The sequence below is a fragment of the Bradyrhizobium sp. SZCCHNS3002 genome, assembly GCF_032377435.1.
Classification (GTDB): Bacteria; Pseudomonadota; Alphaproteobacteria; order Rhizobiales; family Xanthobacteraceae; genus Bradyrhizobium.
In genome coordinates this window covers 56,916-113,290 of record NZ_JAUHHY010000009.1, presented here as the reverse complement: position 1 = coordinate 113,290, position 56,375 = coordinate 56,916, and the positions used below count along the sequence as shown (strand labels likewise).

The window sequence follows — 56,375 nt, the reverse complement described above, 5'->3', positions numbered from 1 at the left end:
GCGGGGAGGGGAGCCGACTGCCGTCGCGGTGAGAGCTGAGTTCGAACGTCGAATCAGGTGTGGCCGGCGTCAACCGGCCACACGTCGTCAGCCTCAGATGATCCCCGCCGCGACCTGGCCGCGCAGCCGCTCCAGGCTCAGCAAGGTCTCGGCACAGGCGGTCGCCACCTCGATGCCCTTGGTCGCAAAGTGCTTGCGGAAGAACTCGAAATGCGCCTGCGTCTCGTGGAATTGCTGCGGCGTCAGCACCGCGGAGAACACCGGCACCTCGGTGCGCAATTGAACGTCCATCAGCGCCTTGATGACGGTGTCGGCGACGAACTCGTGGCGGTAGATGCCGCCGTCGACGACGAGACCGGCCGCGACGATCGCGGTGTAGCGCCGCGTCTTGGCCAGCAACTGCGCATGCAGCGGGATCTCGAACGAGCCCGGCACCTCGAAGATGTCGACGCGGTCGCGCGGGATATTCCGTGCTTCGATCTCGTCGAGGAACGCCACCCGGCATTCGGCGACGACGTCGCGATGCCAGGCCGATTGCACGAAGGCGATGCGCTGCGGCTTGCTGAAGCGCGGATGCGACGGCGCCGGTGGCGACTCGTCGGGCGGCGACGCGGCCGGCATGTCCGCCGGCGGCGACGTGGCTGCGGTGAGGGTGTCGGTGGGAGTATCGGTAGGCGCGTCTTGCAACATCTGATTCATGGTTATCCTCGTCAGAGACCAGAATCAGGGCATACGGAACGACGACGCCCCCACGCTGACATGCGCGGGGTGCCGGGACCCGTTCTCTTTCATCCGGACTGTGACCGTCGGCTTCGGAATCGCACCGAATCTGCTGACCCTTCTCTGCGCGGCGCGTTCCGGAGAACAGAATTCTCCAGACCGAGCCTTGCCGAGAAGGCGCTCGCGGGCTCGCGCTCGACCGGGAACGCTTACCGCCGGTGGGGAATTTCGCCCCGCCCTGAGAACATCGGCCGCCCGGGATGGACGGCCTGAACGAACTATGCAGGCGGCCGGCGGCTGCGGCAAGGCCTCACGCCCGCAGTCCGCGACGGGCGGCCATGCAGTCGCCCGCGGCCGTTCCCACGGCCGGATCGGCCCGGACGGAGCGGCTGCGGCGAATCCGATTCCGTTTTGTTCTCATTCGGCGATGATTCCACAGGCCGGACAGGAGTTGTGGACGAAGCGGTGTTTGGCTGTGGACGGACTCGCCCCCCCGTTGCGCAGATTCCGCAAATCACATCAGTTTGTCCTCGCACGCCCGGGTTACCTCCGGGACTGCAAGCCGGGTCTCGAAGCGCCGCGAGGGCGTGGGCCGGGTCGCCGCGTATGTACCAACGAGATCAAGAAGACGAGGTCGAGACGGCATGTCCCTGCTCGAAAGCACTATCGATTCCGCCGATCATCCGCTGAGCGTGGTCGAGACCATTGCGGCCGACAACAACTGGATGTTCGAGCGCTCCGGCGAGGACGAGATCACGATCGCCTCCAAGGGCCAGTGGACCGACTACCAGCTCTCCTTCACGTGGATGGCGGAGATCGAGGCGCTGCATCTGGCCTGTGCCTTCGACATGAAGATTCCCGAGGCCCGCCGCGCCGAGGTGCAGCGGCTGATCGCAGCGATCAACGAGCAGCTCTGGCTCGGCCATTTCGACATCTGGACCCACACCGGCATGGTGATGCACCGTCAGGCCCTGGTGCTGCCGGGCGGCATCACCGCGTCGGGACTGCAATGCGAGAGCATGCTGGCCGGCGCCATCCACGCCTGCGAGCGCTATTTCCCGGCCTTCCAGTTCGTGGTCTGGGCCGGCAAGTCGACCCAGGAGGCCATGGCCGCCGCGCTGTTCGATACGGAAGGCGAGGCGTAAGCCGCCGTGGCCTCGACACACTCGGTGTCGTCCCGGCGAACGCCGGGACCCATACCGCGTGATGCATGTGTGAGCCGAGACGCTTGTCGCTCTGCCCTCGCCCCACTAGAACCGCCGGTGGTTATGGGTCCCGGCGTTCGCCGGGACGACAGTGGAGTTCGTCGTGACATCAGCGGACAACAACCTGCTTCATCAGCTCACCGGCACTATCGTGCTGGCCGGCGCCGGCAAGATGGGCGGCGCGATGCTGGCCGGCTGGCTAGCCGGCGGGCTCGATCCGAAGCGCGTCGTCATCATCGAGCCGATGCCCTCGGCCGAGATCACCGCGCTCGTCGCCAAGGGCGTGCGGCTCAATCCGGCCAGCAGCGCGCCGGCCGAGGTCGTCATCGTCGCCGTCAAGCCGCAGATGTTTCCTGACGCCGCTCCGGCGCTGAAGCCGTGGGTTGGCGACGGGACGCTGGTGCTGTCGATCATGGCCGGCACGACGATTGCGAGCCTGCAGCGGGCCGTCGGCGGCGCCGTTGTGCGCGCGATGCCGAACACGCCGGCCGCGATCGGCCGCGGCATCACGGTGGCTGTGCCCGCCGGCAATGTCAGCGCCGCGCAGCGTGCGCTCACCGACGCATTGCTGCGCGCCACCGGCGCGGTGGAATGGGTCGACGAGGAGGCGCTGATGGACGCGGTGACCGCCGTGTCCGGCTCGGGTCCCGCCTATGTGTTCCTGCTCGCCGAGGAGCTCGCCCGCGCCGGCGTCGCCGCCGGCCTGCCCGAGCCCCTGGCGACGACGCTCGCGCGCCACACCGTGTCGGGCGCCGGCGAGCTGCTGCGCCAGTCGGACCTGCCGTCCGCCACGCTGCGCCAGAACGTCACCTCGCCCGGCGGCACCACCGCCGCGGCGCTGTCGGTGCTGATGGCAGCCGACGGATTCCAGCCGCTGCTGACCAAGGCGGTCGCCGCGGCCACGGCGCGCTCGAAAGAGCTCGCGAAATAGACAACGGCGAGCTGACAGCTCAGCGCGACGGCGTCGGCGGCCCGCCATGCTGCTGGCGCCATTGCAGGAACTGGCGGAACAGGGCACTGCGCTCGGTTGGATCGTTCGACAGCTGTCCGCCGCTCTGGCGCACGAAGCTTTCGAACTGGGTCTGCTGCACGTCGGCGACCTGCGGCCGCGGCACCATGTTGTGCGCCAGCAGCCAGTCTTCCGCGGCCTTGAACCGCTTCCAGTTCGGGATGGCGGCGACGATGCTCGACTCCCGCCATTTCGGATGCCGCGGCGGCTTCATGAACTCGTCGTAGTTGGCGAAGAACGCGTCGACGAAGCGCGCCACCTTGCGGTAGCGCTCGGTATGCTCCGGCCAATTGTAGCTGACGAGCAGCATGCCGATCGCCACCGTCTCGATCGTCTCGCCGGGGTTGAGCAGGTTCGGATATTCCTCGGAGGACAATGTCGTCGGCAGATAGAGGTCCTGCAGCCGGCGGTCGTAGGGGATCGTCACAAGGTGCAGCGCGCGGTTGTCGTTCCTGATGTTGCGGGCGAGCTGGAACACCTTGCCGGTGGAGACGATGTAGGCGTCGGCGTCGCCATCGATCAGCTTCTGGATCGATTTGGCGTCGTCGGTCGCGTAGTCGAACGACGCCGTGAGGCCGAGACGGTGGAAGATCACGCGCGCGGAATAGAAGCCGACATCGGTCGGCGCGATGATGCGCTTGCCGTTCAGATCGAAGATCGAGCGGATCGAGGACCGCGCGATGACATGGATCTCGTTGTGATAGAGCCGCGCGATGTAGCGGAGCTGCGAGGTGATGTCGGGGATGCCGTATTGCAGGCGGTAGAATTCGGGCACGTCGGCGGCGACCGCGCCCATGTCGATGCTCTTCAGGAATAGAATATCGGAGACGTTGCGCACCGGTCCTTTGCCGAGCACCGGCAGAACGCGGACGTTGGTCTGGTCGTCGAGGACGCGCGCCATGTCCGAGCCGAACACGGAGGTGGCGCCGCCGGCCGGCGCCGTGATGATGGTGACGGTGCCGTCGTTGACGTCGGTCGGGTTGGGCAGCCGCCACACGTCCGGCCCGCTGCCGGGCGCGGGCGACAGCGACGCCGGCAGGCCGGCGGGACGTGGCGGCGCCGGAATCACGGGCGCGCCGTTCGGCCGGGCGGCCGGCGCCACCGGCACGATGATGGAGCGGGTCGCTGCCGGGCGCGGCGGCTGCGGCGGTTGTTGTTGGAGCTGCGGCCACGCCTGCGCGGACACCTGGCTCATCATGAGTCCGGCTGCGAGCGCGGCGAGCGCGACTTGCGAAGCTGCCTTCGAGACGATGGACATAGCGCAACGGCCTCCTGCACCATCGCGATGCCGCCGCAGCGTTCTCGACCGGTCCGGAGCATTCACCTCGAGGCCTGCCTGCGTCAGGCATGCGACGGGCGACCGCGGCCTCGGCTGAGACCTCGCGACAACCAACCTCGCGATGCGGAGCGCGCCCGAGGCCAAATGGCCACGATCGGCTCCGATCGAGGTCGATAGTTGCGGGAGGTGATTCGATGGATTTGCGGCAGTCGCCGGGATTTTGTATGACGACGTGCATATAAACCGGATATCGGACTCCGGCTGTGGCTCTCGTGCAACGCCTCTTGTTTTCAGGCCGCCAGCCGGTGTTGCCGCCGCGCCAGGATCAGCAGCGTCACGACGATCGCGAGGTTCAGGCCATTCCACGCGATGCCGTTGGCGAAGGCCGCTGAATAGGACCCCGTGGCGTCGAAGATGACGCCCGAGACCCAGCCGCCGAACGACATGCCGAACACCGAGGCGAAGATGATGATGCCGACCCGCGTGGCGGCCTCGCGCGCCGGCATCGCCTCGCGCACGATGATCGCATAGCTCGGCACGATGCCGCCCTGGAACAGGCCGAACATGCCCGAGATCAGATAGAGCGACGTCAGGCCGTCGAAGAACAGATAGAACAGAAGCGCAAAACCCTGCGCCAGCGAGCCGATCAGGAGCGTGCGCATGCCGCCGATGCGATCGGCGAGAAAGCCGGAGCCGATCCGGCTGACGATGCCGAGCGCCATCATCAAGGACAGCATCTGCGCGCCGACGGCGACGCCGTAGCCGAGATCGCCGCAATAGGCGACGATGTGCACCTGCGGCATCGCCATCGCCACGCAGCAGGCGATCGCGGCGATGCTGAGCAGCACAGTCAGCGCATTGGTGGAGATCGGCAGCTCCAGTTGCGGCGGCGCCGCGCCGGCATGGTTCTGCGCGCCGGCACCGTCCATGCGGGCGCGCAGCACCAGCAGCAGCGCGCTCATCGTCACCGCGCAGAAGACGCCGAGCGCGACATGGCTGGCGCGCCAGCCGATCTGCTGCACGCCCCAATTCACCAGCGGCGGCCACACCGTGCCGGCGACGTAGTTGCCGGAGGCGACGATGGTGACGGCGAGGCCGCGATAGCGCACGAACCAGTGCGACGCCTCCGCCATCAGCGGCGCGAATGTGACGGACGAGCCGAGCCCGATCAGGAAATACACCGCCTGAAACTGCCACAGCGTCACCGACGCACCGGCGAGCAGATAGGCCGCGGCGGTCGTCGCGATGCTGAGCGCCATCGCGGTGACGATGCCGAAGCGGTCGGTGATGCGGCCGACGATGACGCCGCCGAGGCCGAAGCCGAACATCGTCAGCGTATAGGCCAGCGAGACGGCGCCGCGGCTGGCGGCGAACTCGGCCTGCACGACCGGCAGCACGACCACCACCGTCCACATCCCGGCGCCGCCGATGGAGCCGATGACGAGCGCAAGCGCCAGCCGCGCCCAAGCCTGGCGCGAGTCCGGAATGAAGTGAGGCGCTTCCTCGAATCTTGTCTGGGGTCCGTGCACGATGCCTGCAACTTCGTTGCCGCACCGCATCAGGTCAAGCCACATTGCTGCGGCATTGGGCATGCAGAAGCAGCGCAACAGGAGGGACCTGCGCGGTCAGGGTTCGGCCCTCTTGGCGGCGCGACACTTTGTCATTACGTTGCGCGGGATTGGAGAGATTTGCGCGGATGTCGTTGGGACTGACCCGGAAGATGCTGCTGGTGGCAGGACGGTTGCTCGTCCTGGCCTACATCGTCTGCGTGGTCAGCCCGGGTGTGGCGCTTGCGCTCGGCAGTGGGGCGCCCTGTCTCGACGAGCCCGTCGTTGCCGCTGTGGTCTCCCCTCATGACGCGGCTCGCCACGAGATGGTCATGACGGCGATGCCGCAGACCATGGCGGCGCACGCCCATCATCACGATCACCCTGTCGCGGACGCCGCGATGCATGCTCCAGCTCCCGCGCCGTCGCACCACGATCATGACAAGATGCCAGGCCCCTGCTGCGCCATGATGTGCGCGGTGGGTCTGGCTGCCGCGCTGCCGGCGGTCGCCCTCCCCGCCTCGCTCGCCGCCACCAGCGTGACGCCGCGCGACGAAGGCCTGCCCGGTCGCACTCCGCAGCGCCTGTATCGCCCCCCCATCGTCCTGGTCTGAGCGAAAAACGCCGGCTTCGCGCCCAGGTGGCGCGGCCGCTCGCGATTCATCGACAGACCAAGGATACCTCATGTTGTCGCAATCCATGGCGACGCCCGCTGCCGCATGTCCGGCGCGGCGCATCCTGCCATTCTCCATCGTCGCCAGCGCATTGACACTGCTTGCCGCGACGAGCCTCGCCGCCTGCCAGCCGCGCACGGTCGCATTGGCCGGGGCTGATCCGGCCGATCCGGCGGCGGCCGCTGCGCCCGTGCGCGTGTCGGGCGTCGTCGGACCCTACTCGCCGCTGCGACCGGCCGCGCCGGCCGCCTGGGGCCAGCGCACCGACCCCGGCGCACCGCGCCCTGAGCCGAGCCGCTAGGGAGCGCCGCATGCAGGGGATCATCAGGCTCGCGGCGCTCGCCGCAGCACTCGCGCTCGCAGGCTGTGCCTCGTTCTCGCCGGACGGCGGCATGAGCGTCGTCGCGGACATCACCGGCCATACCACCGGCAAGGAGATCGCATCCGTCAGAAGCGATGACGACGCCGAGCGCGTCCGCGCCGCGACGCGCCGCCTGCTCGCCCGGCCGTTGTCGGCCGATGCCGCCGTGCAGGTCGCGCTGTTCAACAACAAGGGCCTGCAGGCCGCCTACAACGCGCTCGCGCTCAGCGAGGCTGACATGGTCGAGGCCAGCCTGCCGCCGAACCCGACCTTCTCCCTGATGCGCATCAGCGGCGACGGCGCGCTGGAGGCCGAGCGCCAGGTCGCCGGCGACATCCTGGCGCTCGCCACCTTGCCGCTGCGCTCGGAGATCGCGCGCGAGCGCTTTCGCCAGGCCCAGTTGAAGGCGGCGCTGGCGACACTGCGGCTCGCCGCGGAGGTGCGCCGCGCGCATGTGCGCGCCGTCGCCGCCAACGAGTTGGTGGCGCTGCTGGTCGAGGCGCAATCGGCCGCGGAGGCGACCGCGAAGCTCGCCTCGAAGCTCGGCGAGACCGGCGCGCTCAACCGGCTCGATCAGGCGCGCGAGCAGGTGTTCTATGCCGAGACCACCGCCGAGCTCGCCACCGCGCGCCGCGCGGCGGGAAGCGCGCGCGAGCGGCTGATTCGGCTGATGGGCCTGTGGGGCGACGATCTCGCTTTCCGCCTGCCCGACCGGCTGCCCGCGCTGCCGCGCCGCCCGCTGAGCCAGCCCTTCGTCGAGGCCGATGCCGTCGGCCATCGCATCGATCTGCAGATCGCCCGCCTCGAGCTCACGGCGCTCGCAGCCTCGCTGCAGCTCACCGACGCCACGCGCTTCGTCACGCTGCTCGACCTCGCCGGCGTCGACCGCAAGACCGTCGAGCCGGACGGCCGCGTCATCCGCGAGCGCGGCTACGACGTGCAGTTCCAGATCCCGATCTTCGACGGCGGCGAGGTGCGGGTGCGGCAGGCGGCGGAGAGCTACAACATCGCCTTCAACCGTCTCACCGAGCGCGCCGTCACCGTCCGTTCCGAGGCGCGCGACGCCTATCGCAGCTACCGCGCGGCCTTCGACATCGCCGGCCACTACGCCCGCGAGGTGCTGCCGCTGCGCCGGATCATCAGCGAGGAGATGCAACTGCGCTACTCCAGCATGCAGGTCGACATCTTCGCCCTGCTGCTCGAGGCGCGGCAGCGGCTGGCGTCGCGCCGGGCCGCGATCGATGCGGTCAGGGACTTCTTCCTCGCCGACGCCGAGCTGTCCGCCGCGGTCAATGGCGGCGGCACCGGCGGCGAGGACACGACACAGCAGACCGCGAGCGCGCTCGCGCCAAGCAACGACTGAGAGGAGAGCCATCATGTTGTCACGCCGAACCCTGCTCGGCTCCGCGGCGCTGGCCGGCGCCTCCGCCGTCTCCGGCCGCGTCCAGGCTGCTTCCATTCCGGAGGCGCCGACCATGGACAAGGCGGTGATGCAGCCGCCGCTGCATCCCAGCGCCGGCCCGGACTATCAGCCGGTGGTGACGCTCAACGGCTGGTCGCTGCCGTTCCGCATGAACGGCGACTGGAAGGAATTCCATCTCGTCGCCGAGCCGGTCACGCGCGAGTTCGCGCCTGGCATGACCACGCATCTGTGGGGCTACAACGGCCAGTCGCCGGGTCCGACCATCGAGGCGGTCGAGGGCGACAAGCTCCGCATCTTCGTCACCAATAAATTGCCGGAATACACCACCGTGCACTGGCACGGCGTCATCCTGCCCTGCGGCATGGACGGCGTCGGCGGCCTGACGCAGCCGCACATCAAGCCCGGCAAGACCTTCGTCTACGAGTTCGAGATGAAGCATGCCGGCACCTTCATGTACCACCCGCACGCCGACGAGATGGTGCAGATGGCGATGGGCATGATGGGCATGATCGTGGTGCATCCGCGCGACCATGTGCCGCCTCCGGTCGACCGCGACTTCGTGTTCGTGATGTCGACCTACCGCATCGAGCCCGGCAGCTATCTGCCGAAGGTCAACGAGATGACCGACTTCAACATGTGGACCTGGAATGCGCGGGTGTTTCCGGGCATCGACCCGTTGCCGGTGCGGCTCGGCGATCGCGTCCGCGTCCGCATCGGCAATCTCACCATGACCAACCATCCGATCCATCTGCACGGCCACAAGTTCAAGGTGATCGGCACCGACGGCGGCTGGCTTCCGGAAACGGCGCAATTGCCTGAGACGACGACCGACGTGCCGGTCGGCGCGGTGCGCGTGCTCGACTTCACCGCCGACAATCCCGGCGATTGGGCGTTCCACTGCCACAAGTCGCACCACACCATGAATGCGATGGGCCATGACATGCGCAACCTGATCGGCGTGCCGCGCAAGGAGCTGGCCGCCGCGGTCGGCAAGCTCGCGCCCGACGGCATGGTGATGGGCAACACCGGCATGGCGATGGGCAGCATGGAGATGCCGGCCCCCGACAACACGCTGCCGATGATGACCGGCAGCGGCCAGTTCGGCCCCATCGAGATGGGCGGCATGTTCACGGTCGTGAAGGTGCGCGAGGGCCTCGCCCGCGACGACTACCGCGATCCCGGCCCTTATCAGTTCCCCAAGGGCACCGTGGCCTATGAGGTCGCGAGCGCGCCGGAGCCGCCACCACGAACCGGGAGTGCCGCGACGCAGATCCGAACACAACGCTGACGACAGATGCACTAAACGCCACACAACGAACTGGAGACTACGAATGAAGATTCCGATCGCGATCAGCGCGGCGCTGGCCACCGCCATGATCATCGCCGCACCGGCCCGTGCCCATGAGGCGCACGGATCGCGCGGCTATTCCGCCGGCGAGCCGGGCGATCCCAAGCAGCCGTCGCGCACCATCGAGGTGCTGCTGAGCGAGATGGAGTTCACGCCGGCGCGCATCGAGGTGAAGCGCGGCGAGCAGATCCGCTTCGTGCTGCGCAATACCGGCAAGGAGGATCACGAGTTCCTGCTCGCCACCAAGGCCGAGAACCTGAAGCACGCCGCCGTGATGAAGAAGCATCCGCACATGGAGCACGACGAGCCCAACGGCACCCGGCTCGCGCCGAACAAGACCGCCGAGCTGCTGTGGCGGTTCACCAAGCCGGGAACGTTCGAATATTCCTGCCTGATCCCCGACCACCGCGAGTTCGGCATGACCGGCCACGTGACCGTCAAGTGACGCCTAGTTCGTAGGGCGGACTAGCGAAGCGTAATCCGCCCCGGACCGCCCACGGGAATGAGAAACGCGGCGGATCACGCTTCGCTGATCCGCCCTACCCATCGAGATCAATCTCGCAGAAGGAACGACACCATGAAGACACTCCCTCAGCTCACGACCGCCGCCGTGCTGGCCCTTGCGCTTGTTGCCCCCGCCTTCGCCGCCGACATGATCAGCGGGGAGGTCAAGAAGATCGACACCGCCGCCGGCAAGGTCACGCTGAAGCACGGCCCGGCCAAGAGCCTCGGCATGACCGAGCCGATGACCATGGTCTATGGCGTCAAGGACCCCGCTCTGCTCGGTACGGTCAAAGTCGGCGACAAAGTGAAGTTCGAGGCCGTCGAGGACTCCTCGGGCTACACCGTGACGAAGATCGAGAAGAGCAAGTAGGAACTGCTGCGCGCGGCAAGGATCGCGGGACGTATCGGTCCTATTGCGCCACAACCATCGTCATTCCGGGGCAAGGCCGCAGGCCTTGAACCCGGAATCTCAGCCGCTTCGCGCTGCGCATTGACGATTGCCCCGGAATGACAGCGAGTGGAGGCTGCTGCGCGCGGTGAGATCGCACAGCAGCAAGCGAACGAGCGTCGCCGTCATCCGCCATTCCGCCGCGCACGCGGAGGCGCGGCGGATCACGCTGTGCTGATCCGCTCTACGCGAGCCGCCCTACGGGACTCCTACAGCTTGGCCCGTCCGAGAATGCCGACGATCCAGTCGAGGAACACGCGCAGCCGCAAGGTCATCTGCCGGTTCTGCGGATAGAGCGCGTGCAGCGGCATCGGCGACGGCGGACAGTCGCTGAGAATCTCGACCAGGCTGCCGTCGGCCAGATCCGGCGCAAAGCGATAGCGCGGCGCCTGCACCAGTCCGAGGCCGAGCCGGGCGAGGTCCCTCATCGTGTCGGAATTGTTGACCGTGACCCGGCTCGGCAGCACCACATGGCGCAGCCGGCCGTCGCAGGTGAATTCGAGCGGCAGCACCTCGCCGGTCCGCGACGAGATGAAGCCGACCATGCGATGGCCGTCGAGATCGTCGGGACTCGCCGGCGTGCCGTGCGCCCGCAGATAGGCCGGACTGGCGACGGTGATCTCCTCGATCGTGCCGAGCCGGCGCTGGACCATGCCGCTCGCCTCCGGCTCGCCGGAGCGGATGACGCAATCGACGCCCTCGCGCACCAGATCGACCAGGCGGTCACCCTGGCCGATGCGCAGGTCGAGCTGCGGATGCGCGGCGAGAAGCGCCGGCAGGTGCGGCAGCAGGAAGGTCCGCGTGAGCAGCGGGTGGGCGTCAATCCGCAGCAGGCCGCGCGGGCTCGCGTCGCGCAGCGCGCTTTCGGCCTCCTCGATGTCGGCGAGAATGCCGATCCAGCGCCGGTAATAGTCCTCGCCGTCCAACGTTGGGGTGACGTGGCGCGTGGTGCGCTCGATCAGCCGGACGCCGAGCCGCGCTTCGAGCTCCTTCAGCACCTCGCTCGCGGTCGAGCGCGGCAGGCCGAGATCGGCCGCCGCGGCCGTGAAGCTCCGGCGCTCGACGACGCGAACGAACAGACGCACGGCATCCAGGCGATCCATGGCGATTGTTCGCCCATGCCGACATCTGATGTCAAGCTACCGGCGATTATACGGACCGAGCGATCAGCTATGTCCTCTCGCATTGAAACGAGGGAGACCGACCATGCCCAACACGTCAACCCAGGTCGCGATCGTCACCGGAGGCTCGCGCGGCATCGGCGCGGCCATCGCCGAACGCCTCGCCGCTGACGGCGTCGCGGTCGTCATCAACTATGCCCGGGCCGGGCAGGCCGCGGCGCAGATGGTGCAACGGATCGAAGCGGCCGGCGGCCGCGCGCGCGCCGTGCAGGCCGATATCGCCGATCCCGCCAGCGCGGCGGCGCTGTTCGATGCCGCCGAGCAGGCGTTCGGCGGCGTCGACATCCTGGTCAACAATGCCGGCACCATGGTGCTCGGCGCCTTCGCGGAGCTGAGCGACGCCGATTTCGCGCGCCAGTTCGAGGTGAATGTCGCAGGCGTGTTCCGCACCCTGCGCGAGGCGGCGCGGCGGCTTCGCGACGACGGCCGCATCGTCAATTTCTCCTCCAGCGTGGTCGGGCTGTATCAGCCGCGCTACGGCGCCTATGCCGCGACCAAGGCCGCGACGGAGGCGATGACCCACGTGCTCGCCAAGGAGCTGGCGCGGCGCGGCGTCACGGTCAACGCGGTGGCACCCGGCCCGACCGAGACCGAAATGTTCCTGAACGGCAAGACCGACGAGCAACTGCGCGCGATGGCGGCCGCGAACCCGTTCGGCCGCTTCGGACAGCCGCGCGAGATCGCCGACGTGGTGGCGTTCCTGACGAGCCCGGAGGCCGGCTGGGTCAACGGCCAGGTCGTGCGCGTCAATGGCGGCGTGATCTGACGCCGCGCCGTTTTCACCCGCCGGCCGATGCCGGCCCAATACCAGAGGAGTCTCCCATGCCGTTCGCCAACATCAAGGTGCCGCAGGCCGCGCTGACAAAGGCGCAGAAGGAAGAGATCGTGCATCGCGTGACCGCGCTGTTCGTCGATTATTTCAGCGAGGCCGCGCGCCCTCACACGATGGTACTGATCGAGGAGGTGCCCGATGGCGGCTACGGCCGCGCCGACGAGGTGTTCGTCATCCCGCAGGCCTATCGCGCGACGTGAGCAGCTCGTGGCCGCACGCCCGGCCCGCGCCGGGCGGCCAGCAAGGCGGATGAGCACCAGCATCATCCGCCCTCTCACCGACATGAATGCTCGGGAATCGCGGCAGACGAAGCGCACACCGACCTGTCCGCCGGAGATGGTTGCGCCGCTATTCCGATCGTATGATGCGCCGCGTCCCGCGGAGCATGCCATGAAAGCCTATCTCGTCCTCGATCTCGCCGTTCACGACTTCCCGGCGTTCAAGACCTACATGGAGAAAATCCCCGCCTTCATCGCGAGGCATGGCGGCCGCTACATCGCCCAGGGCGCGGTGCCCACCCCGGTCGAAGGCGGCTGGATGCCAGAGCGCATCGTGATCCTGGAATTCCCGTCGCGCCAGAACGCCACCGACTTTCTCGTTGATCCGGAGATCCAGGACCTGTTCGCGATCCGGCACCGCACCACGACCAGCCGGTTGTTGCTGGTCGATGGGTGCACCGAGTGAACGCGCATTGCACGCCTTCACCTCGCGCTTGATCCATATGAGAGCGCGTGCAACGGATCGCTCCTCCGTCGCAGGACAGGGCCACCCGCCGCGTGCACCAAATATCTCAGATGCAACTCGCTTCTTTTCGGACGCTCGCGGTGCTGGCACTTGGCATCGCCGTCGCACTGCCGTCGCTCATGCCCCGCGCCGCGATCGCGGGCGCGGGATTCTTTGACGTGCGTACGCTGTGTCGGCCGCTCGAAATCCGCGATGGAGCGCCGGAGGAGAGCGCCTGTCTGAAGGAGCAGCCCGCCATCGCCCGGCGTGACGGCCGCAAGCTGACACTCGCGCTCGCCAACGGCAAGACCAAGGTCATCACCGATGCCAGGGAGTGCGAGCCCGAGGGGCCTGAAGCCGCCTGCATCAGCTACCGGCTGGTCGGCCATGTCGGCGACCGGCACTACATCGTACTGGTCACGCCCTATGAGTGCTCCTACGTGATGCTGGTCGACCGGCGCACAGGCGCCGAACTCAACATCGGCAGCGGCCCCTTTCTGTCGCCGACCGGCAAGCGCTTCATCACCATCGATCCGCGCGACGATGGCAATTGCGGCATCGACTATCGGATTGGCATGTTTTCATACGGCGACACGCCGCGGCTGGAATGGAGCTACAAGCCCGAAGGTCTCGAACAGTACGAGGTCGACACCTGGATCGGCGATAGCCGCGTGCGGCTGCAGGCATCAGGTGAAGCCAACAAGGAGGCGCCGACCGACCTGACGCGGATGGCGCAAGGCTGGCAGCTCAAGCGCCCGAACGGCGAGATCAGCATGGGCTCGTCGGCGGCACCGGCTCAATCGGCACCGGCGGCTTCACCGCCCCAACCTGCAGCGGCGGCAGACGCGTCGGTCAGCCGCTGAATGTCGATAGGCCATTGAGCGCCTTGCACGAGCACGGCGGATCACGCTGCGCTGATCCGCCCTACGCAGCCTAAAGCGTGATGCGTTCTTGTTGAATCGAAGCGCGTGCCGCGATTTCAGTTCACCTCTCCCCGTCGGGGAATGGACATGGCGCAGATATATGAATAATATCAATTGCCTAAGACGTCTCCTTCTGTCCCGACGCGCCAAGGATCTGAAGGCCGCTAAATCTTGTGTGGATACCGGCCGCGGCGAGACCGGAATCGGGTCCTCACGCGACGAACACACGCTGCGGATGCAAGGTAGAATCAGCTACACTGCTGATGACGCTGTAAGCGACGATAGCGCTGCGGTGACACACGAGCCATAGTGCAAAAATGTCGATGCGCTCGCTTTTGGATCGTAAGGCGTGGGCCGAAAGACTACGGCGGCTGAATACTGTTCGCATCTTTGTTGTCGTCCTCACGCCGCTTATTTGGCTGCTCTTCGTAGCTATTAGACGGCGCCGGGCGTACTTCCAGCGCATTCTCTCTGACTGCCAAGTGTCATGTTTCGTTGAATGCTGGACCCTTATTGCCAAGGGCAAACTGATTGACATGGAAGCGCCGCTCGCCGGCGAGATCAACAACGCGACTGACTATTATCTCAGAAGGGCGGTTTATGCTCGCGGCGAGTTTAGCAGCTTCGAACAACTGCTGCTCCGGTTTCCCTACGTAGTTTGGTTAACGCGCGACGGCAAGAAACCGGACGAACTACGCGCGCGAACTTTTGCAGCTGAACACGATCTCGCGCCGATCTTTGAGAAGTACGCGAACCTCTTTAATTATGCATGCTTCACCGCTTCGAAGGAAATCGAAAAACTGGAGGTGCAGGGGAAAGAACCGCCCAGTGTGGAATACTGGCGATCAACGGTGCGTTTCAACCAACTGCCGAAGCCTTTGAACGACCAAACCAAGGCAAGCGTCGTTCGGAGGTTTTACGCGGAGATGGTTAGAGGACTAAAACTCAGCTTCGCGCGAGCCAATTACCTTAAGATCGACTTCACGCTCTCGGATTTGACAGCACTCGCTACGCTCTGTGGCGCGCTTCTCCTGTTTTTGGGATACGTCCGAATTTTCATTCTCGGCGCCTATTTCGGCTTTCCGTTCCAAAACTACTTCGGGATTTCTGACTACTTGACTACGAGTCTCAATCTGACCGGGCAGGTTTTAATCGGCGGCATTCTGGCGGCAATTTCCGCCTATGCCTCGATTGCCACCGTGCACTCGTATTCCGTTCAACAATCCGAACTTCACACCAATTCCGCTCAATCGAAGGTAGTTAGAATTGGTTACCATTTCACAGGTATCTCGGCGTTTATTGCCGCAGCACTTGCGTACTTCCGCCTGGGCTACATCGACGACCTTTCCGCACTTGGTGCGCTCGTATATGTTGGGGCGCTCGTGATAGGCCGAAGCGTTTCTGTATTTGAAAATCCCCTAAAGTCCTATATGGCATTGAGCATCTTTTACTTCAGCTTTGCTGCTACGCTTGCCGGTGCAATTCGCGAAATCCAGCGCCTCAATGAGCCAGCCACGAGTTCGCCTGCGCGGGCGCTGCAGTTTGAGGATGCGCGGTACGATGAAAAGGAATGGCAAATAATCGCATTCACGACGGACTACGTAATTATTCGGAACAGGCAAACCAAGCAACTACTCGTCCGCTCGCGAAAAGAACTAAAATCGATCGAAGCCAGTCAGGGCGCGAGCCGGCCGATTACTTGTGCCGGCGAAGTCACACGGGCGCAGACCGACACCGCATCGAGCCCTTGAGCCTGCGGCTCGGACACCGGCCAGCCATCATCGACGGCCCGCGGCGCACCACACCCACCGGACGTTTCCGCCTGGGCCATGCGGGACGCGATTGCGACAAAGAATGCCAATGCTGCTGCACGAGCCATAGCGATCCAATTCCGCGCGACGTCGTGATCCGTAGTTCGCCTCAATCGACCAACCGACGAAGCCGGCATCCGATAATCTCCCGTGTAGCACGACGCTCGCCTGGACGACGAGAATGGAGTTGCGGAGGGCTCCGCCCAAAGATTCTTCTTTCATTTTTTCCGAAATCATGTATATCTCTTCCCGTCCTGCTTCCGCCGGAGGGGCGTGTCGCGACCGTCACGAGACGTGGGAGGTGGGATGCGATGGGCGCAATGAATCGCAGCGTGGCTTCATGTCGCGCGGGCGAACGGTTCGTTGCGCACGGCGAAATCGTGCGGTCCTGACACCCCGATGCTGGTGTCCCGCGGCGGCGTGCGCAAGCGCGTTGTCGCACATGGTGGCCAACAAGCCCGGTGCACCAGGGAGACCACGTATAAGCCGTTCCAACCGTTGCGCAGGGAGGGCCGGGCGTGCTCGGCCAGACCTGTGGTACCTGCCGCCTGCATTTTTTTCGCAGGCGGGCCACGGGCGCGGCCAGCGCTCGGCCTTCCCTGCGCCCTCCTGTGATTCGAGGGCGGACGTGATGCACAGCCCGGGCGCCATGCGCCGCGGGAAGGCAAGTCTGCGTCCGTTGAAACAGAAAGGCGATCAATGCAGACGCGCGCTCGGCAACCCTGTCCCGATGAGACCCGCGCGGCGCTCCGGCCGCCGGCGTTAACCATTTGCTAACCATGGCGCGGGCAAGCTTTGCCGCGTCGCGCCTGCGCGTGGCCGGCGACCGGACGACCACAGGACATCCTGGGCTTTGCTGCCGCCGGGCATGGCGGCGGCCCGGTCGCCGGCCGCAGCGCGTCGCTGCATCCGACGCCCTGCCGTCCTGTCTGTCCGGAGACCCAAGTCCTTGAGCACCGTCGGTTCGCGCGCCTTCCAGAGGGCACGGCAGGAAAAGAAGCAGAAGAAGCTCGTCGAGACGCAGTTGGCGGCGGCGTACAAGGCGTTCCAGGCCGGGCGCCAGGCGGAGACGCAGGCGCTGTGCGCGCAGCTGCTGCAGGAAGTCCCCGGCTGCTTCGATGCGATGCATCTGCTCGGCGTGTCGCTGGTGTCGTCGGCGCGCTTCGCCGAGGCCACCGCCTTCCTGACCCAGGCCGTGGCGATGGAGCCGAATTCCGCCGACGCGCAGTCCAATCTCGGCTGGGCGCTGATCAATTGCGAGCGCTACGCGGAGGCGCGCGCCGCGCTGGAGCGATCACTGGCGCTGCGGCCGAACGCGCCGATCACCCTGCGCAACCACGCCATCGCGCTGCTGCGGCTCGGACAGGGCGAGGCCTCGCTCGCCGCCGCGACACGCGCCCTCGAGCTCAAGCCCGACGACGTCGACGCCTGGTGCAATCGCAGCGTCGCCGAGCTGATGCTGCGGCGCTGGGACGCCGCCGCCGCCAGCGCCGAGCGCGCGCTGGCGTTCAATCCGAACCATTTCGAGGCCACGGTCAACAAGGGTCTCGCGCATCTCGAGTTGCACCATTACGAGCTGGCGGAAGCGACCTTGAATGCGGCGCTGGCCGCACGCCCGGCCCATGCCGAGCTGCGGGCGCATCGCGGCCGGCTCTACATGATCTCCGGCCGCACGGCGGAAGCCGAGGCCGATTTCGATGCCGCCGTGACGCTCGATCCTCATCTGCAGATCGGATGGCAGGGCAAGGCGCAGATCTGCATCCTCAACGGCAACGTCGCGCAGGCGATGGCCGCCTGCAAGCGCGTGCTCGACACCAATCCGAAGGCGCAGGTCGCGCTCACCCTGCTCGGCGCCTGCCGCGGCCGGCTCGGCGACGTCACCGGCGCCATCGCGCAATTCGACCAGGCGCTCGCGGTGCAGCCCGACTATGACGAGGCGATCACCAAGAAGATCTTCTATCTCGACTTCCTGCCCGGCGCCGATTTCGCCGTCCAGCAGGCGGCGCGGCAATATTGGTGGATGGCGGTCGGCTCGAAATTCCCCCGCCGCAAGCTTGCGCCGCGCTCGCTCGATCCCGACAGGCGCATTGTCGTCGGCTACGTCTCGGCCGATTTCCGCATGCATTCGGCGGCCTTCGCCTTCCTGCCCGTGCTGCGCGGCCACGACAAGACGCAGGTCCAGGTCAACTGCTACTCGACCTCGCCGCGGCACGATTCCTACACCGCGACGTTCCAGTCGATTGCCGACGTCTGGGTCGAGGCCTCCAGCCTCTCCGACGACGAGCTGGCCGACCGCATCCAGGCCGACGGCGTCGACATCCTGGTCGATCTCTCCGGCTACACCACGGGCACGCGCATGCCGGTGTTCGCGCGCAAGCCGGCGCCGATCCAGGTCACGGCCTGGGGCAGCGGCACCGGCACCGGCCTCGCCACGATGGACTACTTCTTCGCCGATCCGGTCACGGTGCCCGAGAGCGTCCGGCCGCTGTTCGCCGAGCACGTCCACGACCTGCCCTCGGTGATCACGATCGATCCGGTGCGCGACGTTCCGCCGTCGCCGCTGCCGATGCTGACGAACGGCCACGTCACCTTCGGCGTCTACAACCGCATCGACAAGATCTCGGACGCGGCGATCGCGCTGTGGGCACGGCTGCTCGCCGAGATCCCGGACGCGAAGCTCGTCATCAAGCATCTCGCGCTGAACGATCCCGCGGTGCGCGACGGGCTGCTCGCCCGCTTCGTCGCCCAGGGCGTGCCCGAGGCGCGCATCCTCTGCCTCGGCGCCAGCGAGCGAATCGAGCATCTCAAATCCTACGAGCGCATCGACATCTCGCTCGATCCGTTCCCGCAGAACGGCGGCATCTCGACGTTCGAATCGCTCTACATGGGCGTGCCGGTCGTCGCCAAGCTCGGCGCCGGCGCGGCATCGCGCGCCGCGGGCGGCATCCTGACCGCGGCCGGCCTCGCCGACTGGGTCGCCGGCGATGACGACGGCTACATCCGGATCGCCAAGCGCTTTGCCGCGCAGCCCGAGCTGCTGGCAAAGCTGCGGCCCGAGCTGCCCGGCCTGGTCGCGCGCTCGCCGGCCGGCGACGTCGCCAACTACACGCGCTGCGTCGAGGCCGGCTACCGGCAGTTCTGGCGGGACTATTGCGCCAAGGCCGGCAAGACCGGCGCCTGATCGCGCCGGCATCGCCGAGGTCGGCATCTCGCAGCAGGCCGGGAAGCTCCGCCGCACGAACGTCCAGCGACAAACGGCCCCACAACCGCAAGCTGCACCGGTTTCCACTGTGCCATTTCGGCCGGGTGCGATCAGGCGACGACTCGCGGACTGATACCGCGGCGTTTCTCCGTCCAGACCGAGGCGCAATCAAGCCTATGGCTTTTTGGTGGCGATGATGCGCCTCGCAGCAGACCCGGCTGCGACCAACCGGCGAGTAGTAGACCTCATTCGTCAACCAAGGAGATAATGCGCGAAAATCGGCCGTGCCTCACGATCGCCGTGTGGCCGGCAACGGAGGAATTTGGGGCATGCGGGTCGCGGTGTTGAGTTGCGTCGTTGCGGCGGGATTGAGTCTGGCGGCACCTTTGCTGCCAGCCATGGCACAGACGGCGCGGACCGGAAGGCCGGCGGCGGCGACGGCCGTCGCGGCCGGCGAAGGCGGCAAGCTGCAGGAGTCCAACGAATGGACGGTCGGCATCGCCGGCGGCCTGCTCGAAGGCACCAACATCCGCTTCGCCGCCGAGATGGCCAAGGTGCTCGACGACCGGCCGAACCTGCGCGTGCTGCCGATGGTGACCTACGGCGCGCTGGGGAACATCGAGGACCTGCTCTATCTGCGCGGCGTCGACGTCACGATCACCTCGGCCGACGTGCTCGACGAGTTCGTCCGCAACGGCACGCTCGCCAACATCAAGAGCCGGATCCGCTACATCTGCTCGTTCTACATCAACGAGATGCATGTCTATGTCCGCCCGGAGATCAGGACGCTGGAGGATCTCGCCGGCAAGAAGGTCTCCTTCAACACCGTGGGCAGCGCCGCCAACCTCACCGGCGGCATCGTGTTCGACCGGCTCAAGATCGGCGCGGAGAAGGTGTTCATCAACAATTCGGTGGCGCTGGAGAAGATGCGCAGCGGCGAGATCGCCGGCGTCGTCCACGTCACCGGCAAGCCGACCGATCTGTTCACCAAGTTCAAGCCCGAGCCGGGCTTCCACTTCCTGCCGATTCCGTTCGCGCGCAGCCTGCAGGACTACTACGTGCCGACCAAGCTGACCTCGCAGGACTATCCCAATCTGCTCAAGCCCGGCGAGAGCGTCGAGACGATCGGCGTGCCGCAGGTGCTGGCGGTCTACAACTGGCCGCCGGAGACCGAACGCTACCGCCGCGTCGCGCGCTTCGTCGACTATCTGTTCAAGCGGTTCGACCAGTTCAAGCAACCGCCGTTCCACCCGAAATGGAACGAGATCAACCTCGCCTCCTCGCTGCCCGGCTGGACGCGCTTCCGCGCCGCCGAGGAGCTCCTGGCCAGCACGCGCCCGCCGCAGGCCGACGGCGCCGCCGTCAAGCAGCAGTTCGACGCGTGGATGAGCACGCGGGCGCCGACCGGCGGCCGGCGGATGAGCGAGGACGAGACCAGGGTCCTGTTCGAGCAGTTCCGCGACTGGATGAAACGGGACGGCAGCCAGCCGGCGCGATAGCGCTGCTGGTGGTGGCGTCGACTACGACGCCGCGGGCTTGCCGCGCAGCGCTGCCGGCGTGTCCGGCTGCGCCAACGGATGGGCGGAGGCGAACGCCGGCAGCGCCATCGCCGCCTCGAACACGCGCTGCACCGTCGGCGTCGCGCCGAGATCGAGGCCCTTGTTGCGCGCGAAGACGGCGTGGCCGGCGAGGCAGATGTCGGCCATCGTCGGCGCATCGCCATGGCAGAACCGCCCGGTCGCGGCATGGCCGGCGAGCTGGGCCTCGACCGCCGCCAGCATCTCCGCCGCCCAATGCCTGAGCCAGGCCGCGCGCGCCGCGTCGTCCACGTGCAGCACCTCGGTGAGATAGCGCTGCACCCGCGGCGTCGTCAGCGGGTGCGCGTCGCAGGCGATCATCGCCGCCAGCGCCCGCACCCGCGCGCGTCCCTTGGCATCGTCAGGCAACAGCGCCGCGCCCGGACAGGCTTCGTCGAGATAGTCGAGGATCGCCAGCGACTGCGTCAGCACCGTGCCGTCGTCGAGCACGAGCGCCGGCAGCGCCATCTGCGGGTTGAGCGAGGCATAGCCACCCTCACGATGCTGCTGCCGATCGACATCGACTGCGACCAGCTCGTAGGCGATTCCCTTGAGGTTGAGCGCGATCCGCACCCGAAAGCTCGCGAGCGACTGCCAGAACGAATAGAGCTTCATGCGGACTCTCCTGGGCCGGCGAGTGACTGGCGATCAGTTCACGCTCGATAGAAAGCCAGCGAGAACCGTCCGGCTCTGGCTGAGCGCCGCGATGCGTTGATCGATGAGGCCGACCTGCTGCGCCAGCACGCGTCGCAGATTGTCGCAAGGCCTGAAGTCCGGACGGGTGTTCCGCACGCACGGGAGCAACTGCTTGATCGTCTCGAGGGTCAACCCGGCGGCGCCGAGCAGCTTGATCCGGCGCACGGCTTCCTCGTCCGCCGGCCCGTAGTCGCGATAGCCGGACGATGTTCGTTGCGGCGCAAGCAGGCCCTCGTCCTCGTAGTAACGCAGCATCCGGATGCTCACTCCCGTCCTCCGGGAGAGTTCGCCGATCTTCATCTGAAACCCTCTTGACCCTGACAGCGCTGTCAGACCTTACAGATCGCGCTCATCCAAGTGGAGTCCACTTGTGAAGGGAGCAACGATGAAAGCCTATCATTTGAACGGCCATGCGGGCGCGGGGCGCCTGGTGCGCACCGACGTCGTCAAGCCCGAACCTGGCCGTGGCGAAGTCCGCGTCCGGGTCGAGGCGGCAAGCCTCAACTACCGCGACCTCCTGATCCTCGACCGAGCGGGTGAAGGCGGTTTCGACGGCCGCATTCCGCTGTCCGACGGCGCAGGCCTCGTCGATGCGGTCGGCTCCGATGTGGCTCAATGGCGCCCCGGCGACCGCGTGGCCGCGTCGTTCTTTCGCGATTGGATCTCCGGGCCGTTCAAGGCAAGCTATGTTCCGTCATCCCTCGGCGGCAGCACGATGGATGGCATGCTGGCCGAGTACGTGGTGCTGCCGGCGACGGCGCTAGTCGCGGCGCCGGCGCACCTGACGTCGATCGAAGCCGCGACCCTGCCCTGTGCCGCCGTGACGGCCTGGCATGGCCTCCTCACCCGTGGCGGGATGGGCAAGGGCGCCACGCTACTGGTCCAGGGAACCGGCGGCGTCGCGCTGTTCGGCCTTCAGTTCGCCGCCGCGCTGGGCGCCCGCGCGATCGTCATCTCGTCCTCGGATGAAAAGCTCGCCCGCGCCAGGGCGCTCGGCGCCTCGATCCTCATCAACTACCGCGACACGCCCGATTGGGATGTCGCGGTGACGACAGCGACGGATGGCGAAGGCGCCAGTCATGTCCTCGAACTCGGCGGCCCCGGCACCTACGACCGCTCGCTGCGCTCGGTCGCTTCAGGTGGCAAGATCGTCCAGATCGGTGTCTTGACGGGGTTCGGCCCCAAGCCCGATCTCGCCCGCCTGCAGTGGGAGAACGCCGACATCATCGGCGTCACCGTCGGCTCGGTCGAACATTTCACGGCGATGAATCGATTTCTGAGCGAACACGCGATTCACCCCATCGTCGATCGGGTCTACGACTTCGACGACGCTCCCGAAGCGTTCGCCCATCTCCGGTCTGGCTCGCATTTCGGCAAGATCGTCGTGAGGCTCTAGGCGAGACTTCGTCCCCCGCGATCACTCCGAGCCGGGCGTGAAATCCTGGTCGGCAACGCTGGCGGTCTGCGGCACCTTGATGACCACGGCGGCGCGATTGAGCGCCTGGTGGCACGAATTGCAGGCCGCCGTAAGGTCGGCATAGGAGCGCTCGAAACGGCCGATGTCCTTCTGCTTGATGGCCTGCGCCAGTTCGTCGAAAGGCTGCTGCGTCACGGCCGTCGTCATGTCGGCGAACGAATTGCCCTCGACCAGCGGCTGCGCCCGGCCGACGCGATTGAACGCGCCCTTGAGATTGCCGAGCTCATAGGCACTGAACGCCCAATTGCCGCTATGGCCGGCGATCCAAAGCCTGAGGTGGCGCGGCTGGATGGTCGCGATCATCAGGTCGCTGATGGTCGGGAGGTAGGCCGGCGCTGGGGGAGGTGTCGGCGTCTCCGCCTTGGGCGCAGCGACCCCGATGAGCGATGCAAGCCCGACGAGGCCAGCGGCTGTCACTGTAAGCCGCAGACGACGGCGGAGCTTCGTTGGATGCATCTTCGGTTCTCCTGAATTTAATTTAGAAGACTTCTAAAGAGCGACGTGCCTCACCGCCAATCGCAAACGCTGATCGCAGCGATCAGAAAAGTTTGATGCCGCCCGCCGTGCCACCCGCACGATACGGCCACATTGCTTTGCGCGACGCGCGCAGCCGTCCCACGCGCGAGCGCGGAGCTCTACCGGGTGAACCCGAAAACCTGAATTTCGATTTGACGAAATATTCCTCTTTCATTTTTTCCGAAATCATGTATATCTCTCCCCGTCCTGCTTCCGCCGGAGGGGCGTGTCGCGACCGTCACGAGACGTGGGAGGTGGGATGCGATGGGCGCAGCGAATCGCAGCGTGGCCTCGTGCCGCGCGGACGAACGGTTCGTTGCGCACGGCGAAATCGTGCGGTCCTGATACCCCGACGCTGGTATCAACGTGGCGCAATGCAAACGCATTGCGCCAGGGATGGTGGCCAACAAGCCCGGCGCACCAGGGAGACCACGTATAAGCCGTTCCAACCGTCGCGCAGGGAAGGCCGGGTGTTCCGGGCCAGACCTGTGGTGACTGCCGCCTGCTTTTTTTCTGCAGGCGGGCCACGGGCGCGGCCAGCGCCCGGCCTTCCCTGCGCCCTCCATTTGTTTCGAGGGCGGACCTGATGCACAGCTCGGGCGCGATGCGCCGCGGGAGACGATCGCTCATGTCTGCGAGAACACGCTCATTCGTGCAGCTTGGTGTCGGGCGCGGCGGGGGCCTCATGGTTCGAGACGCCGCTGCGCGGCTCCTCACCATGAGGGTCTGGCACCAAAGGCGGTGCTGCACATTGACCATGAACACGCTCACAGCATCTTCATGGAGAGGGGTGAGCTCCGAGAGCGGCGCTGGACATCGACCGTGCTCAGCGTGCGCTTGGACCGGAGCTTGTCGGCGGGCGTGCAGCCTGACAGCGCCTCCCCTCACCCTGAGGAGCCCGCCGAAAGGCGGGCGTCTCGAAGGGCGAGGCCCCCGACCGCGGCGGCCCATCGAAGATGCGGCGGGAGAGCCCATCCCCTCCCGCAACCTTTTGTTAACCGCCATTAACCGAACGCTAACCATACACCGGGCAAAAATTGCCGGGTGGAACGTGCGTGTCGTGGGCGGGTGCAGTTGACGGAGGAGAGCTTCCGTGGACGCCGGCGCGGTACCTCAGGTTCGGAACGGCGGCCCATCGGCCGCCGCGCAGTCGTTTGGGGCCGGCAGACGCGGCCCGCGGGAAGGGGCGAAAGCCATGGTCGACGTCACGGCGGGTCAAGGCGCGGGGTCTCCGGCCGGCGGGTTCTCATTCGCTGACCTCAAGACAGCAGTCCTGCGCGGCGACATCGCGCTGGCGCTCGGCATCCTCACCATCCTGGTGGTGCTGATCCTGCCGCTGCCCTCGCTGGTGCTCGATCTTTTCCTGGCGATCTCGATCACCCTGTCGATCCTGATCCTGATGACCGCCCTGTTCATCCAGGCGCCGCTGGAATTCTCGTCCTTCCCGACCATCCTGCTGATCTCGACGATGCTGCGGCTGTCGCTCAACCTGGCCTCGACCCGGCTGATCCTGTCGCGCGGCCACGAGGGCACCGATGCCGCCGGCCACGTCATCGAGGCGTTCGGCAACTTCGTGATGGGCGGCAATTTCGTCATCGGCATCATCGTGTTCGCGATCCTGGTGACGGTGAACTTCGTCGTCATCACCAAGGGTTCGGGCCGCATCGCCGAAGTCGCGGCGCGCTTCCACCTCGACTCGATGCCCGGCAAGCAGATGGCGATCGACGCCGACCTCTCCGCCGGCCTGATCGACGAGAAGGTCGCCAAGGTCAGGCGCAAGGAGCTGGAGGACGAAAGCGGCTTCTTCGGCGCCATGGACGGTGCGTCGAAGTTCGTCCGCGGCGACGCGGTCGCCGGCCTGCTCGTCGTCTTCATCAACATCATCGGCGGCATCATCATCGGCGTCGCCCAGCAGGGCCTGGGTTTTGCCGAGGCCGCCCGCACCTACACCACGCTGACCGTCGGCGACGGCCTCGTCACCCAGGTGCCGGCGCTGATCGTCTCGACCGCCGCAGGCCTGCTGGTCTCCAAGGCCGGCGTCAGCGGCGCCGCCGACAAGGCGCTGATCAAGCAGTTCTCCGGCTATCCGCAGGCGCTCGGCATGTCCGCCGCGGTCATGCTGGTGCTGGCGGCGCTGCCGGGCATCCCGACCATTCCGTTCCTGGCGCTCGGCGGCGGCGCCGCCGCGCTCGCGTTCAAGGCGCGCAAGCAGAAGCAGGTGGCCAAGGCGGAGGAAGCCGCCGCAGAAGCTGCGGCCCCTGCCGCCGCCGCCGCAGCAGCCGCGGCCGCCGAAGAGCCGATCTCCGCCGCGCTCAAGATCGACGACCTCAAGATCGAGCTCGGCTATGCGCTGCTGCCGCTGGTCAACGCGCCCGACGGCACCGACCGCCTCACCGACCAGATCAAGGCGCTGCGCCGCTCGCTGGCAATCGAAATGGGCTTCGTGATGCCGTCGGTGCGCATCCTCGACAACGTCCAGCTCGAGGCCAACACCTACATCATCAAGATCAAGGAGGTCGACGCCGGCTCCGGCAAGATCTGGCCGAGCCAGTTCATGGTCATGGACCCCGGCGGCAACCAGGTCGCGGTGCCCGGCATCCACACCACCGAGCCGACCTTCGGCCTGCCCGCCACCTGGGTCGACGCCGGCCTGAAGGAAGAGGCGACGCTCAAGGGCTACACGGTGGTGGACGCGGCGACCGTGCTGTCGACGCACCTGACCGAGCTGCTCAAGGCCAATATGAGCGATCTCTTGTCCTACGGCGAGGTGCAGAAGCTCCTGAAGGAGCTGCCGAAGGAGCAGAGCGAGCTGGTCAAGGACATCGTGCCGACGCAGATCACGATCTCCGGCATCCAGCGCGTGCTGCAACTGCTGCTGTCGGAGCGGATCTCGATCCGTGATCTCTCGACCATCCTCGAAGGCATCGCCGACGCGCTCGCCTTCTCGCGCAACCCGGCCACGATCGTCGAGCATGTCCGCGCCCGCTTGGCACGCCAGATCTGCGCGCAGAACACCTCGCCGATGGGCTACCTGCCGCTGATCGCGCTGTCGGCGAAATGGGAGCAGGCGTTCGCGGAATCGCTGATCGGCCAGGGCGAGGAGCGCAGCCTCGCGATGCAGCCGTCGAAACTGTCGGAGTTCATGACCGCCACGCGCGACGCCTTCGAGCGCGCCGCACGCGAAGGAGAGTCGCCGGTGCTGGTGACGTCGGCGGCGATCCGGCCCTTCGTCCGCTCGCTGGTCGAGCGCTTCCGCGCCCAGACCACGGTGCTGTCGCAGGCGGAGATTCATCCGCGGGCGCGGCTGAAGACGGTGGGCAGCGTGTGACGGAACCGAGGATTCCCGAGCGCGTTTCATCCGGGGAGCCGGCGCTAGGCGCCGGCTTGTGCCGTTTTTACCGGCAGGACCACCCCTTGCTTTACCGCCACAGGCAAACGTTTTCTTAATTTTGCGTTAGGTGGCCGAAGTTTCATCCGTACACCGCACAACAATTTAAATTATTGATATAGCTATAAAAAGTGACATTTCAGCGATTTTCGATCGCGAGACATCACGCATTATCACACACTTGTGATGCGGCCTATGAAACAGAATTGAGGTTTCCTACGTTAGTTGACGCGAGACGATGAACCGGAACGCTCCCGGTTCACACGAATCAGCGAAGGACGGAAGACGGCAGGAGGCTTCCATGAACCACTCGATTTACAGCGCGGATCGGACGACCCACCTCAAGATCGTGGTGGTTGCGCTCGTGGCTGGCATCGCGGTGGCCGGCCTCGGCATCTCGGCCCGTCTCAACGCGGAGCCGAACTACACGCAGACGGCAAAGGTCATCAAGGCCGGCAAGCCGATTGCGGTGACGAGTTCGGAGACCTCGCTGGTTCGCTGACAGGAATTCCCGGAATTCACGCGGTTCTCACAGCCCCCCAACTGGCCGCGTGGATATGTAGTAGACCCAACCCCAAGTCGACTACTGAAAACGCCCGCTCCCCACGGGCGTTTTCTATTTGGCCGCTTGCCTCAACGCGCCGGCGGCACGGTCTCGATCAGCTTGCCGGTAAACACGATCGGCCCGGTCGCCTGCCCGGTCGGCGACCCGCCCTCCGGCTCGACCGTGACCGCGTAGGTCGCGCGACTCACTGTGTCCGCGTCGTAGGACGAGAGAACGGGACGGCTGGTGAAGTCGCTGCCGCCGATCACGCCGAGCGAGCGCGGCTTCTGCAGCTTGTCGGACACGAGCCACAACTCGAAGCTCTTGCCCGGCTCCGGCGCGGCGCCGACCCGGCGCACGGTGTAGCTCTTGCTGGCGGCATCGACGGTCAAGATGAACGCCGGCGACGCCGCGTCCTTTTGCAGGAGGGCAACGAACTGGGCCGAGGGCTGCACGGCCGGCACCTTGACCTCGACGGTCTGGATTCGCGGCTTCGGCTGCAATGGCCGCGGCAGCAGGTCGGGGCGGTAGACCTGGACACCGACCAGCGCAAGCAGCACGGCGGCGATCGCGGTCATGATGTTGGCGACCGCGCGCAACTGCCGGACCTTGGACGAGAGGCGAACGATGTTCGCGTTGTCGTTCGCAACCTCGTCCGTCGCAGGCGCATTTCGCCGGGCTGCGATGGCCGGGGCTTCGACACCGATGTCTCGCGGAGCGACCTGAATCGCGGGAGCGCCGATCTTCGCGGCTTCGATCTCGGCAACCTCGACGGTTGGCGCCTCGAGCTTGGGTACATCGGCCGGCGGAGCTTCGGCGACGAGCGCTGGAGCCTCGGCAGTTTCCGGCTCCGGCGGAGCGACGACGACCGGAACCTCGACAACCGCCGCAGGCTCGGCCGCGGCGTTCGCGCGCAACTGCGCGATCTCGGCCTTGATGCGCTCCCACAGCTCGGGGCGCGGCTCGACCAGCCCGACCATCTGGTTGAGCGGACCGAGACGGAATTCCCACGCCTGGACTAGCGCGACAAAATCGGTGTCGACCGCCATCATGGTCTCGACCTGCGCCCGTTCGGCGGCGTCGAGCGTCCCGAGCGCATATTCCGCCGCCAGCGCGATATGGTCTTCGCTATACGCCATCACAGGTCCAGATCACGTCACCTACAAGATCTCTCGCCGGCTCGAACAGCACCTCATCCGAGACCGAGACATTGGCGGATGTCCATCATGCTCCGCCGCAGCCAGGTCTTCACCGTGTTCACCGGCGCCTCGAACTTGGTCGCCAATTGCTCGCGGCTCCAGCCGTTGTAGTAGGCAAGCAGCACGAGCTTCTGGCGGTCGGGCTCGAGCTGGCCGACGCATTCCAAAAGACGCTTGAGCTCCTCCGACATCTCGCGGCGCGCCAGCGGGTCCGGCGTCTCGGCAGCCACCTCGAGCGCGGAGGGCTCATCCTCCAACGACAGCTCGCCGCGCTTGCGCACCAGATCGATGGCGCGGTTGCGGGCGATGGCGGCCATCCAGGTGATCGGGGACGACACGGCCGGGTTGAACTGCGCGGCGTTGTTCCAGACCTTCACATAGGTCTCCTGGACGACCTCCTCGGCGAGGTCCTGTCGGTGCAAGATACGGAGCACGACGCCATAGAGTTTCGCGCGCGTCGCCGCGTAGAGGCGCTCGAAGGCGGCCTCGTCCCCTTTGGCAACAGCGGCAAGCAACCAGACCAGCTCTGCCGGCGTCAGCATTCAGCGTCCCCGAAAATCGCCCCACTCCCTCGTTCGAGCCTACGTCCTCCCGTAGCACAAGTCCTGGGCAACTCTCCACCGGGGCGGGCGCGACGAAAAACCCGGACCTCGCGGCCCGGGTTTTCGAAAGCTCAAGCCGTGACGGCGACGGGCTCAGGCGATGACGCCGAGCCGGGCGCGCATCAGGCCGATCGAGTCCATGTCCGCCTGCTCGCGGGCGCTCTCCTCGGCCTTCTCGCGGGCCTGGTCACGCTCGTCGAGCAGCTCGACCTTCTTCATCTCCTCGAACGCCTCGGACAACGCGGCCTTGGCGTCCTCGAGCTGGGTGCGCAGCTCGTCGGCCGAGCGCGTCAGGTTTTCCCGGCGCTGGATCGCGGCCTTGGCGTAGGTCGGATAGGCAAAATGGGTCGGGTCGTTGATGCCGGCCCGCTCCTGCTCGGTCTGGATCTCCCGCTCGAGCTCGGCCGACATGCGCTGGAAGTCAGCGATCATGCCCTCGATCTGCGTCACCCGGCGGCGTTTCTCATCCACCTGAAATTTCTTCAGACGGATCAGCGTTTCGCGCGACTTCATCGACTCATACTCCCCAGAAGTCCCGTATACGGCGCGGGACAGGGCCGGCCGCCCGTGCTGGGCTCGCCGACTAGGCTCGTTACATGGAGGGGATGATTACCCGACAAAGTTAGCTTTCCGTTTCCAAGCGCCCCAGGATCTGTTCCAGCTCCCGATACCCGCTCTGCAGCGTCGAGACCTCGTCCTTGCGCTGGCGCAGGAACGCCTCCAGCGGCTCGTGCAGCCGGATCGCCTCGTCGACCTCCGGGCTGGAACCGGCGCGATAGGCGCCGAGCCGGATCAGCTCCTCCATGTCGGCATAGGTCGCCATCACCTGGCGCGCCCGCATGATCGTCGGCAAGAATACGGGGTCGGCCGATTTCGGCATCGTCCGCGACACCGATTTCAGGACGTTGATTGCCGGATAGCGGCCGCGTTCGGCGATCGAACGCTGCATCACGACGTGGCCGTCGAGAATGCCGCGGACCGCATCCGCCACCGGCTCGTTGTGATCGTCGCCATCGACCAGCACCGTGAAGATTCCGGTGATGGTACCCTCGCCGCTGCCCGGCCCCGCCCGCTCGAGCAGTTTCGGCAGCTCGGTGAACACCGTCGGCGTGTAGCCCTTCGCGGTCGGCGGTTCGCCGGCCGACAGCCCGATCTCGCGCTGCGCCATCGCAAAGCGCGTGACCGAGTCCATCAGGCAAAGGACATCCTTGCCCTCGTCGCGAAAATATTCGGAGATCGCGAGCGTCAGATACGCCGCCTGCCTTCGCATCAGCGCCGGCTCGTCCGAGGTCGCGACCACCACGACGGAGCGCGCGAGGCCCTCATCGCCGAGATCGTCCTGCAGGAACTCCTGCACCTCGCGGCCGCGCTCGCCGATCAGTCCGATCACCGACACTGCCGCATCGACGTTGCGCGCCAGCATCGACAGCAGCACCGATTTGCCGACGCCGGAGCCGGCGAAGATGCCGAGCCGCTGGCCGCGGCAACAGGTGAGAAAGGTGTTGAGTGCGCGAACGCCGAGATCGAGCGGCGCACCGACACGCCGTCGCGAATGCGCCGGTGGCGGATTGTTCCGATAGGGAACCGGCGAGGCGCCCTGCGGCAGCGGCCCCTTGCCGTCGATCGGCTCGCCCATCGCATTGATGACGCGGCCGAGCCAGGCCGGCGACGGCCGCACCTGATTGGCGGCATTGGCGATCACGGCACGGCAGCCGCGGCGCACGCCCTCCAGCCCGGCGAACGGCATCACCACGGCGTTCTTGCCGGAGAACCCGATCACTTCGGCAGGGATGTAATTGTTGCCGGTCTCGATCACGATGCGCGCGCCGACCGACATCGCATGAATCGGCCCGGCGATCTCCACCATGAGTCCCTTCACGCCGACGACACGCCCATAGGTGTTCACGGCGTCGATGTCGCTGATCTGCTCGGCCAGAGCCTTCATTGCGGAAGAGCCTTCATTGCCAAAGCGCCTTCATTGCGAGAGAGAGGGCATTGCACCAGAGCCTTCATTGCGAAAACCTTAAGTAGGGGCAGATTCGCGTCGTCGGTTTAACTCTGTGTTTACTCGCATCATTAATCATTACGTCATGGTCTGGAGTGACTGACGTGCTTCGCTTTGCCGCCCTCAAAAAGCGGTGAGATCCGAGAGTCGGTTAGGTCCATCTCTTAACATGGAGCTTGAACGAGAGCGGCTAAGAAAAACTGCTTCATCGCAACACCTTACGGCGATTCGATAAAAATTGCACGGATAGAGCTTGCGGAGGGGAATCAGGATTTGTTAACCATCTCTCGTCAGGATCCGAATCAGTTGTTCAAAGGCGTTTTGAGTGCCGCAGATGGCGGCCGACCTGACGCCCGGAGCGGCGACTATGGGGAACTGGCATGCGCGTTTTGCTGATTGAGGATGACAGCGCCGTCGCGCAGTCGATCGAACTGATGTTGAAGTCCGAAAGCTTCAATGTCTACACGACTGACCTGGGCGAAGAAGGCGTCGACCTCGGCAAGTTGTACGACTACGACATCATCCTTCTCGACCTCAATCTGCCCGACATGTCCGGTTACGACGTGCTCAAGCAGCTGCGCGTGTCGAAGATCAAGACGCCGATCCTCATTCTGTCCGGCCTCGCCGGCATCGAGGACAAGGTCAAGGGTCTCGGCTTCGGCGCCGACGACTACATGACCAAGCCGTTCCACAAGGACGAGCTGATCGCCCGCATCCACGCGATCGTCCGCCGTTCCAAGGGCCACGCCCAGTCGGTCATCCAGACCGGCGACCTCGTCGTCAACCTCGACACCAAGACGGTCGAAGTCGGCGGCCAGCGCGTGCACCTGACCGGCAAGGAATACCAGATGCTGGAGCTGCTCTCGCTCCGCAAGGGCACCACCCTCACCAAGGAGATGTTCCTCAACCATCTCTACGGCGGCATGGACGAGCCCGAGCTGAAGATCATCGACGTCTTCATCTGCAAGCTGCGCAAGAAGCTCGCCAACGCCTCCGAGGGCCGTAACTTCATCGAGACCGTCTGGGGCCGCGGCTACGTGCTGCGCGAGCCGCACGACATGGACGAGCGCATCCCCGCCTGATCTTTCACTGGGTCCTCCGGCAGGCCTCACGGCTTGCTCCTCCCAGACTGGGCCCCGCCGCAAATGGCGGGGTTTTTGTTTGTGGGGGTGGTTGTTCATGGAGCGGGCGCCTCCGACGGAACGAGCGCCTCGCGCCTGGCAATCGGCGATGGAGCCAAGCTCTCGCCACGCGCCCGCTGCGCTCCCCTCCCCCTTGCGGGGAGGGCGATCGCATTTGGTGAAAGAGGCAGGGCGCGCAGTCTTTCCGCGACCATCCTTCGAGACGCCCGCCTTCGGCGGGCTCCTCAGGATGAGGGCCTTCTCCGCCGCAAAGCTGTTGATCCTCATGGTGAGGAGCGTCGCTCTTGCGACGCGTCTCGAACCATGAGGCCATGAACGGTCCGCCCAGGAAAACCATATGCGATCGCCCTGCCGCAAGGGGGAGGGGAGCGCGCCGCGCTCGCACGCCTCAAACGACCGGACACGGCCGCCCTCGCCTTTCATCAGGCAAAGGGCGCCTGGCCCTCGCGCGCCATCGCCCGCCATCGATCTCTCCAAAATCCATCATCCCATGTCATCGCGATCTCGCAGCGCCCCGCGCCCGAGTGATGTGCCATTCTCACCGCCCTCTACCTAACTGAGGGCGCAGGGAAGGCCGGGCGCTGGCCGCGCCCGTGGCCCGCCTGCAGAAAAGAAAGCAGGCGGCAGTCACCACAGGTCTGGCCGTAACACCCGGCCCTCCCCGCGCGATGGCTTTACGATTTATACGCGATCTCCCTGGGGACCGGCTGTCTTGCCCCCATCACCCGCAGGCAGCGCTTGACCGCAACGCCCACGCGCTTGGCCTCAGCACCGGGAGGCCAGGACCACACGATTTCACCGTGCGCCGGAGATCGTTCGTCGGCACGGCCAAGCCATGCTGCGATCTCCAACGCCCATCGCATCCCACACCCGACGTCCGTGACGACCGCGAAGCGTCCCCTCGTTGGGGTGGGACGGAGCGAGTAAAACACAAATTCTGCAAAAGCGAAAGAAGAATTTTTGAGAAGCCGAAATTCGTCCGGTCGAGCACGAACTGACAGGCTTGCGTTGGGGTCAGCGCAGACCGCAAGCCGTGTCCGCGAAAGTTTCCTGCCGGTTTTCGCTGCATCGGCCCGTGTGCAGAAGACTCATCGGCGTCGGAAGCAACCTTTCACCCGACGCCGAAGTGGGAACAGCTTACGAGAAGGCCGACGGCAGCATCGAAGCCAAGGAGCCGGTCGCAAGGATCGAGATGGTCGGCACCTCGCAGCGCAGGCCGAGTGCCATCAGCGCCCCTTCCTCGCCCCGCTCTTCGTTGCTCGCTTAGCGCTCTTTGCCGTCTTCTTCTTGGCCGCCTTCTTGCTCGCCTTCGCTTTGGCCTTCTTTCCGGCGGCCTTCTTCGTCGCCGTCTTTGCGGCTTTTTTCTTCGTCGTCTTTTTGCCGCCTGCCACGGTCTTCGCTGCAGCGGCAGCCTTCTTCGCGGTCTTCTTGACGGGCTTGTCGGACGTCGTCGAAGGGTTCGTCTTTGCAGCCGGCTTCTTCGCCGGCACCGTCCCCGCGGCCGGAGCCCCACTCCCACCCGCCGCCGACAGCCAGAACCGCAGCTCCGGTGACTTCTCCTCGGCGCCCTTGATGTACCGGTCCTGCCAGCTGTCATCGCCCTGCAGCGGCTTGCCGAAGATGTCGGGGTGCTGCTGCAACAGGAAGCGCCAGGCGTAGTGGTCGTAGAGGTCGAGGACGTGGCAGGCATAAGCCTCGGCGAGGCCGCGGTGGCCGCGGATGATCAGCATGTTCTCGTCGTTGTTGTGCGAGGCGCGGAAGCCGAGATTGTGCGAGCCGGTGACGACGACGCAGTCGTCGCTGAACGGATCGATCACCACGATCTTGCTGTGGATGATGGCGAAGCCGTATTTGCCGAGCTCCCGCTCCCACTTGCCGAACGCGTCCTGCACCGCGCCGGCCGGCACCGCACGAAAATCGATGCTGCCCGTGGCGCCCGGCTGCTTCGGCTTGCCGGCCTCGCCGACCACCGTCACCTGGGGCGCCGAGTCGTCCGCGCCCGCCTCCGCCGGACGTTCCGAATGACCGCCGGAATGCAGCGCGGCGGAGAAGTTCGTCGCGCGCACCGGGCTGGTCAGCGCGCCGCGCACGAACAGATCGGGCTTGTCCTTGAGCAACTGGCCGGCGACGTCGAGGATCGAGTTGTTGCCGGGGTCGAAGGCGAGGAACAGCACGGCGTACTTGGCGCCCTTCATCAGTTCGAACACGCGGCCCATGTCACCGGGCGTATCGGGATTCTTGCCGAGCTTGCCGTGGGTGTTGGGCGAGAACATCGGCTCGACGGTGACGCCGTGGCCGAGGTCGACCGGCGCCTGGATCGCGTCGGCATTGTTGGCATGGGCGAAGTCGCGCAAGGTCTGCGACTGCAGTGCCGCCTTGTTGCCGGCGGCGGCGGCGACGTCGGCCTTCAGCGCGTTCCAATAGCCGAGGTAGCGCTGCGCCAGCACCGGGCTTTCCACCACCAGCGCGTTGTTGGTCTGGGTGCACAGGCCGGTCGAGGTCCAGTTGGTCGAGCCTGACAGCACCGCGCTCGGCTTGCCGTTCTCGGTGAGCACCATGAACTTGTTGTGCGGGATGCTGCCCTTGTCGAGGATGCGGTCGATCACGGCGACGCCGGCCGCCTTCAGATTGGCGCGGTTCTCGGCGTCGGCATCGTCAGAGTCCTTGCCCTGCTCGTTGCCGAGAATGACGGTGCGGCTTGCCGGGTTCCGGTGGAGCTGCTTCTCCAGGCCGTTGGGATCGTTGAGCTCGTAGAGCGCGGCGTGGATGGTGCCGCCGCCGGCATCGGCGCGCGCGAGCAGCGAGGTCAGGCCGTCCTGGAGCTGGCCCATCAGACGGATGCGAATGGGATCGGCGGGATCGAGGATGTGCGGCGCCAGCGCCGACACGCTCGGCTTGTCGTTCAGCGCATGGCTGAGCGCCTGGGTCGCGGTGATGCCGCGGTTGAAATAGACGTGGAACGGCGGCCGCTCCGGCGTCAGCGTGACCGCATTGCTCTCCAGCGGCGCGACGCCGGCGAGCGGCGTCAGCGTCTGGCCGGGCGTGCCGCCCATCGGCACGACGCGATATTTGTAGGTGCCGCCGCGTTTGGCATAGAGGTCCTTCCACCAGAACTTCTGCACCGGCGCCTGGTCGGTGGCGAGCCTGTCGGCGGTCTGCCCGGCAAACCGCGCCAGCGCCGGCAGCACCGTGTCGGTGTTATCGGCGATGTCGATGCGGTGAATGGCGAAGCCCAGGCAGCCATCGAGGCGGCGGTCGAAGGTCCAGGCGACGACGGCGATATCGTTGTTGGAAAATGCAAGCGCGGGCATGGCGGCACTCCTCGTCTGACAAGGATATGTCTCCGGGTTGCAACAACGGTTCGATGCATCCGGGGCAGGAAAGGGAAATCGAGGGCACGGCAGTGCGGTGCGGGAGGGCGAGGATCGTGACCTGCGAGCTCACGCGGCACGCGAGGTCAGCTCCCCTCCCCCCTGCGGGGAGGGGGTTGGGGTTGGGGGTCCGCCAGCGCTGAAGGTCGTGGGACGCGCTATGGATCCCGGTGTTCATGTGGAATGCTGACGGCGCTTGCACGACACGTGCTCTCACCGAGAGAGCGGAATGCGTGGACCCCCACCCTCGACCTCTCCCCGCAAGGGGGGCGCACCGACGCTGCCGCGAGAGTTTGGCGCCAGACGGCGATGAGTTCGGCGCGATCCATCCTCGCGTCATTGCGAGGAGCGAAGCGACGAAGCAATCCAGGGCTACGCCCGCGACACTGGATTGCTTCCGCCTTCGCTCTGCGAGCTACGGCCCACAAATCGCTTCGCTCGCGACGACGCGAGGATCGAGCGTGCGTTAGGCCACGGCGCCGGGCTTGCCGCGGCTGACGTAGCGGCCGTCGCCCTTGGCGCCGACCAACTCGCCGTCGCGGACGACGAACTTGCCGCGCAGCATGGTCGCGACCGGCCAGCCCGTGATCTCGATGCCTTCATACGGCGTGTAGTCGGAGCCGTGGTGCAAACCGGCCTGGCTGATGGTCGCCGTCTTGTTCGGGTCCCACAGTGCGATGTCGGCGTCGTAGCCAATGGCGATGGAGCCCTTGCCTTTCAGGCCGTAGGTCTTGGCGTGGTTGGTGGCGGTGAAGGCGACGAACTGGTTGAGGGTGATGCGGCCCTTGCTGACGCCTTCGGAGAACAGGATCGGCAGCCGGGTCTCGACGCCGGGGATGCCGTTCGGCACCCAGCGGAAGCTGGTGCGGCCCTTCGGGGTCAGCTTGCCGGCCTCGTCGTCGTAGCGGAACGGGCAGTGATCCGACGAGAACAGCGAGAACACGCCCCTTTGCAGGCCCTCCCAGCAGGCCTCCTGGCTCGCCTTGTCGCGCGGCGGCGGCGAGCAGACATATTTGGCGCCTTCCATGTTGAGGCCCTGCATGTCCTCCTCGGTCAGCACCAGATATTGCGGGCAGGTCTCGCCGTGGATCTTCAGGCCGCGCGCCTGCGCGCGACGGATCTCCTCCATCGCCTCGCGGTTGGAGACGTGGACGATGACGATGGGAACGTCGATCAGCTCGGCCAGCGAGATCGCGCGATGGGTGGCCTCGCGCTCGACCGGAATTGGCCGCGACTTGCCGTGATAGTATGGCGCGACCTTGCCGGCGCGCTCCAGCCGGTCGGTGAGGAAGCGGATGGCGTCGTAGTTCTCGGCGTGGATCTGCACCAGGGCGCCCTGCTCGCGCGCGACCTGCAGCACGCCGAGGATCTCGTAGTCGTTCAGTGCGAGACCCTCATAGGTCATGAAGATCTTCAGCGACGAATAGCCGTCGGCGACCAGCGCCGGCAGCTCCTGGCCGAGCACGGACTCCGAGGGATCGGCGATGATCAGGTGGAAGGAGTGGTCGACATAGCAGGTCTGGTCGGCCAGCGCGTGATAGTCCTTCAGCGCCGCGCGTAGCGGCTGGCCCTTCTCCTGCAGGCAATAGGGCATCACGAAGGTGTTGCCGCCGAACGCCGCGGCGCGCGTCGCGCTCTCGAAATCGTCGGCCATGACGATGCCCGGGCCGGACGGCTGGCTGATATGGACGTGGCTGTCGATGCCGCCGGGCAGCACCAGCAGGCCCGATGCATCGACGATCTCATCGGCATCGGTGATGGCTTCGCCGATCGCGGCGATGCGGCCCTGTTTGATGGCGACATCCGCCTGATACGTGTCGCTCGCGGTGGCGACGGTGCCGTTGCGGATGACGGTGTCGAATGCAGCCATGTGACGCGCTCTCCCAATCTCAGGCGAATCTCTGAAACAGCGATCCCCACCCGCTAACGCCGCGGGGATCCGTACCCGCCAATTTCAGCGACTTCCATACCACGGTGGCGATGGTGTCGAGGATCGGAATGCCGGTCTCCAGCTCGAGCCGCGCCGCCAGCGGCGCGGCGCGCATGTTGGTGCAGACCACCGCGATGGCATCCGGCTTCTCGCGCGCCACCTCGCGGATCATGGTCTCGATCTCCGCGGGCGTCACCTCGGCGAAGGAGAAATTGTCCTGCAAATTGAGATGCCGGTCGCCGCGGCAGGCAATGCCGAGCTTTGCATAATTGGCGATGATGCGCGCCTGCACGTCGTCGCGATAGGGCGTGACGAGACCGAGCGACGTGGCATTCGATGACGCCAGGATCTCGTTCAGCGCCAGCATCGAGGTGGTCGCGGGAATGCCGGTCGCGGCGGTGATCTGCTCGCAGAGGCGCATGTCGGTCTCGAAGCCGAGCCAACCCGAGGATGTGCCGTTCCAGCCGATGACGTCGACCTTGGCATGGGCGAGCAGCTCGGCGGCACGCAGGATGTTGCTGATGTCGAACTGCGCCAGCGCGTCGGTCGACAGCGCAATCTCGGTGACCTTGAAGCGGGAGAAATGCGCCGAGACGTTGGGCAGGCTCGCGACCATCGCCGAGGTGATCGGCTCCAGCGCGGTGTTCGACGACGGCGTCAGCATGCCGAGAAGCGTGCGCTTGGTCATGGGTGAGTGAATCCCTTTGCCATAGCCAACTCCGGCCCATCGGGAAATACTTGAACAGCAGAAGCGGGCGATCCGCCGGTGACTATGCCCTCTCCCCTTGTGGGAGAGGGCATGCACGAACGTGCAGCGGCCTCGCTCGGGTGAGGGGTCTGCCTCGACAGATGAGACCGCGGAGAGAGACCCCTCACCCGGTTTCTCACTTCGTGAGAAACCACCCTCTCCCACAAGGGGAGAGGGTGCACCGCCCGTGCCGCGACAGCACGCGTCATCGGTGATGCGGCGGTTCGGCGCCACTGTGAGAGTAGGTTCAGAATCTCCGCACCATGGAGACAGGCGCCAATCATGCCAGCGCCCTCTCCCGCTCCCCACGCAGCAACGCCAGAATATGCCGCTTCAGCGCGTTGAATTGCGGGCTGGTGATGTCGCGCGGGCGCGGCAGATCGATCGGGATGATCTCGACGATGCGCCCCGGCCGTGCGCTCATCACCGCCACATGGGTGCCCAAGGTCAGCGCCTCGTCGATGCCATGGGTGACGAACACGATCGTGCCCTGGTGCTGCTGCCAGATCCGCACCAGCTCGGTCTGCATGTCCATGCGGGTCTGCTCGTCGAGCGCACCGAACGGCTCGTCCATCAGGATGACCTGCGGGTTCATCAGCAGCGCCCGCGCGATGCCGACGCGCTGGTTCATGCCGCCCGACAGCTCGGACGGATAGTGGTTCTCGAAGCCGGTGAGCCCGACCATGTCGATATAGACCTGCGCGCGGGCGCGGCGCTCAGCCTTCTGGCCGCCGCCGAGCAGGAGGTGAAAGGCCACGTTCTCCCACACCGGCAGCCACGGCATCAGGTTGGCGTGCTGGAACACCACGCCGCGGTCGGCGCCGGGCGCGGTGACCGGCCGTCCGTCGACCGTGACGCTGCCGGCGCTCGGCTGCTCGAAGCCGGCGATCATGTTGAGCAGCGTGGACTTGCCGCAGCCCGAGGGCCCGAGCAGGCAGACGAATTCGTTGCGGGCGATGGAGAGGTCGATCTCGCTCAGCGCGGTGACGTCGGCGTTGCGCTTCCTGTCGGTGAAGATCTTGGAGACGCCGGAGATCTCGATCGTGGCCATCGTTACTCTCCGCCGCGAAGCGTGGTGTTGCGCTGCCAATGCAGCACGCGCGCCATCACGGTGCGGATGGCGAGATCGCTGCAGAAGCCGAGCAGGCCGATGCTCGCCATCGCCGCCAGCACCAGATCGTAGCGCAGGAAGTAGTAGCTGTCCCACAGCACGTAGCCGAGCCCGCTCTTCACCGCGACCATTTCGGCGGTCACCGTCAGCATCCAGGCCGAGCCGATGCCGATGCGCAGACCTGCAAAGATGCTCGGCATGGCCGCTGGGACCACGATGTAGCGCAGCAGCTTGCGCTCGCTGCCGCCGACCATGGCGCCGGCGCGGATGAGGTTGCGGTCGCAGGTCTTCACGCCGTGGATGGTGTTGAGCAGGATCGGAAAGAACGCGCCAAGGAACACCAGGAAGATCGCCGGCTTGTTGGCGATGCCGAACCAGATGATGGCGAGCGGGATCCACGACACCGGCGGGATCGGCCGGAGCATCTGCAAGGTCGGCTCGATGATGAGCTCGGTCTTGCGCGACCAGCCGATGGCGACGCCGAGCGCGACGCCGAGCACCGTGGCAATGGCGAAGCCGGCCGCGACGCGCGACAGGCTGGCCAGCATGTCGGCCAGCCAGTGCGCGCTGTAGGTCTGGGTGTTGCCGTCGGTACCGACCAGCCAGTCCGCCCACGCCCACACCACCGTCGACGGCGCCGGCAGCAAGGCTGCCGGCAGCGCCCCCGAGCGCGAGAACGCCTCCCAGCCGGCGAGCGCCAGCACGGGCACAATGGCGCGGTCGAGCTTCCTGAGCTGGGCGAGCGCCGTCATCTCAGTAGCCGAGCTCGGTCTTCGGCTTGCCGGTGGCCGCCTCCAGGAAGCGGTAGTCGAGGTTCTTCTCGACGGCGGCCGTGACGTCCGAGTTGATGTATTTCAGGTCGCGCATCATCGATGCGATGGCGAGCGCCGAGGCGCGGTACATCTTCGGATCGGGATCGAGATTCTCGACCGCGCCGGTGGCGATCGCCTTGTCGAGGCCGGTGATCTTGGAGATGACCTCGATCAGCGCCGGCTTGTCGGCGGCGATGTGCGCGTCGACCTTGACCACCGCGCGCACCACGCCCTCGAGCGCCTTCGGATTGGAGGCGATGACGTCGGAGCGGGTCAGGATCAGGTTGGTGAGCTTGCCGGCGGCCTGGTCGTAGGGGAAGCCGAAGAACTTCGCCGCCTTGGCCTGCATGATCTGCGTGGCGAACGGCTCGACGGTGCAGATCAGCTCGACCTCGCCGCGGCGCAGCGCCTGCAGATGATCGGACGGATTGGGAATGTTGACGAACTGCACGTCCTTGTTGATGTCGATGCCCTGCTTGGCGAAGGCGCCGCGCATGTGGATGTCCTGCGCATTGCCGCGCGAGGCGGCGACGCGGAACGGCTTGCCGTCGGCCTTGTACTTGGCGATCAGCGCCTTCAAGGCGCCCCAGTCGCCCGGCGCGACCTCTAGGTCATTGCCGAGCAGCATCGCCGAACCGCCATTGACCTGGCCGGAGATGGCGACGACGTCGAAGCCTTTGTCGAGCGCGATGGCGTAATGCAGATAGGTCACCTGCGCGACGTCGATGTTCTTCGACACCAAGGCGGTCAGCGCGTCCGTGCCGGTGTTGAAGCTGACGGCGTCGATCGCGACGCCCTCCGCGAATTGCGGCGTCAGCGACATCGGCGTGCAATGCGCACATTTGGCGTAGCCGAGTTTGATCTTGGACGCGTCGTCGGCGAAGCTGAGCGAGGGCAGCGCCAACAGGGCAAGAATGAGCAGCACGAAACGTTTCACATCCATCTCCAGGGCAGGTCGATCCACGGGCTTGTCTCTCATGGCTTGAACTCTCATCAGCAAGCGACGTGCCAACTGGATGCGATATGCAATATTGATTTTATACAATAAAATCAGTATGTAGTGACACTGTAATCTTGAAGAATCTGCCTGATCCGCGGGCGCATCGCCCGAATTTCAGGCATCTCGCAGCGGAGCAGCCGCGACCACATGACCCCACCTGCACCCCGGCCCAGACTGAAGACGCGCTTCAAGCCGGCCCGGCTGAAGCTGTCGTCCGACCACTCCAAGCGGCCGCTCGAGCGGCTGTCGCTGCACGATCAGGTCGTCGCCAGGGTGCGCGAGATGATCGTGGACGGCGAGCTCGCCGCCGGCGCTGCCTTGCCCGAGCGCATGCTGTGCGAGACCTTCGGCGTGTCGCGCACGCCGCTGCGCGAGGCCTTCAAGATCCTCGCCGCCGAAGGCCTCATCGAGCTGCGGCCGCATCGCACGCCCGTGGTGACGCCGATCGACGCAAACGAGATTGCCGAGATCTTCGACGTGATGGTGTCGCTCGATGCCGCCGCGGGCCGCGCCGCGGCCGCGCGTGCGACGGCGGACGACCTTGCCAGGCTCGACGCCCTACATGCCGAGCTGGTGGCGCTGCATCGTGCCGCCGAGCGCGCCGCCTATTTCCGGCTCAACCAGCAGATCCATGCCGAGATCACCAGGCTCGCCGGCAACGCCGTGCTGCTCAACATGTGGAGCACGCTGCACGCGAGCGTCTTCCGCGCCCGCGCCGTGGCCAACTACGACGCGCGGCGCTGGGACGAGTCGATCCGGGAGCACGAGGCTTTCATGGCGTTGCTGCGGGCCCGAGACGGCGCCGGCTTCGCGCAGGCGCTCTCCGCACACACTCGCAAGACCGGCGATTCGGTGCTGCAGATGCTGGACCAGGCCAGGCAGGACCTGGCGAAGGGCGGATAGACTTTGTTCACGTCGAACCGGGCATGCTGGCATCGCGACAGATGAGAGCTCCACACGCCTGGCCCGATCATGATCCTGCAATCGCTCGCCGGCCTGCCGGCCTTTCTGGTGTACTTCTGTACCGCGCTGGTCGCGGTGACGGCCTACCTGTTCGTCTACACCCGCGTCACGCCCTACAATGAATTCCAGCTGATCCGGGACAATCACCCCTCGGCCGCGATCGCGCTCGGCCTCAGCCTGCTCGGCTTCACCCTGCCGCTGGTCAGCGCCATCGCCCATTCCGCCAACGTGCTGGACTGCCTGATCTGGGCGCTGGTCGCGCTGATCGTCCAGGTGATCGTCTACTACCTCGTCCGCATTCCGGTGCCGGATCTCGCCCAGCGCATCGTCGCCGGCGAGCTGGCTTCGGCGATCTGGCTCGGTCTCGCATCGCTTTCCGCCGGCGCGCTGAACGCCGCCTCGATGATCATCTGACCATGGCCGAGAAACGCCGCGAATTCGGCAAGCGCCGGCCGATGCCGCCCCCGCCCGCGACGCCGCCGGTGAAGCGCTCCGGCCATGTTGCGCTGCTCTTGATGGGCACGCTCGCCGTCGGCAGCACGGCCTATGCGCTGATGCCGCGGCAGCAGAGCTGCCCGCAGCCAGGCGCCGAGACGCCGACGATGGCCGGCCAGCCGCAGACCAGCGAGTGCACGACGCGCCGCTCGAGCGGCGGTGGCAGCGGCGGCAGCGGCTCCAGCCGCTGGGGATTCTCCAGCGGCGACAGCGATTCCAGAAGCGGCGGCGCGAGCCATGTCGCCGAGGCCTCCTCCGCCCATGTCTCGCGCGGCGGCTTCGGCTCGTTCGGACACGGCTTCGGAGGCGGCGGCTGATTTTCGTCGCGCCGGCGCCGTGAAAACACCGCGTTCATGCTGTCATCTTGGATTCGAATCTTTGACACAGACTCAAAATCATAAAAAACTGGCCTACCGACTCATCGGAAATGATCCGATGCAACGTCCGCACCTGATGGTGCGGGCGACGATCGGGGCCGCGGTGACCGCCGCCGCCTTGCATCATCTTGCTGGCAAGCGATCGCGTGGTCACCGACGCGGGACGGCGCCGGGACCGCGCGGGCGTGATCATGGCCGCATCATCGATGACGGCCGCGGCCGTGCTGCGCCCTGTTGCAATGGGCACGGCATGCCTGCCGATGCCCGGGGCTGACGCCGATGCAGCGCATCTCCTGTCCCGAGCGTGACGACTGGCGCGAGACGGCGGCGCGGTGCGGATTCGACTTCTGCGAGCTCGACGGCGAGCGCTATTGGGACGAGCGCGCCTACTACGCATTCACGATCGCCGAGATCGAGCTCGGCATCGAGGAGCCGACGGCAGAGCTCGAGCAGATGTGCCTCGCGCTGGTCGCGCGCGTCGTCGGCGACGAGGCGCTGCTGCGCCGGCTGAAGATCCCGCAAGCGGTCTGGCCCCTGCTGGCGGAGAGCTGGCGCCGGAGGGACGGCAGCCTCTACGGGCGGTTCGACCTCAGCTATCAGGGCGGCCGTACGCCGGCGAAGCTGCTCGAATACAATGCCGACACGCCGACCTCGATCTTCGAGGCCGCGGTCTTCCAATGGACCTGGCTCGAGCAGGCGATCGAGCGCCGCATCCTGCCGGGGCGCGCGGACCAGTACAACTCGATCCATGAGCGCCTGATCGAGCGCTGGTGCGCCATCGGCAAGCGGCGCCGCGTGCATCTGGCCGGGCTGACCGCCAACGCCGAGGACGCCACGACCCTGGCCTATCTGGCCGACACGGCAGCCCAAGGAGGCCTGACGACAACCATCCTTGACGTCGCCAACATCGGCTGGCGCGAGACCGGCGGCTTCGTCGATCTCGACGACGAGGACATCGCGCTCGCCTTCAAGCTGTATCCCTGGGAATGGATGTTTCGCGATGCGTTCGGCGCCAAGCTCGCGCAGGCGCCGACGCAATGGATCGAGCCGCCGTGGAAGGCCATCCTGTCCAACAAGGGCATCCTGCCGCTGCTCTGGCAGATGCACGAAGGCCATCCCAACCTGCTGCCGGCCTATTTCGAGGACGATCCGAAGGCCGCCAGCCTCGGCCCGAGCTTCGTGCGCAAGCCGATCTATTCGCGCGAGGGCGCCAATGTCAGCCTGGTGTCCGACGGCGTCGCCGTCTCGGCGCAGGACGGGCCCTACGGCGCCGAAGGCTTCATCCGCCAGGCGCTGGCGCCGCTGCCGGATTTCGGCGGTGTGTTCCCGGTGATCGGCAGCTGGCTCGTCGACCATCAGCCCTGCGGCCTGTCGATCCGCGAGGACACGAGCCCGATCACCGGCAACCGCTCGCGCTTTTTGCCGCACGCCATCCTGTAGGATATTAACGACGGCCGGCGAAAACGCCTCGACACGCCGGTCGAGAGCATTAGATAGGACCGAGGGCGAATTCCCTGCGCGATTGGGCGCGCATGGCCGGGACGAGGCATGGCGACGGACAAGACCGAACTCGAAGGCTTGCGCATCCTGGTCGCCGAGGACGAGGGCCTGATCGCGCTCGAGCTGGAAACGGTGTTGCAGGGGTTCGGCTGCGAGGTGGTCGGTCCCGTCTCGCGCGTCGGCGACGTGCTGCGCGAGGCCGAGCGCGGCGGCCTGGACGGCGCGCTGCTCGACGTCAACCTGCGCGGCGAGCAGATCTTCGCCGTGCTGCCGCAGCTGATCGCGCGAGAGCTCAGGATCGTCATCACCTCCGGCTATGACGACGCGACGCTGTTTCCGCCGGAGTTCCGCGGCCTGGCCCGGCTCGCCAAGCCGTTCGACGAGCGCGCGCTGCGCGCGATGTGCGAGGCCACGTTCGTTCGCCGTCAACGCAACTCATAACGCTTCGCTCACGCCCCGTGCATCGGGAGGCATCGCGTGTCCATCATCGAGGATACCGTGGCCTACGAGGCCTGGCTTCGCAGCCAATGCAAGGTGATCGAGGACGACCTCCTCACCAAGCACCGGCGCATGCGAAAGTCGCCGTTCGCCCTGCTGCGCGCCAGCTACTATCGCTGGGCGCGGCGCATCGAGGAGATCTGCCCGGAGCTGGCCGAGGCGCCGGTCGCGCTGTGCGTCGGCGACATCCATCTGGAGAATTTCGGCACGTGGCGGGACGCCGACGGGCGCTGGGTGTGGGGCGTCAACGATTTCGACGAGGCCGCGAGGATGCCCTACGCCTTCGATCTGGTCCGGCTCACGACCAGCATCGAGCTCGCGCCCGACATGGCCATCGACAGCCGCGACGCGGCTGACGCGATCCTCCAAGGCTATCGCGACGGCCTCGAGAATCCGCGGCCGGCGCTGCTCGACGAGCACGAGATCTGGATCAGGCGCTACGTCAAATGCTCGGATGATTGCCGCCGCGCGTTCTGGAAGGAGATCGACGGCCTCGCGGCCGCCGATGCGATACCATCCGCGGTGCGGAAGCTGCTCACCGCCAGCCTTCCGGAGCAGGTCGAGACCGCCGGGTTCTTCCGCCGCTTCGCCGGCGGCGGCAGCCGTGGACGTCCGCGCTACGTCGTCGCCGCGACATGGCGCGGCGGCCGCATCGTCCGCGAGGCCAAGGCGCTGGTCCCTTCGGCCTGGACCTGGGCCAAGAACAGCACGGAGAACAGGACGAAGGGCAGGTTGCAGCCAAAGCCGGCGCCGCCGCACAGATTCGTCGCGCTGTCGACCGGGACCTATCGCGCGCCCGATCCATTCCTGCACGTTCACAGAACCAACGACGGCGACTACGTGGTCCGACGACTGTCTGCGGACTCGCGCAAGATCGATCTCGGCAGGCAAGCCGGCGCCGATCTCAAGCTGGAGCTTCTGCGCGGCATGGGCACCGACCTCGCCTCCATCCATGCCGCCGACCGCCGCGCCGCCGCCGAGATCGCGGCGGACCTCGGGGCGCGCGGTTCAGGCTGGCTGCGCAAGGCTGCGCGCGCCGCGCGCGAGGCGACGGAAAGGGATCACGATGTATGGCGTCGCAAGGCGGCAGGCTTGATTCCGATCGCGCGCTGAGGCGGCATCCGATCAGTCCGGCTGCACGGCCGATGCCGGCAGATGTTCGGGAGTCGTCTCCGCGGTCAGCGCAAAGGTCAGCGAGCAGCGAATTCCGGCGGCCTCGAAGTCCAGCAGGGCTTCGCCATCGAGATCGAAGCGGACGACGCGGTCGATCAGCGTGGTGCCGAAGCCGCGCGTGCCGCCGCCTTCGATCAGCGGTCCGCCGCGCTCCAGCCAGACCAGCTCGAGCCGGCGGCGATCGTCGCGCAGGCGCCAGGAGATCGTGACCTGGCCGTGGGGGGCGGACAACGCGCCATATTTGGAGGCGTTGGTCGCAAGCTCGTGCAGCACCATCGAGAGCGGCAGCACGAGCCGTGCCTCCAGCAGAACCGGCGGGCCATCGATGGCGATCCGCCCTTCGCCGATGCCGTAGGGCGCCAGCACGGTCGTGAGCAGTTCGTTCAGCCCGATGCCGATCCAGCGGGTCTGCGTCAGGATGTCATGCGCGATCGAGACCGCCTGGATGCGCCCGGAGAACGCCTTGTTGAAGGCCGGCAGCGACGGCGAGGTCCGCAAGGTCTGCCCCGCCACCGACTGCACGATCGCCAGGATGTTCTTCACCCGGTGATTGAGCTCGGCGACCAGCACCGTCTGCTGCTCTTCCGCGCGCTTGCGCTCGGTGATGTCGGTCAGGGTGACGATCGAGCCGACCGTCTCCTTGAGATCGTTCACCAGGGGTCCGCCCGACAGCAGGAATGACCGCCCCGACGCCTGCGGATTGCGCAAGGCCACCTCGACGCCATGGAAGGGCTTGGTCGCCAGCGCCTGATCGAGGCTCTCGCGCGAGAACCGCGTCAACGTACTTTCCTGGCTGGCGCTCTGCCCGTCGAGCGGGAACGCCTCCGAAAACAACTGCCCGACCGGCGGTCGTTCCGCGAGCTGCTCGGCGACCCAGCTCGCATGGGTGATCCGGCCGTCGAGCGCCAGCACCACGACCGCATCGGTCGCCTGCTCCAGGATCGAGCGCGCGAAGCGCTCGGCATTGGCGACCTCCTCGGCGCGCCGCTGAATCGACATGTCCGTCAAGGTCACGAGCGTGGCGACGACGCCGCCCATCGCCATCTGCCGCATCCAGACCGACACCGGCAGCTGACCGCCATCGGCGCGGCGCAGCTGCGCGTCGGTCATGGCATCGTCGGCGCGCTGCGCGGGCACTGTTCTAGCGAACAGCGAGGCGAAGCTGCGTCCTACCAGCTCCTGGGCGTCGAGGCCGGTCAGCGCGCAGAGCCTGGAATTGACATAGACGATGCCGCCGTCGGCATCGAGCGTCAGCGCGCCGTCGCTCATGCGCTCGACCAGCACATGATAGGGCGCGTCCGCGCCCTGCAGCATGATGACCTGGGGTCCGGTCGGGCCCTGCACCACCACGGCATCGACGTTGCCGCGATGAATGGCCTCGACCGTCTCTTCCGCCTCGTTACGCGGCCGTCCCGCCTGCATCGCGTCTGTTGATGCCACGCGTCCTCCGTTCAGCTCGGTGCGATGTCCAGACCAACCAGCACCTTCTCCGCATTGGAGAGATCGCCGATGATTCGCTTGAGGGGCTCGGGCAGTTGACGGATCAAGGTCGGGATCGCGACGATCTGGTCACGTTGCGCGAGGGCCGGATCCTTCATCAGGTCGATCACCTCGATGGTATAGCGGCCCGGCAGATGCGTCTCGCACAGCTTCTTGAGATTGGCGAGCGCCGCCAGCGATTTCGGGGTCTGGCCGGCGACATAGAGCCGGAGATTGTAGCCATCCTGTTCCATCGGAGCGGCCATCATTTGCTGGATGTCAGCGGGTTGGCGGGGGAGCGCGGACCGCGCCGGGACGAGCGGCTCTCGACCTGCGACCGGCGAGCGGCTTCACGCTGATCGTCGCGAGCCGCACCTTCCAGATTGATGAGCTCCATCTCGCTTTCCTCGTTGGCCAGTTGAGCCTTGAGCGTTTCGATCTGCGCCGCGAGGTCGCGGCGGCGACGTTCGATCTCGCGCGTGCGGCGTTCCGTCTCCTGCGTGCGCAGAAGGCGCTCGACGCGATCTCTCGCCTCCTGCGCCACCCTGGCCGATCCCGTGAGCACGCCCTCCGGGCCGACATAGACCTCGCGCAGCGAGATGCCGTCGGCACCCATCAGGAATTCGCGGACCTGGTTGGAATGCGCCATGCCGCGCGACTTCAACAGGTAGAGCTGGCGATTGTGCTCACCGTTGCTCTCGCGATTGTAGAGCAGCAGCCAGGTGTCGGTGAGCGATGAGATCTGCATCTCGGTGGTCGCCGTCTCGGCGCCGCCGGCGCCGAGATTGGTGAACAGCGCCGTGACGCCGCGCGCCTTCAGGAAGTCGATCAGGCGCAGCGTCATCGAATGCACGTCGCCGGCAACGCCGGCGCCCATGAGCGCCGAGATGGGATCGACCACGACAGCGGCGGGATCGAACTCCTTGACCTCGCGATGCATCGCGGCGAGGTGCGTTTCCAGTCCGTACAGATTGGGGCGCCGCGCCGAGAACCGCAGCAGGCCGCGATCGACCCATTGCTGCAGGTCGAGCCCGACCGACCTCATGTTGCGGATGATCTGCTGCGGGGATTCCTCCAGCGCGAAATAGATGCAGCGTTGCCCGCTCTTGCAGATCGAATTGGCAAAGTGTGCCGACACCGTCGACTTGCCCGAGCCGGCCATGCCCGAGATCAGGATGCTCGACCCCTTGTAGTAGCCCTGGCCTTCGAGCATCTCGTCGAGATCGGCAATGCCGGTGGAGACCCGCTCCGTCCACGCATCATGCGCGAGGCCCGACGAGGTGATCGGCATCACCGTGATGCCTTCCTGGTCGATGATGAAGGGATATTCGTTGGTGCCATGCGCCGTGCCGCGATACTTCACGACGCGCAGCCGGCGGGTCGAGAGCTGATCGTGCACGCGGTTGTCGAGCAGGATGACGCAGTCGGCGACGTATTCCTCGAGGCCGTAGCGCGTCAGCGTACCGTCACCGCGCTCGCCGGTGATGATGGCGGTGACGCCCTTGCTCTTCAGCCATTCGAACAGCCGGCGCAACTCGGAGCGCAGCACCGCCTGGTTGTCGAGGCCGCCGAACAGGGTCTCGATCGTATCGATCACGACGCGCTTGGCGCCGATCGAATCGATCGCGAAGCCGATGCGGATGAACAGGCCGTCGAGATCGTAGTCGCCGGCCTCTTCGATCTCGTTGCGATCGAGATGAATGTGGTCGACCACGATCTTCTTCTGCTCGATCAGCCTGTCGATGTCGTAGCTGAGCGAGCCGACGTTCTTGATCAGGTCCTCGGGCTGCTCCTCGAACGCGATGAACACGCCCGGCTCGTCATAGGCGACTGCGCCATTATAGAGAAACGTCATCGCGAACAACGTCTTGCCGCAGCCGGCCGCGCCGCACAGCAGCGTCGGCCGCCCTTGCGGCAGGCCACCGAAGGTGACCTCGTCGAGGCCGTCGATCCCGGTCGGCGATTTGGCGATGACAGGGAGATCCCGCGTCACGATTCGAGGACGCACACTCGTTTTCATCCAATCCCCCGCCATCAATTCAACACGCATGAGCCCGCACCAAGGCGAGTAAACGCGTCGGGAACCTAAAAGTTCCATGGGGCCGGCGAGATTTGCTCCGAAAGGCGGCCTGCGGGCGCAGAAACGGCTGGCCGCCCGCGCGGGACGGACGCACGCGGGACGGAACGGCCGGCCGCCCGACCGGTCGAAGCACCCCGGTCATAGACGGTACTGGCCGGCCTCAGCGCGCCGCAACCACCTTGAGGCCGGGCAGCAGCGCCGCGCCACCGCGCGGGCTGCGCACCGGATTGATCTGGTACAGACCGCGGCGCTCCTGGTTGGGCCTGAACGCGTCGGTGATGCCGACGACCGATTCGGCGGCTCCCAGCAACAGCGTGCCGTCCGGCTCCATCAACTTGGCCATCCGCTCGAAGATCGAGGCCTTGGTATCCTGGTCGAAATAGATCAGCACGTTGCGGCAGAAGATGATGTCGAACTTGCCGAGATGCGAGAAGTCCTGCAGCAGATTGAGCTGGCGGTGCTGGACCATGCCGCGAATGTCGGCGCTGAGCTGCCAGAGCTCGCCGAGCTGCGTGAAATATTTCACCAGCAGCTGGATCGGCAATCCACGCTGCACCTCGAACTGGCTGTAGAGGCCGGCCTTCGATTTCTCCAGCACCTCCTGCGACAGGTCGGTGGCGACGATCTCGATGCGCCAGCCGGCCAGCGCCGCGCCATGCTCCCGCAGGCACATCGCGATTGAATACGGCTCCTGTCCGGTCGAGCAGGCGGCCGACCAGATGCGCAGGGAACGACGATTGGCGCGCGACTGGATCAGCGCCGGCAGGATGCCCTCGCGGAGATGATCGAACGGAATCTTGTCGCGAAAGAAGAACGTCTCGTTGGTGGTCATCGCCTCGACCACCTGCGTCGTGAGCTGCTCCGCGCCGCTCTTGATCTTCTGCACCAGCTCCGTGATGCCCGGCAGGTTGGAGCGGCGGGCCAGCGGCAGCAGCCGGCTTTCGACCAGGTACTGCTTGTCGGCCGACAGATCGAGGCCGGAGCGATCCTTCAGGACCTTACGCAAGAACTCATAGTCCAGGGGTGTCACGAACGGTCTCCAGCAAACAGACGAACCAGCTTCGGTCCAATCTGATTCAAGGGAAGGACGGCCGCGCAGATGCCGGCATTGGCGGCTGCGCCCGGCATGCCCCAGACCACGCTGGTCGCCTCGTCCTGCGCGATCACGCTGCCGCCGGCGGCGACGATGTCCTTGCCGCCGCGCATGCCGTCGGATCCCATGCCGGTGAGGATCACGGCCAGGGTCGAGCCCTGCCAGACCTCGATCGCCGACATGAACAAGGGATCGACGGCGGGCTTGCAGAAATTGACCGGAGGACCGTTGTCGAGCGCGATCACCACGTCGGCGCCATGGCGCGCCACACGCATGTGGCGGCCGCCGGGGGCAAGGTAGATCTGACCCGGCTTCACCACTTCACCGTCGACGGCCTCGTGGGCCGGCCGGCGGCTCGAGCGCGCCAGATGCTCGGCGAGGATGGTGGTGAAGGTCGGCGGCATGTGCTGGGTGATCAGCACCGGAAAGCGGTCGATCACGGGACCGAGCTCGGTCACCAGCGACATCAGCGCCTGCGGGCCGCCGGTCGACGATCCGATCAGCAGCACCTTCGGCATCTGCGAGCTGAAGGAGCGGCGCGCCAGTGGGGTCGGCACGGCGGGCGCCACGGGGGCGACCATCGGCCGCGCCGTTGGCGCAGGCCGGAGCCCCTGGACCTGCGGAACGATCGGCGAGGCTGCCGGCGCATGCGGAGCGGGAGCGGCGCGGCGCGCCTTGGCGCCGAGATTGCGGATCTTCTGAATCAGATCGTAGTGGAAATTGTCGGCCGCCGAGGCCTCGCGCGTGCTCTCGGGCTTCGGGATGTAGTCGGCCGCGCCGAGCGACAGCGCCTTGAAGCTGATCTCCGCGTTGCGGCGGGTCAGCGTCGACGCCATGATGACGGCGAGGTTCTTCTTCTTGGCAAGCAGCTTCGGCAGGGCGGCGATGCCGTCGAGCTCGGGCATTTCGATGTCGAGCACGGCGACGTCGGGATTGACGCGATCGATCTGGTTCACGGCTTCGAGGCCGGTGCGCAGCGACGCCGCCACGACCATGTCGGGCTCAGACGCGATCCAACGCGAGATCATGCCGCGGATGACCACGGAATCGTCCACGACCATCACCCGGAGAGGTTCCTGCCTGGTCGAACTTGGGATCGAAGAACTGGCCAACGCGACGCTCATAGTTCACCAACAGGACAGAGGCACGGGGTGACGGCAAGCCCGGATGACCACGGGACCGACGCACGCGACGGAGATCAGATCAGCCCGACTTCCTGAAACTTCGCGGTCACGATGTCCTTGTCGAAGGGCTTCATGATGTACTCGTTGGCCCCGGCGTGCAGCGCGCGCGCGATGTGCGCGACATCGTTCTCGGTCGTGCAGAACACCACCTTCGGCGCGTCGCCGCCCGGCATGCGCCGGAGGTTGCCGAGGAACTCGTAGCCGTCCATGACGGGCATGTTCCAGTCGAGCAGCACCGCATCCGGGAGGCCCCGCTTGCAGATCTCCAGCGCCTGCTCGCCGTCCTCCGCTTCCACGATCTGGAAATCCAGACCTTCCAGAATGCGGCGCGCCACCTTTCGAATGACGCTGGAATCGTCAACTACCAGACAAGTTCTCATTTCAGCCTCACGAGATCAGGGTCCAATGCAACGACGCCTGATGCGCCGCTGCCCTCACGTTGCAGTGTTCAGGCCGCCATCTTGTCGGCGGCGAGCTCGAGCACGCGATCGACGTCGAGAATGACCATCAGCTGGCCGTCGAGGCGGTGCACGCCGCCGGCAAGCTTCGCCATGCGCGGGTCGAGGTTGACGGGGTTCTCCTCCCGGCCCTCCTCGGGCAGCCGCAGCACCTCGCCGATCTGGTCGATCAGGAGACCATAGGACTCGCCGCGCAGATCGACGCCGACCGCCATCGGCGGCTTGCCGTCCTCGGCGCGGGCAAGGCCGAGCCGCGCCCGCATGTCGACGACGGTCACGATGCGGCCGCGCAGGTTCAGGACGCCTGCGATCTCCGCCGATGACAGCGGCACCCGCGTCACCCGCTCCGGCATGAACACGTCCTGGACCCGGGAGATCGGCAGGCCGAACAGCTGGCCGCCGATCATCGCGGTGACGTATTCGACGGCGGCGCCCTCGGTGGTTTCGATCTTGCTGCTCATCGCACGCTACTCCTGTCCGCTTGCTGTCACGCGGCCCGCCGGTTGGCTTCGGCGCGGGCCCGTTCCTCGATCTGTTCCTTCAGCGCCGCGATCAGGCCGGGCCGGTCGAACTTGGCGATGTAGTCGTAGAGCCCCGCCTGGCGGCCGCGCTCGATCGCCGCCGGCGACACCAGCGACGACACCGCGATGACCGGCATCTGGTTCAGGTTCTGGTCGGCGCGGATCGCCTCGGTGAACTCGAAGCCGTTCATCTCCGGCATCTCGATGTCGGTGACGACGATGTCGAAGCTGTGCCCGGAGCGCAGCGTGGCCAGGCCCTCGAGCGCCGAGGCCGCGGTACGCACCTTGTAGCCGGCCGACTTCAACACCGGCGCCAGCATGTTGCGGAAGAACGGCGAGTCGTCGACCAGCAGCACCGACTGCGTCTGCGACTCGGTGGCCATCTCCTTGCGGATGAACCAGTCGGCGAACGCCATCGGCAGGAAGTGGCCGACGTCGATCACCTCGGTCGCCTGGCCCTTGATCACCGCCGAGCCGAGGATGCCGTCCTTGGCGCCGGAGACCTGGATGTTGAGCCGCTCCTCGACGATGTCGATGATCTCGTCGACCACGAGGCCCATCGCGCGGGTCTCGTCGGCGAACACCAGGATCGGCTGCGAGCCCGACGTCTGCACCGACACGCCTTCCATCTGCACCAAGGGCATCAGCTGGTCGCGGTACTGCACCATGTAGCGGCCGTTGGAGATCTCGATCTTGTCGGCCGCGATCTCCTCGAGCCGCGTGACCAGCGCCAGCGGCACCGCCTTGGGCTGCGCCGTGCCGGCGCGGAACACCAGCAGCGAGGTGAGCTGCTCGCCGCCGATGGCGTGATGCGCGGCGTGCTCGTCGGACACCGCCTGCGAGGCCGAGCCGGCGGCGCCGAGCGCTTTCGCAATGCCGTTCGGATCGATGATCATGATCACGGCGCCGTCGCCCAGGATGGTGTTGCCCGAGAACATGTCGATGTGACGCAGCTTGGTCGACATCGGCTTGACCACGATTTCCTCGGTGTGGAACACGCAGTCCACCACGATGCCGAAGGTCTGGTTGCCGACCTGCGTCACCACGATGAAGCCGTTCTCCGGATCGGTCGACGAGCCGTCGTCGATCTTCAGGAGCTTCTTCAGATGCATCAGCGGCAAGAGCTTGTTGCGCAGGCGCAAGACCGCGGTGTCCTTGATGCGCTCGATGCGGTGCTCGGAGTTGGCGCGCGCGCGCACCAGCTCGACGACCGACAATTGCGGGATCGCGAAGCGGTCGCCGCCGGCTTCGACGATCAGCGCCGAGACGATCGCGAGCGTCAGCGGGATCTTGATGGTGACCGAGGTGCCCTCGCCGACCACCGACTTGATGTCGATGGTGCCGCCGATCTGGTCGATGTTGGTGCGCACCACGTCCATGCCGACGCCGCGGCCCGAGACCGAGGTGACGGCGGCCGCGGTCGAGAAGCCCGGCTCGAAGATGAACTTGTGGATCTGCGCTTCGGTCATCTTCTCGAGCTCGGCCTCGGTGACGAGGCCGTTCGCCAGGGCCTTGGCCTTGATGCGCTCGGTGTTGAGGCCGCGGCCGTTGTCGGCGATGCAGATGATGATATGGCCGCCTTCATGATAGGCGGAGAGCCGGATGGTGCCCTGCTCGGCCTTGCCGGCCGCGGCGCGCTCGGCCATCGTCTCCAGGCCGTGATCGGCGGAGTTGCGCACCATGTGGGTGAGCGGATCCTTGATCAGGTCGAGCACCTGGCGGTCGAGCTCGGTGTCGGCGCCGTGCATCTCGAGCTCGATCTGCTTGCCGAGTTCGGTCGCGAGATCGCGGACGATGCGCGGCAGCTTCTGCCAGGCATTGCCGATCGGCTGCATGCGCGTCTTCATGACGCCCTCCTGCAGCTCGGCGGTGACGTTGGACAGCCGCTGCAGCGGCACCTTGAACTCGGTGTCCTCGTTGCGGCGGGCGATCTCTAGCAGCTGGTTGCGCGTCAGCACCAGCTCGGAGACCATCGTCATCAGATGTTCGAGCGTGTCGACGTTGACGCGGATCGACTGGTTGGCGACCTTGTCGTTCTCGTGCACCTCGCCGTCGGCATTGGCCTTCGGCCGCGCCGCCTTCTTCGGCTCGGCCTTCTCTGCCTCCGCCTTGGCAGGCCCGGCCTTGGCGACCGGCGCCGGGGCAGCGGCTTTGGGCTCAGGCGCCTTCTCATGCGCGGGCGGCATCTCGATCGCGGTCTCGCGGAAGGCGCGCTCGAGCTCGTCGAGCGACACTTCGCCCGGACGCAGCGGACGCTCCAGCGTCTGGTCGATCAAGGAGCCCTGCGTCACCGCGGGCTTGGGCGGCGGTTCGGGCGCCGCGGGCGCGAGCGGGGGCGCGGCCTCGCCGGCGGCCATCGCGGCCATGCCGCGCTCGACCATGGCTTCGAGCTCGCTGATGAGGTCGCGGTCCTCGCCCTCCGGCTCGGCCTCGTTGGCCTCGAGCTGTCCCAGGATGTCCTTGATGCGGTCGATGGTGGTGAGGATCAGCGTCACGGCCTCGCCGGTGACCGGCATGCCGTCGCGGAATTTGCCCATCAGGGTTTCGGCGGCATGCGCCAGCGCCTCGAGCCGCGGCAGGCCGAGGAAACCGCAGGTCCCCTTGATCGTGTGCACCAGCCGGAAGATGTTATCGAGGATCTTGGCGTTGTTCGGCTCCTGCTCGAACCGCACCAATTGATTGTCGACGGTATCCAGGCTCTCGCTGGTCTCCGTCAGGAACTCACGCAACAGGTCATCCATGAAACTGGCCTTCGCACGCAACGGAACGCGACATGACGCGCCCTTCAAACCGTGGCCAGTTTCGGTGCAAAGCGTTTAATATTAGTTGAGTAAGCGCAAATGAACGGACTCAACAAAGAGATAAGATGCATCCGGACGAATTCGGACACATCGGCAAGGCTTGATTAACCGTGGTGAACGGATTCTTGCGCCTGTCCCACGACAAGAGGTCGCAGCACCGGCGCGGCAGGACGTCCGCCCGATCAGGCCGCCTGCACGACCATCGCATTGCCGTCGGCGGTGAGCGTCACCTTGAGGCCGCAGGCATCGGCGAGCAGACGGGTGTAGTAGGGCTGCACCGCGTGGGCATCGATGGTCGATTGCAGGTCGCCACCGAGCAGATTGACGATGTTCTGCGGCAGCCGGGCATTGAGCCCGGTGGCGGCGACGCGGAAGCTCATGGTCTCGCCATCGCCGATCGGGTCGACGGTCAGCATGCCGCCGCGCGGGATCGTCTGCTGCGCCA

Annotated in this window: 52 protein-coding genes and 1 riboswitch (1 of these 53 only partly in view); of the genes, 25 read left to right on the top strand and 27 right to left on the bottom strand. The window is 66.3% G+C overall.

Features of this window, described 5'->3' with window-relative positions; genetic code table 11:
• Window positions 1-93 precede the first annotated feature (93 nt).
• Window positions 94-699: a 6,7-dimethyl-8-ribityllumazine synthase gene (locus QW845_RS19960; RefSeq protein WP_315803257.1), complete on the bottom strand. Its 606-nt coding sequence runs from the start codon at window positions 697-699 to the stop codon at window positions 94-96.
• Window positions 700-776: 77 nt separating this feature from the next.
• Window positions 777-970, bottom strand: a riboswitch (FMN riboswitch).
• Between the two features lie 394 nt (window positions 971-1,364).
• Between QW845_RS19960 and QW845_RS19955 the strand changes: the two genes are divergently transcribed.
• Window positions 1,365-1,865: a YbjN domain-containing protein gene (locus tag QW845_RS19955; RefSeq protein WP_315714059.1), complete on the top strand. Its 501-nt coding sequence runs from the start codon at window positions 1,365-1,367 to the stop codon at window positions 1,863-1,865.
• Between the two features lie 163 nt (window positions 1,866-2,028).
• The gene (gene proC, locus QW845_RS19950; protein ID WP_315803256.1) at window positions 2,029-2,856 is read left to right on the top strand and encodes a pyrroline-5-carboxylate reductase; all 828 of its coding nucleotides are present in this window, start codon (window positions 2,029-2,031) and stop codon (window positions 2,854-2,856) included.
• 19 nt (window positions 2,857-2,875) lie between these two features.
• Here the strand turns inward: proC and QW845_RS19945 are convergent, their stop codons facing one another.
• Entirely contained in the window at window positions 2,876-4,192 is a 1,317-nt protein-coding gene (locus tag QW845_RS19945) for a TAXI family TRAP transporter solute-binding subunit (RefSeq protein ID WP_315803255.1), read from the bottom strand.
• Window positions 4,193-4,503: 311 nt separating this feature from the next.
• On the bottom strand, window positions 4,504-5,742 hold the full coding sequence (locus QW845_RS19940; RefSeq protein ID WP_315803254.1) for an MFS transporter: 1,239 nt from the start codon (window positions 5,740-5,742) through the stop codon (window positions 4,504-4,506).
• Window positions 5,743-5,909: 167 nt separating this feature from the next.
• On the opposite strand from QW845_RS19940, the gene QW845_RS19935 reads away from it, so the two are divergent.
• The 6 genes from QW845_RS19935 (at window position 5,910) to QW845_RS19910 (ending at window position 10,440) form a co-directional block, all read left to right on the top strand.
• Window positions 5,910-6,374 (top strand): hypothetical protein, encoded by a 465-nt coding sequence (locus QW845_RS19935; RefSeq protein WP_315803253.1) that lies wholly within the window; start codon window positions 5,910-5,912, stop codon window positions 6,372-6,374.
• Window positions 6,375-6,444: 70 nt separating this feature from the next.
• Window positions 6,445-6,735, top strand: a complete 291-nt coding sequence (locus tag QW845_RS19930; RefSeq protein WP_315803252.1) for a hypothetical protein — start codon at window positions 6,445-6,447, stop codon at window positions 6,733-6,735.
• A 10-nt stretch (window positions 6,736-6,745) separates the two neighbouring features.
• Window positions 6,746-8,158 (top strand): TolC family protein, encoded by a 1,413-nt coding sequence (locus tag QW845_RS19925; RefSeq protein WP_315803251.1) that lies wholly within the window; start codon window positions 6,746-6,748, stop codon window positions 8,156-8,158.
• Window positions 8,159-8,171: 13 nt separating this feature from the next.
• Window positions 8,172-9,506 carry a copper oxidase gene (locus QW845_RS19920; protein WP_315803250.1) on the top strand — a complete coding sequence of 445 codons (1,335 nt, stop codon included), beginning with the start codon at window positions 8,172-8,174 and terminating at the stop codon, window positions 9,504-9,506.
• A gap of 43 nt (window positions 9,507-9,549) precedes the next feature.
• Complete coding sequence (locus QW845_RS19915) at window positions 9,550-10,011, top strand: cupredoxin family protein (protein ID WP_315803249.1); 462 nt, start codon at window positions 9,550-9,552, stop codon at window positions 10,009-10,011.
• 132 nt (window positions 10,012-10,143) lie between these two features.
• Entirely contained in the window at window positions 10,144-10,440 is a 297-nt protein-coding gene (locus QW845_RS19910) for a copper-binding protein (RefSeq protein ID WP_315803248.1), read from the top strand.
• Between the two features lie 287 nt (window positions 10,441-10,727).
• Here QW845_RS19910 and QW845_RS19905 read toward each other — a convergent pair whose 3' ends face one another.
• Entirely contained in the window at window positions 10,728-11,621 is an 894-nt protein-coding gene (locus QW845_RS19905; RefSeq protein ID WP_315803247.1) for a LysR family transcriptional regulator, read from the bottom strand.
• A gap of 103 nt (window positions 11,622-11,724) precedes the next feature.
• Between QW845_RS19905 and QW845_RS19900 the strand changes: the two genes are divergently transcribed.
• From QW845_RS19900 to QW845_RS19870, 7 genes are all read left to right on the top strand, one after another.
• Window positions 11,725-12,465 carry an SDR family oxidoreductase gene (locus tag QW845_RS19900; RefSeq protein WP_315803246.1) on the top strand — a complete coding sequence of 247 codons (741 nt, stop codon included), beginning with the start codon at window positions 11,725-11,727 and terminating at the stop codon, window positions 12,463-12,465.
• Between the two features lie 56 nt (window positions 12,466-12,521).
• A complete protein-coding gene (locus QW845_RS19895) occupies window positions 12,522-12,731 on the top strand; it encodes a 4-oxalocrotonate tautomerase family protein (protein ID WP_315803245.1) in 210 nt (69 codons plus the stop codon).
• A 190-nt stretch (window positions 12,732-12,921) separates the two neighbouring features.
• Window positions 12,922-13,215 carry a DUF1330 domain-containing protein gene (locus QW845_RS19890; protein WP_315803244.1) on the top strand — a complete coding sequence of 98 codons (294 nt, stop codon included), beginning with the start codon at window positions 12,922-12,924 and terminating at the stop codon, window positions 13,213-13,215.
• 218 nt (window positions 13,216-13,433) lie between these two features.
• Entirely contained in the window at window positions 13,434-14,117 is a 684-nt protein-coding gene (locus QW845_RS19885) for a hypothetical protein (RefSeq protein WP_315803243.1), read from the top strand.
• A gap of 383 nt (window positions 14,118-14,500) precedes the next feature.
• The gene (locus tag QW845_RS19880; protein WP_315803242.1) at window positions 14,501-15,928 is read left to right on the top strand and encodes a hypothetical protein; all 1,428 of its coding nucleotides are present in this window, start codon (window positions 14,501-14,503) and stop codon (window positions 15,926-15,928) included.
• 1,009 nt (window positions 15,929-16,937) lie between these two features.
• Complete coding sequence (locus QW845_RS19875; protein ID WP_315803241.1) at window positions 16,938-19,169, top strand: tetratricopeptide repeat protein; 2,232 nt, start codon at window positions 16,938-16,940, stop codon at window positions 19,167-19,169.
• 350 nt (window positions 19,170-19,519) lie between these two features.
• The gene (locus tag QW845_RS19870; protein ID WP_315803240.1) at window positions 19,520-20,689 is read left to right on the top strand and encodes a TAXI family TRAP transporter solute-binding subunit; all 1,170 of its coding nucleotides are present in this window, start codon (window positions 19,520-19,522) and stop codon (window positions 20,687-20,689) included.
• 21 nt (window positions 20,690-20,710) lie between these two features.
• Here the strand turns inward: QW845_RS19870 and maiA are convergent, their stop codons facing one another.
• Entirely contained in the window at window positions 20,711-21,382 is a 672-nt protein-coding gene (gene maiA, locus QW845_RS19865) for a maleylacetoacetate isomerase (protein ID WP_315803239.1), read from the bottom strand.
• A gap of 33 nt (window positions 21,383-21,415) precedes the next feature.
• Window positions 21,416-21,763 (bottom strand): MerR family transcriptional regulator, encoded by a 348-nt coding sequence (locus QW845_RS19860; protein WP_315803238.1) that lies wholly within the window; start codon window positions 21,761-21,763, stop codon window positions 21,416-21,418.
• 85 nt (window positions 21,764-21,848) lie between these two features.
• Here QW845_RS19860 and QW845_RS19855 point away from each other — a divergent pair, with 85 nt between their 5' ends.
• A complete protein-coding gene (locus tag QW845_RS19855) occupies window positions 21,849-22,859 on the top strand; it encodes an NAD(P)-dependent alcohol dehydrogenase (RefSeq protein WP_315803237.1) in 1,011 nt (336 codons plus the stop codon).
• A gap of 21 nt (window positions 22,860-22,880) precedes the next feature.
• Here the strand turns inward: QW845_RS19855 and QW845_RS19850 are convergent, their stop codons facing one another.
• Window positions 22,881-23,396 (bottom strand): cytochrome family protein, encoded by a 516-nt coding sequence (locus QW845_RS19850; RefSeq protein ID WP_315803236.1) that lies wholly within the window; start codon window positions 23,394-23,396, stop codon window positions 22,881-22,883.
• Window positions 23,397-23,478: 82 nt separating this feature from the next.
• Window positions 23,479-23,646 carry a hypothetical protein gene (locus QW845_RS19845; protein WP_315803235.1) on the bottom strand — a complete coding sequence of 56 codons (168 nt, stop codon included), beginning with the start codon at window positions 23,644-23,646 and terminating at the stop codon, window positions 23,479-23,481.
• A gap of 1,005 nt (window positions 23,647-24,651) precedes the next feature.
• Here QW845_RS19845 and flhA point away from each other — a divergent pair.
• Together flhA and QW845_RS19835 are read left to right on the top strand one after the other, a co-directional pair.
• On the top strand, window positions 24,652-26,784 hold the full coding sequence (gene flhA / locus QW845_RS19840; protein ID WP_315803234.1) for a flagellar biosynthesis protein FlhA: 2,133 nt from the start codon (window positions 24,652-24,654) through the stop codon (window positions 26,782-26,784).
• A gap of 361 nt (window positions 26,785-27,145) precedes the next feature.
• The gene (locus tag QW845_RS19835) at window positions 27,146-27,346 is read left to right on the top strand and encodes a hypothetical protein (RefSeq protein ID WP_315803233.1); all 201 of its coding nucleotides are present in this window, start codon (window positions 27,146-27,148) and stop codon (window positions 27,344-27,346) included.
• A 131-nt stretch (window positions 27,347-27,477) separates the two neighbouring features.
• On the opposite strand, the gene QW845_RS19830 is transcribed toward QW845_RS19835, so the two are convergent.
• From QW845_RS19830 to fliI, 4 genes are all read right to left on the bottom strand, one after another.
• Entirely contained in the window at window positions 27,478-28,527 is a 1,050-nt protein-coding gene (locus QW845_RS19830; protein WP_315803232.1) for an anti-sigma factor domain-containing protein, read from the bottom strand.
• A gap of 53 nt (window positions 28,528-28,580) precedes the next feature.
• Complete coding sequence (locus QW845_RS19825; protein WP_315714037.1) at window positions 28,581-29,129, bottom strand: sigma-70 family RNA polymerase sigma factor; 549 nt, start codon at window positions 29,127-29,129, stop codon at window positions 28,581-28,583.
• Window positions 29,130-29,282: 153 nt separating this feature from the next.
• A complete protein-coding gene (gene fliJ, locus QW845_RS19820) occupies window positions 29,283-29,702 on the bottom strand; it encodes a flagellar export protein FliJ (RefSeq protein WP_315714036.1) in 420 nt (139 codons plus the stop codon).
• 109 nt (window positions 29,703-29,811) lie between these two features.
• On the bottom strand, window positions 29,812-31,134 hold the full coding sequence (gene fliI, locus QW845_RS19815; RefSeq protein ID WP_315803231.1) for a flagellar protein export ATPase FliI: 1,323 nt from the start codon (window positions 31,132-31,134) through the stop codon (window positions 29,812-29,814).
• Between the two features lie 440 nt (window positions 31,135-31,574).
• Between fliI and ctrA the strand changes: the two genes are divergently transcribed.
• The gene (gene ctrA, locus QW845_RS19810; protein WP_012046382.1) at window positions 31,575-32,276 is read left to right on the top strand and encodes a response regulator transcription factor CtrA; all 702 of its coding nucleotides are present in this window, start codon (window positions 31,575-31,577) and stop codon (window positions 32,274-32,276) included.
• Between the two features lie 1,286 nt (window positions 32,277-33,562).
• Here the strand turns inward: ctrA and QW845_RS19805 are convergent.
• From QW845_RS19805 to QW845_RS19780, 6 genes are all read right to left on the bottom strand, one after another.
• Window positions 33,563-35,647 carry a phospholipase D-like domain-containing protein gene (locus QW845_RS19805; RefSeq protein ID WP_315803230.1) on the bottom strand — a complete coding sequence of 695 codons (2,085 nt, stop codon included), beginning with the start codon at window positions 35,645-35,647 and terminating at the stop codon, window positions 33,563-33,565.
• 526 nt (window positions 35,648-36,173) lie between these two features.
• On the bottom strand, window positions 36,174-37,577 hold the full coding sequence (gene hydA / locus QW845_RS19800) for a dihydropyrimidinase (RefSeq protein ID WP_315803229.1): 1,404 nt from the start codon (window positions 37,575-37,577) through the stop codon (window positions 36,174-36,176).
• A gap of 19 nt (window positions 37,578-37,596) precedes the next feature.
• Window positions 37,597-38,325 carry an aspartate/glutamate racemase family protein gene (locus tag QW845_RS19795; RefSeq protein ID WP_315803228.1) on the bottom strand — a complete coding sequence of 243 codons (729 nt, stop codon included), beginning with the start codon at window positions 38,323-38,325 and terminating at the stop codon, window positions 37,597-37,599.
• 340 nt (window positions 38,326-38,665) lie between these two features.
• Window positions 38,666-39,436 carry an ABC transporter ATP-binding protein gene (locus tag QW845_RS19790; RefSeq protein ID WP_315803227.1) on the bottom strand — a complete coding sequence of 257 codons (771 nt, stop codon included), beginning with the start codon at window positions 39,434-39,436 and terminating at the stop codon, window positions 38,666-38,668.
• Between the two features lie 2 nt (window positions 39,437-39,438).
• On the bottom strand, window positions 39,439-40,248 hold the full coding sequence (locus QW845_RS19785; protein WP_315803226.1) for an ABC transporter permease: 810 nt from the start codon (window positions 40,246-40,248) through the stop codon (window positions 39,439-39,441).
• A 1-nt stretch (window position 40,249) separates the two neighbouring features.
• Window positions 40,250-41,251 (bottom strand): ABC transporter substrate-binding protein, encoded by a 1,002-nt coding sequence (locus QW845_RS19780; RefSeq protein WP_315803491.1) that lies wholly within the window; start codon window positions 41,249-41,251, stop codon window positions 40,250-40,252.
• A 204-nt stretch (window positions 41,252-41,455) separates the two neighbouring features.
• On the opposite strand from QW845_RS19780, the gene QW845_RS19775 reads away from it, so the two are divergent.
• The 6 genes from QW845_RS19775 to QW845_RS19750 all read left to right on the top strand — a co-directional run bounded on the left by QW845_RS19775 (window position 41,456) and on the right by QW845_RS19750 (window position 46,254).
• Window positions 41,456-42,211 (top strand): GntR family transcriptional regulator, encoded by a 756-nt coding sequence (locus QW845_RS19775; RefSeq protein WP_315803225.1) that lies wholly within the window; start codon window positions 41,456-41,458, stop codon window positions 42,209-42,211.
• A gap of 69 nt (window positions 42,212-42,280) precedes the next feature.
• Window positions 42,281-42,685 (top strand): DUF350 domain-containing protein, encoded by a 405-nt coding sequence (locus tag QW845_RS19770; RefSeq protein WP_315757399.1) that lies wholly within the window; start codon window positions 42,281-42,283, stop codon window positions 42,683-42,685.
• Window positions 42,686-42,687: 2 nt separating this feature from the next.
• Complete coding sequence (locus tag QW845_RS19765) at window positions 42,688-43,083, top strand: hypothetical protein (RefSeq protein WP_315803224.1); 396 nt, start codon at window positions 42,688-42,690, stop codon at window positions 43,081-43,083.
• Between the two features lie 339 nt (window positions 43,084-43,422).
• Window positions 43,423-44,583, top strand: a complete 1,161-nt coding sequence (locus tag QW845_RS19760; protein WP_315803223.1) for a glutathionylspermidine synthase family protein — start codon at window positions 43,423-43,425, stop codon at window positions 44,581-44,583.
• Window positions 44,584-44,691: 108 nt separating this feature from the next.
• Window positions 44,692-45,084 carry a hypothetical protein gene (locus tag QW845_RS19755; RefSeq protein ID WP_315803222.1) on the top strand — a complete coding sequence of 131 codons (393 nt, stop codon included), beginning with the start codon at window positions 44,692-44,694 and terminating at the stop codon, window positions 45,082-45,084.
• 36 nt (window positions 45,085-45,120) lie between these two features.
• Window positions 45,121-46,254, top strand: coding sequence for a DUF2252 family protein (locus QW845_RS19750; protein WP_315803221.1), 1,134 nt, complete (start codon window positions 45,121-45,123; stop codon window positions 46,252-46,254).
• 12 nt (window positions 46,255-46,266) lie between these two features.
• Here the strand turns inward: QW845_RS19750 and QW845_RS19745 are convergent, their stop codons facing one another.
• From QW845_RS19745 to chpT, 9 genes are all read right to left on the bottom strand, one after another.
• Entirely contained in the window at window positions 46,267-47,754 is a 1,488-nt protein-coding gene (locus QW845_RS19745) for an HWE histidine kinase domain-containing protein (RefSeq protein WP_315803220.1), read from the bottom strand.
• Window positions 47,755-47,765: 11 nt separating this feature from the next.
• On the bottom strand, window positions 47,766-48,062 hold the full coding sequence (locus tag QW845_RS19740) for a circadian clock KaiB family protein (protein WP_315803219.1): 297 nt from the start codon (window positions 48,060-48,062) through the stop codon (window positions 47,766-47,768).
• The gene (gene kaiC, locus QW845_RS19735) at window positions 48,059-49,813 is read right to left on the bottom strand and encodes a circadian clock protein KaiC (protein ID WP_315803218.1); all 1,755 of its coding nucleotides are present in this window, start codon (window positions 49,811-49,813) and stop codon (window positions 48,059-48,061) included. Before kaiC ends, QW845_RS19740 begins: the two co-directional genes overlap by 4 nt.
• Before the next feature lie 220 nt (window positions 49,814-50,033).
• A complete protein-coding gene (locus tag QW845_RS19730) occupies window positions 50,034-50,903 on the bottom strand; it encodes a protein-glutamate O-methyltransferase CheR (RefSeq protein ID WP_315803217.1) in 870 nt (289 codons plus the stop codon).
• The gene (locus QW845_RS19725; RefSeq protein WP_315803216.1) at window positions 50,900-52,090 is read right to left on the bottom strand and encodes a chemotaxis response regulator protein-glutamate methylesterase; all 1,191 of its coding nucleotides are present in this window, start codon (window positions 52,088-52,090) and stop codon (window positions 50,900-50,902) included. Before QW845_RS19725 ends, QW845_RS19730 begins: the two co-directional genes overlap by 4 nt.
• 74 nt (window positions 52,091-52,164) lie before the next feature.
• Complete coding sequence (locus QW845_RS19720) at window positions 52,165-52,530, bottom strand: PleD family two-component system response regulator (protein ID WP_006613312.1); 366 nt, start codon at window positions 52,528-52,530, stop codon at window positions 52,165-52,167.
• A 68-nt stretch (window positions 52,531-52,598) separates the two neighbouring features.
• On the bottom strand, window positions 52,599-53,069 hold the full coding sequence (locus QW845_RS19715; RefSeq protein WP_315714012.1) for a chemotaxis protein CheW: 471 nt from the start codon (window positions 53,067-53,069) through the stop codon (window positions 52,599-52,601).
• 26 nt (window positions 53,070-53,095) lie between these two features.
• Window positions 53,096-55,870 carry a hybrid sensor histidine kinase/response regulator gene (locus QW845_RS19710; RefSeq protein WP_315800635.1) on the bottom strand — a complete coding sequence of 925 codons (2,775 nt, stop codon included), beginning with the start codon at window positions 55,868-55,870 and terminating at the stop codon, window positions 53,096-53,098.
• 242 nt (window positions 55,871-56,112) lie between these two features.
• Window positions 56,113-56,375, bottom strand: partial view of a histidine phosphotransferase ChpT gene (chpT, locus tag QW845_RS19705; RefSeq protein WP_315752676.1) — the 3' portion only. 400 nt of this gene lie beyond the right edge of the window; the window shows 263 of its 663 coding nt (coding positions 401-663); the start codon falls outside the window, past its right edge; the stop codon is at window positions 56,113-56,115.

What these genes read in the sequence shown, in the direction of transcription:
- QW845_RS19960 (WP_315803257.1), bottom strand. Translation starts at nt 699, where the DNA reads ATGAATCAGATGTTGCAAGACGCGCCTACCGATACTCCCACCGACACC.
- QW845_RS19955 (WP_315714059.1), top strand. Translation starts at nt 1,365, where the DNA reads ATGTCCCTGCTCGAAAGCACTATCGATTCCGCCGATCATCCGCTGAGC.
- QW845_RS19945 (WP_315803255.1), bottom strand. Translation starts at nt 4,192, where the DNA reads ATGTCCATCGTCTCGAAGGCAGCTTCGCAAGTCGCGCTCGCCGCGCTC.
- QW845_RS19935 (WP_315803253.1), top strand. Translation starts at nt 5,910, where the DNA reads ATGTCGTTGGGACTGACCCGGAAGATGCTGCTGGTGGCAGGACGGTTG.
- QW845_RS19930 (WP_315803252.1), top strand. Translation starts at nt 6,445, where the DNA reads ATGTTGTCGCAATCCATGGCGACGCCCGCTGCCGCATGTCCGGCGCGG.
- QW845_RS19925 (WP_315803251.1), top strand. Translation starts at nt 6,746, where the DNA reads ATGCAGGGGATCATCAGGCTCGCGGCGCTCGCCGCAGCACTCGCGCTC.
- QW845_RS19920 (WP_315803250.1), top strand. Translation starts at nt 8,172, where the DNA reads ATGTTGTCACGCCGAACCCTGCTCGGCTCCGCGGCGCTGGCCGGCGCC.
- QW845_RS19915 (WP_315803249.1), top strand. Translation starts at nt 9,550, where the DNA reads ATGAAGATTCCGATCGCGATCAGCGCGGCGCTGGCCACCGCCATGATC.
- QW845_RS19910 (WP_315803248.1), top strand. Translation starts at nt 10,144, where the DNA reads ATGAAGACACTCCCTCAGCTCACGACCGCCGCCGTGCTGGCCCTTGCG.
- QW845_RS19905 (WP_315803247.1), bottom strand. Translation starts at nt 11,621, where the DNA reads ATGGATCGCCTGGATGCCGTGCGTCTGTTCGTTCGCGTCGTCGAGCGC.
- QW845_RS19900 (WP_315803246.1), top strand. Translation starts at nt 11,725, where the DNA reads ATGCCCAACACGTCAACCCAGGTCGCGATCGTCACCGGAGGCTCGCGC.
- QW845_RS19895 (WP_315803245.1), top strand. Translation starts at nt 12,522, where the DNA reads ATGCCGTTCGCCAACATCAAGGTGCCGCAGGCCGCGCTGACAAAGGCG.
- QW845_RS19890 (WP_315803244.1), top strand. Translation starts at nt 12,922, where the DNA reads ATGAAAGCCTATCTCGTCCTCGATCTCGCCGTTCACGACTTCCCGGCG.
- QW845_RS19880 (WP_315803242.1), top strand. Translation starts at nt 14,501, where the DNA reads ATGCGCTCGCTTTTGGATCGTAAGGCGTGGGCCGAAAGACTACGGCGG.
- QW845_RS19870 (WP_315803240.1), top strand. Translation starts at nt 19,520, where the DNA reads ATGCGGGTCGCGGTGTTGAGTTGCGTCGTTGCGGCGGGATTGAGTCTG.
- maiA (WP_315803239.1), bottom strand. Translation starts at nt 21,382, where the DNA reads ATGAAGCTCTATTCGTTCTGGCAGTCGCTCGCGAGCTTTCGGGTGCGG.
- QW845_RS19860 (WP_315803238.1), bottom strand. Translation starts at nt 21,763, where the DNA reads ATGAAGATCGGCGAACTCTCCCGGAGGACGGGAGTGAGCATCCGGATG.
- QW845_RS19855 (WP_315803237.1), top strand. Translation starts at nt 21,849, where the DNA reads ATGAAAGCCTATCATTTGAACGGCCATGCGGGCGCGGGGCGCCTGGTG.
- QW845_RS19850 (WP_315803236.1), bottom strand. Translation starts at nt 23,396, where the DNA reads ATGCATCCAACGAAGCTCCGCCGTCGTCTGCGGCTTACAGTGACAGCC.
- QW845_RS19845 (WP_315803235.1), bottom strand. Translation starts at nt 23,646, where the DNA reads ATGATTTCGGAAAAAATGAAAGAGGAATATTTCGTCAAATCGAAATTC.
- flhA (WP_315803234.1), top strand. Translation starts at nt 24,652, where the DNA reads ATGGTCGACGTCACGGCGGGTCAAGGCGCGGGGTCTCCGGCCGGCGGG.
- QW845_RS19835 (WP_315803233.1), top strand. Translation starts at nt 27,146, where the DNA reads ATGAACCACTCGATTTACAGCGCGGATCGGACGACCCACCTCAAGATC.
- QW845_RS19830 (WP_315803232.1), bottom strand. Translation starts at nt 28,527, where the DNA reads ATGGCGTATAGCGAAGACCATATCGCGCTGGCGGCGGAATATGCGCTC.
- QW845_RS19825 (WP_315714037.1), bottom strand. Translation starts at nt 29,129, where the DNA reads ATGCTGACGCCGGCAGAGCTGGTCTGGTTGCTTGCCGCTGTTGCCAAA.
- fliJ (WP_315714036.1), bottom strand. Translation starts at nt 29,702, where the DNA reads ATGAAGTCGCGCGAAACGCTGATCCGTCTGAAGAAATTTCAGGTGGAT.
- fliI (WP_315803231.1), bottom strand. Translation starts at nt 31,134, where the DNA reads ATGAAGGCTCTGGCCGAGCAGATCAGCGACATCGACGCCGTGAACACC.
- ctrA (WP_012046382.1), top strand. Translation starts at nt 31,575, where the DNA reads ATGCGCGTTTTGCTGATTGAGGATGACAGCGCCGTCGCGCAGTCGATC.
- QW845_RS19805 (WP_315803230.1), bottom strand. Translation starts at nt 35,647, where the DNA reads ATGCCCGCGCTTGCATTTTCCAACAACGATATCGCCGTCGTCGCCTGG.
- hydA (WP_315803229.1), bottom strand. Translation starts at nt 37,577, where the DNA reads ATGGCTGCATTCGACACCGTCATCCGCAACGGCACCGTCGCCACCGCG.
- QW845_RS19795 (WP_315803228.1), bottom strand. Translation starts at nt 38,325, where the DNA reads ATGACCAAGCGCACGCTTCTCGGCATGCTGACGCCGTCGTCGAACACC.
- QW845_RS19790 (WP_315803227.1), bottom strand. Translation starts at nt 39,436, where the DNA reads ATGGCCACGATCGAGATCTCCGGCGTCTCCAAGATCTTCACCGACAGG.
- QW845_RS19785 (WP_315803226.1), bottom strand. Translation starts at nt 40,248, where the DNA reads ATGACGGCGCTCGCCCAGCTCAGGAAGCTCGACCGCGCCATTGTGCCC.
- QW845_RS19780 (WP_315803491.1), bottom strand. Translation starts at nt 41,251, where the DNA reads ATGGATGTGAAACGTTTCGTGCTGCTCATTCTTGCCCTGTTGGCGCTG.
- QW845_RS19775 (WP_315803225.1), top strand. Translation starts at nt 41,456, where the DNA reads ATGACCCCACCTGCACCCCGGCCCAGACTGAAGACGCGCTTCAAGCCG.
- QW845_RS19770 (WP_315757399.1), top strand. Translation starts at nt 42,281, where the DNA reads ATGATCCTGCAATCGCTCGCCGGCCTGCCGGCCTTTCTGGTGTACTTC.
- QW845_RS19765 (WP_315803224.1), top strand. Translation starts at nt 42,688, where the DNA reads ATGGCCGAGAAACGCCGCGAATTCGGCAAGCGCCGGCCGATGCCGCCC.
- QW845_RS19760 (WP_315803223.1), top strand. Translation starts at nt 43,423, where the DNA reads ATGCAGCGCATCTCCTGTCCCGAGCGTGACGACTGGCGCGAGACGGCG.
- QW845_RS19755 (WP_315803222.1), top strand. Translation starts at nt 44,692, where the DNA reads ATGGCGACGGACAAGACCGAACTCGAAGGCTTGCGCATCCTGGTCGCC.
- QW845_RS19740 (WP_315803219.1), bottom strand. Translation starts at nt 48,062, where the DNA reads ATGATGGCCGCTCCGATGGAACAGGATGGCTACAATCTCCGGCTCTAT.
- kaiC (WP_315803218.1), bottom strand. Translation starts at nt 49,813, where the DNA reads ATGAAAACGAGTGTGCGTCCTCGAATCGTGACGCGGGATCTCCCTGTC.
- QW845_RS19725 (WP_315803216.1), bottom strand. Translation starts at nt 52,090, where the DNA reads ATGAGCGTCGCGTTGGCCAGTTCTTCGATCCCAAGTTCGACCAGGCAG.
- QW845_RS19720 (WP_006613312.1), bottom strand. Translation starts at nt 52,530, where the DNA reads ATGAGAACTTGTCTGGTAGTTGACGATTCCAGCGTCATTCGAAAGGTG.
- QW845_RS19715 (WP_315714012.1), bottom strand. Translation starts at nt 53,069, where the DNA reads ATGAGCAGCAAGATCGAAACCACCGAGGGCGCCGCCGTCGAATACGTC.
- QW845_RS19710 (WP_315800635.1), bottom strand. Translation starts at nt 55,870, where the DNA reads ATGGATGACCTGTTGCGTGAGTTCCTGACGGAGACCAGCGAGAGCCTG.